The sequence below is a fragment of the Olsenella sp. An270 genome (assembly GCF_002159735.1).
In the GTDB taxonomy this organism is placed as follows: Bacteria; Actinomycetota; Coriobacteriia; order Coriobacteriales; family Atopobiaceae; genus Thermophilibacter.
This window is the reverse complement of record NZ_NFJF01000001.1, coordinates 57,027-113,497: the sequence shown is the minus strand read 5'-3', so window position 1 is coordinate 113,497 and position 56,471 is coordinate 57,027. Positions and strand designations below refer to the sequence as shown.

General features: G+C 68.8%; 51 protein-coding genes and 5 tRNA genes (2 of these 56 cut by a window edge). 20 read left to right on the top strand and 36 right to left on the bottom strand.

Features of this window, described 5'->3' with window-relative positions:
- The 4 genes from B5F73_RS00510 to B5F73_RS00495 all read left to right on the top strand — a co-directional run.
- Positions 1-219 carry the 3' portion of a response regulator transcription factor gene (locus B5F73_RS00510; RefSeq protein ID WP_087224834.1) on the top strand. Its footprint begins 462 nt before the window's first position, so the window shows 219 of its 681 coding nt (coding positions 463-681); the start codon falls outside the window, past its left edge; its stop codon occupies positions 217-219.
- Between the two features lie 18 nt (positions 220-237).
- Positions 238-1,281 carry a HAMP domain-containing sensor histidine kinase gene (locus B5F73_RS00505; protein WP_087224831.1) on the top strand — a complete coding sequence of 348 codons (1,044 nt, stop codon included), beginning with the start codon at positions 238-240 and terminating at the stop codon, positions 1,279-1,281.
- 234 nt (positions 1,282-1,515) lie between these two features.
- On the top strand, positions 1,516-2,196 hold the full coding sequence (locus B5F73_RS00500; protein ID WP_087224827.1) for an ABC transporter ATP-binding protein: 681 nt from the start codon (positions 1,516-1,518) through the stop codon (positions 2,194-2,196).
- A gap of 2 nt (positions 2,197-2,198) precedes the next feature.
- Complete coding sequence (locus B5F73_RS00495; protein WP_087224824.1) at positions 2,199-5,135, top strand: ABC transporter permease; 2,937 nt, start codon at positions 2,199-2,201, stop codon at positions 5,133-5,135.
- A 231-nt stretch (positions 5,136-5,366) separates the two neighbouring features.
- Here B5F73_RS00495 and B5F73_RS00490 read toward each other — a convergent pair whose 3' ends face one another.
- Positions 5,367-6,323 (bottom strand): SPFH domain-containing protein, encoded by a 957-nt coding sequence (locus B5F73_RS00490; RefSeq protein WP_087224821.1) that lies wholly within the window; start codon positions 6,321-6,323, stop codon positions 5,367-5,369.
- Positions 6,324-6,420: 97 nt separating this feature from the next.
- On the opposite strand from B5F73_RS00490, the gene B5F73_RS00485 reads away from it, so the two are divergent.
- A complete protein-coding gene (locus B5F73_RS00485) occupies positions 6,421-7,473 on the top strand; it encodes a hypothetical protein (RefSeq protein ID WP_087224818.1) in 1,053 nt (350 codons plus the stop codon).
- Between the two features lie 4 nt (positions 7,474-7,477).
- On the opposite strand, the gene B5F73_RS00480 is transcribed toward B5F73_RS00485, so the two are convergent.
- Positions 7,478-8,686, bottom strand: coding sequence for an immunoglobulin-like domain-containing protein (locus tag B5F73_RS00480; RefSeq protein ID WP_087224815.1), 1,209 nt, complete (start codon positions 8,684-8,686; stop codon positions 7,478-7,480).
- A gap of 106 nt (positions 8,687-8,792) precedes the next feature.
- On the opposite strand from B5F73_RS00480, the gene B5F73_RS00475 reads away from it, so the two are divergent.
- The 3 genes from B5F73_RS00475 to B5F73_RS00465 all read left to right on the top strand — a co-directional run bounded on the left by B5F73_RS00475 (position 8,793) and on the right by B5F73_RS00465 (position 12,373).
- Positions 8,793-10,163: an APC family permease gene (locus B5F73_RS00475; RefSeq protein WP_158094732.1), complete on the top strand. Its 1,371-nt coding sequence runs from the start codon at positions 8,793-8,795 to the stop codon at positions 10,161-10,163.
- Entirely contained in the window at positions 10,160-11,323 is a 1,164-nt protein-coding gene (locus tag B5F73_RS00470) for an aldo/keto reductase (RefSeq protein ID WP_087224812.1), read from the top strand. Before B5F73_RS00475 ends, B5F73_RS00470 begins: the two co-directional genes overlap by 4 nt.
- A 66-nt stretch (positions 11,324-11,389) precedes the next feature.
- A complete protein-coding gene (locus tag B5F73_RS00465; protein WP_204206226.1) occupies positions 11,390-12,373 on the top strand; it encodes a hypothetical protein in 984 nt (327 codons plus the stop codon).
- A gap of 173 nt (positions 12,374-12,546) precedes the next feature.
- Here B5F73_RS00465 and B5F73_RS00460 read toward each other — a convergent pair whose 3' ends face one another.
- Positions 12,547-13,125 (bottom strand): xanthine phosphoribosyltransferase, encoded by a 579-nt coding sequence (locus B5F73_RS00460; RefSeq protein WP_087224809.1) that lies wholly within the window; start codon positions 13,123-13,125, stop codon positions 12,547-12,549.
- 162 nt (positions 13,126-13,287) lie between these two features.
- Between B5F73_RS00460 and B5F73_RS00455 the strand changes: the two genes are divergently transcribed.
- The 6 genes from B5F73_RS00455 to B5F73_RS00430 all read left to right on the top strand — a co-directional run bounded on the left by B5F73_RS00455 (position 13,288) and on the right by B5F73_RS00430 (position 18,145).
- Entirely contained in the window at positions 13,288-13,890 is a 603-nt protein-coding gene (locus B5F73_RS00455; protein WP_087224806.1) for a hypothetical protein, read from the top strand.
- Between the two features lie 7 nt (positions 13,891-13,897).
- Positions 13,898-14,113: a helix-turn-helix transcriptional regulator gene (locus tag B5F73_RS00450; RefSeq protein WP_087224803.1), complete on the top strand. Its 216-nt coding sequence runs from the start codon at positions 13,898-13,900 to the stop codon at positions 14,111-14,113.
- 196 nt (positions 14,114-14,309) lie between these two features.
- A complete protein-coding gene (locus tag B5F73_RS00445) occupies positions 14,310-15,353 on the top strand; it encodes a hypothetical protein (protein ID WP_087224800.1) in 1,044 nt (347 codons plus the stop codon).
- Positions 15,354-15,576: 223 nt separating this feature from the next.
- Positions 15,577-15,888 carry a metalloregulator ArsR/SmtB family transcription factor gene (locus tag B5F73_RS00440; protein ID WP_087224797.1) on the top strand — a complete coding sequence of 104 codons (312 nt, stop codon included), beginning with the start codon at positions 15,577-15,579 and terminating at the stop codon, positions 15,886-15,888.
- Positions 15,889-15,898: 10 nt separating this feature from the next.
- Positions 15,899-16,117 carry a heavy-metal-associated domain-containing protein gene (locus tag B5F73_RS00435; protein WP_087224794.1) on the top strand — a complete coding sequence of 73 codons (219 nt, stop codon included), beginning with the start codon at positions 15,899-15,901 and terminating at the stop codon, positions 16,115-16,117.
- A gap of 117 nt (positions 16,118-16,234) precedes the next feature.
- On the top strand, positions 16,235-18,145 hold the full coding sequence (locus B5F73_RS00430) for a heavy metal translocating P-type ATPase (protein ID WP_087224790.1): 1,911 nt from the start codon (positions 16,235-16,237) through the stop codon (positions 18,143-18,145).
- An 8-nt stretch (positions 18,146-18,153) separates the two neighbouring features.
- Here B5F73_RS00430 and B5F73_RS00425 read toward each other — a convergent pair whose 3' ends face one another.
- The 5 genes from B5F73_RS00425 to B5F73_RS00405 form a co-directional block, all read right to left on the bottom strand.
- On the bottom strand, positions 18,154-19,389 hold the full coding sequence (locus B5F73_RS00425) for a glycoside hydrolase family 3 N-terminal domain-containing protein (RefSeq protein ID WP_087224787.1): 1,236 nt from the start codon (positions 19,387-19,389) through the stop codon (positions 18,154-18,156).
- A gap of 158 nt (positions 19,390-19,547) precedes the next feature.
- Entirely contained in the window at positions 19,548-20,084 is a 537-nt protein-coding gene (locus tag B5F73_RS00420) for an ECF transporter S component (RefSeq protein ID WP_087224784.1), read from the bottom strand.
- Positions 20,081-20,803: an energy-coupling factor transporter transmembrane component T gene (locus B5F73_RS00415; RefSeq protein WP_087224781.1), complete on the bottom strand. Its 723-nt coding sequence runs from the start codon at positions 20,801-20,803 to the stop codon at positions 20,081-20,083. Before B5F73_RS00415 ends, B5F73_RS00420 begins: the two co-directional genes overlap by 4 nt.
- Positions 20,800-21,609, bottom strand: a complete 810-nt coding sequence (locus tag B5F73_RS00410) for an ATP-binding cassette domain-containing protein (protein ID WP_143803103.1) — start codon at positions 21,607-21,609, stop codon at positions 20,800-20,802. The genes B5F73_RS00415 and B5F73_RS00410 overlap by 4 nt, the downstream gene beginning before the upstream one ends.
- The gene (locus tag B5F73_RS00405; protein WP_158094731.1) at positions 21,600-22,433 is read right to left on the bottom strand and encodes an ATP-binding cassette domain-containing protein; all 834 of its coding nucleotides are present in this window, start codon (positions 22,431-22,433) and stop codon (positions 21,600-21,602) included. The genes B5F73_RS00410 and B5F73_RS00405 overlap by 10 nt, the downstream gene beginning before the upstream one ends.
- 394 nt (positions 22,434-22,827) lie before the next feature.
- On the opposite strand from B5F73_RS00405, the gene B5F73_RS00400 reads away from it, so the two are divergent.
- The 4 genes from B5F73_RS00400 (at position 22,828) to B5F73_RS00385 (ending at position 30,043) form a co-directional block, all read left to right on the top strand.
- Positions 22,828-23,640 carry an FAD binding domain-containing protein gene (locus B5F73_RS00400; RefSeq protein WP_143803102.1) on the top strand — a complete coding sequence of 271 codons (813 nt, stop codon included), beginning with the start codon at positions 22,828-22,830 and terminating at the stop codon, positions 23,638-23,640.
- 4 nt (positions 23,641-23,644) lie between these two features.
- Positions 23,645-26,425 (top strand): molybdopterin cofactor-binding domain-containing protein, encoded by a 2,781-nt coding sequence (locus B5F73_RS00395; RefSeq protein WP_204206224.1) that lies wholly within the window; start codon positions 23,645-23,647, stop codon positions 26,423-26,425.
- Positions 26,426-26,549: 124 nt separating this feature from the next.
- Complete coding sequence (locus tag B5F73_RS00390; protein ID WP_087224770.1) at positions 26,550-28,280, top strand: ABC transporter ATP-binding protein; 1,731 nt, start codon at positions 26,550-26,552, stop codon at positions 28,278-28,280.
- Positions 28,277-30,043 carry an ABC transporter ATP-binding protein gene (locus tag B5F73_RS00385; RefSeq protein ID WP_087224767.1) on the top strand — a complete coding sequence of 589 codons (1,767 nt, stop codon included), beginning with the start codon at positions 28,277-28,279 and terminating at the stop codon, positions 30,041-30,043. Before B5F73_RS00390 ends, B5F73_RS00385 begins: the two co-directional genes overlap by 4 nt.
- 106 nt (positions 30,044-30,149) lie before the next feature.
- Here B5F73_RS00385 and B5F73_RS00380 read toward each other — a convergent pair whose 3' ends face one another.
- The gene (locus B5F73_RS00380; protein WP_239379744.1) at positions 30,150-30,353 is read right to left on the bottom strand and encodes a hypothetical protein; all 204 of its coding nucleotides are present in this window, start codon (positions 30,351-30,353) and stop codon (positions 30,150-30,152) included.
- 164 nt (positions 30,354-30,517) lie between these two features.
- Between B5F73_RS00380 and B5F73_RS00375 the strand changes: the two genes are divergently transcribed.
- Positions 30,518-30,844, top strand: coding sequence for an HIRAN domain-containing protein (locus tag B5F73_RS00375; RefSeq protein ID WP_087224761.1), 327 nt, complete (start codon positions 30,518-30,520; stop codon positions 30,842-30,844).
- An 11-nt stretch (positions 30,845-30,855) separates the two neighbouring features.
- Here B5F73_RS00375 and B5F73_RS00370 read toward each other — a convergent pair whose 3' ends face one another.
- The gene (locus B5F73_RS00370; protein ID WP_087224758.1) at positions 30,856-31,206 is read right to left on the bottom strand and encodes a hypothetical protein; all 351 of its coding nucleotides are present in this window, start codon (positions 31,204-31,206) and stop codon (positions 30,856-30,858) included.
- A gap of 212 nt (positions 31,207-31,418) precedes the next feature.
- On the bottom strand, positions 31,419-31,796 hold the full coding sequence (locus tag B5F73_RS00365; RefSeq protein ID WP_087224755.1) for a peptide chain release factor-like protein: 378 nt from the start codon (positions 31,794-31,796) through the stop codon (positions 31,419-31,421).
- Positions 31,797-32,217: 421 nt separating this feature from the next.
- Between B5F73_RS00365 and B5F73_RS00360 the strand changes: the two genes are divergently transcribed.
- On the top strand, positions 32,218-34,377 hold the full coding sequence (locus B5F73_RS00360) for an LTA synthase family protein (RefSeq protein WP_087224752.1): 2,160 nt from the start codon (positions 32,218-32,220) through the stop codon (positions 34,375-34,377).
- A gap of 2 nt (positions 34,378-34,379) precedes the next feature.
- Here B5F73_RS00360 and B5F73_RS00355 read toward each other — a convergent pair whose 3' ends face one another.
- The 25 genes from B5F73_RS00355 to whiA all read right to left on the bottom strand — a co-directional run.
- Positions 34,380-34,673 carry a hypothetical protein gene (locus tag B5F73_RS00355; protein WP_143803101.1) on the bottom strand — a complete coding sequence of 98 codons (294 nt, stop codon included), beginning with the start codon at positions 34,671-34,673 and terminating at the stop codon, positions 34,380-34,382.
- Positions 34,674-34,762: 89 nt separating this feature from the next.
- Positions 34,763-35,872 carry a DUF4179 domain-containing protein gene (locus B5F73_RS00350; RefSeq protein ID WP_087224746.1) on the bottom strand — a complete coding sequence of 370 codons (1,110 nt, stop codon included), beginning with the start codon at positions 35,870-35,872 and terminating at the stop codon, positions 34,763-34,765.
- Positions 35,856-36,383, bottom strand: coding sequence for a sigma-70 family RNA polymerase sigma factor (locus B5F73_RS00345; protein WP_087224743.1), 528 nt, complete (start codon positions 36,381-36,383; stop codon positions 35,856-35,858). Before B5F73_RS00345 ends, B5F73_RS00350 begins: the two co-directional genes overlap by 17 nt.
- A gap of 184 nt (positions 36,384-36,567) precedes the next feature.
- Positions 36,568-36,642, bottom strand: a tRNA-Val gene (locus B5F73_RS00340).
- Between the two features lie 210 nt (positions 36,643-36,852).
- A complete protein-coding gene (locus B5F73_RS00335; RefSeq protein WP_239379743.1) occupies positions 36,853-38,220 on the bottom strand; it encodes a lysylphosphatidylglycerol synthase transmembrane domain-containing protein in 1,368 nt (455 codons plus the stop codon).
- 93 nt (positions 38,221-38,313) lie between these two features.
- A complete protein-coding gene (locus tag B5F73_RS00330) occupies positions 38,314-38,799 on the bottom strand; it encodes a YbaK/EbsC family protein (RefSeq protein WP_087224737.1) in 486 nt (161 codons plus the stop codon).
- Between the two features lie 43 nt (positions 38,800-38,842).
- Positions 38,843-39,895 carry a tRNA 2-thiouridine(34) synthase MnmA gene (gene mnmA / locus B5F73_RS00325; protein ID WP_087224734.1) on the bottom strand — a complete coding sequence of 351 codons (1,053 nt, stop codon included), beginning with the start codon at positions 39,893-39,895 and terminating at the stop codon, positions 38,843-38,845.
- Between the two features lie 11 nt (positions 39,896-39,906).
- A complete protein-coding gene (locus B5F73_RS00320; protein WP_087224731.1) occupies positions 39,907-41,103 on the bottom strand; it encodes a cysteine desulfurase family protein in 1,197 nt (398 codons plus the stop codon).
- Complete coding sequence (locus tag B5F73_RS00315) at positions 41,100-42,077, bottom strand: putative ABC transporter permease (protein ID WP_087224728.1); 978 nt, start codon at positions 42,075-42,077, stop codon at positions 41,100-41,102. Before B5F73_RS00315 ends, B5F73_RS00320 begins: the two co-directional genes overlap by 4 nt.
- Before the next feature lie 85 nt (positions 42,078-42,162).
- Positions 42,163-42,238 (bottom strand) — tRNA-Gly (locus B5F73_RS00310).
- A gap of 221 nt (positions 42,239-42,459) precedes the next feature.
- Positions 42,460-42,533, bottom strand: a tRNA-Cys gene (locus B5F73_RS00305).
- 37 nt (positions 42,534-42,570) lie between these two features.
- Positions 42,571-42,646: transfer RNA gene (locus B5F73_RS00300), tRNA-Gly, on the bottom strand.
- Positions 42,647-42,738: 92 nt separating this feature from the next.
- Positions 42,739-43,491, bottom strand: coding sequence for an anti-sigma factor antagonist (locus B5F73_RS00295; protein WP_087224725.1), 753 nt, complete (start codon positions 43,489-43,491; stop codon positions 42,739-42,741).
- 72 nt (positions 43,492-43,563) lie between these two features.
- Entirely contained in the window at positions 43,564-45,774 is a 2,211-nt protein-coding gene (locus B5F73_RS00290; protein WP_087224722.1) for a GAF domain-containing SpoIIE family protein phosphatase, read from the bottom strand.
- A gap of 346 nt (positions 45,775-46,120) precedes the next feature.
- Positions 46,121-46,211: transfer RNA gene (locus B5F73_RS00285), tRNA-Leu, on the bottom strand.
- Positions 46,212-46,343: 132 nt separating this feature from the next.
- A complete protein-coding gene (locus B5F73_RS00280; protein WP_204206223.1) occupies positions 46,344-47,363 on the bottom strand; it encodes a dipeptide ABC transporter ATP-binding protein in 1,020 nt (339 codons plus the stop codon).
- On the bottom strand, positions 47,363-48,484 hold the full coding sequence (locus B5F73_RS00275; protein ID WP_087224716.1) for an ABC transporter ATP-binding protein: 1,122 nt from the start codon (positions 48,482-48,484) through the stop codon (positions 47,363-47,365). The genes B5F73_RS00280 and B5F73_RS00275 overlap by 1 nt, the downstream gene beginning before the upstream one ends.
- Complete coding sequence (locus B5F73_RS00270) at positions 48,484-49,431, bottom strand: ABC transporter permease (protein WP_087224714.1); 948 nt, start codon at positions 49,429-49,431, stop codon at positions 48,484-48,486. Before B5F73_RS00270 ends, B5F73_RS00275 begins: the two co-directional genes overlap by 1 nt.
- Before the next feature lie 12 nt (positions 49,432-49,443).
- Positions 49,444-50,481: an ABC transporter permease gene (locus tag B5F73_RS00265; protein WP_087224711.1), complete on the bottom strand. Its 1,038-nt coding sequence runs from the start codon at positions 50,479-50,481 to the stop codon at positions 49,444-49,446.
- A 134-nt stretch (positions 50,482-50,615) separates the two neighbouring features.
- Positions 50,616-52,286, bottom strand: a complete 1,671-nt coding sequence (locus tag B5F73_RS00260; protein ID WP_087224709.1) for an ABC transporter substrate-binding protein — start codon at positions 52,284-52,286, stop codon at positions 50,616-50,618.
- Positions 52,287-52,502: 216 nt separating this feature from the next.
- A complete protein-coding gene (gene secG / locus B5F73_RS00255) occupies positions 52,503-52,754 on the bottom strand; it encodes a preprotein translocase subunit SecG (RefSeq protein ID WP_087224707.1) in 252 nt (83 codons plus the stop codon).
- 243 nt (positions 52,755-52,997) lie between these two features.
- A complete protein-coding gene (tpiA, locus tag B5F73_RS00250; protein WP_087224704.1) occupies positions 52,998-53,765 on the bottom strand; it encodes a triose-phosphate isomerase in 768 nt (255 codons plus the stop codon).
- On the bottom strand, positions 53,758-54,948 hold the full coding sequence (locus B5F73_RS00245; RefSeq protein WP_087224701.1) for a phosphoglycerate kinase: 1,191 nt from the start codon (positions 54,946-54,948) through the stop codon (positions 53,758-53,760). Before B5F73_RS00245 ends, tpiA begins: the two co-directional genes overlap by 8 nt.
- 96 nt (positions 54,949-55,044) lie before the next feature.
- Positions 55,045-56,070 carry a type I glyceraldehyde-3-phosphate dehydrogenase gene (gene gap, locus B5F73_RS00240; protein WP_072369772.1) on the bottom strand — a complete coding sequence of 342 codons (1,026 nt, stop codon included), beginning with the start codon at positions 56,068-56,070 and terminating at the stop codon, positions 55,045-55,047.
- Between the two features lie 205 nt (positions 56,071-56,275).
- Positions 56,276-56,471, bottom strand: partial view of a DNA-binding protein WhiA gene (gene whiA, locus B5F73_RS00235; RefSeq protein ID WP_087224698.1) — the end only. It continues 761 nt past the right edge of the window; the window shows 196 of its 957 coding nt (coding positions 762-957); its start codon lies beyond the right edge, outside the window; the stop codon is at positions 56,276-56,278.

The following is a 56,471-nucleotide window of genomic DNA, read 5'->3' as shown; positions in this document are numbered from 1 at the left end:
CTGGAGTACCGGCTCCTGCTGCTCTTCGCCAAGAACGCGGGCAGGATCGTCACGCGCGACATGATCCGCGACGCCCTCTGGGACGACGCCGGCGCCTATGTGGAGGAGAACACGCTCTCCGTCTACATCAAGCGCCTGCGCGACAAGCTCGAGGACGACCCCGCCGACCCGCGCCTGATCGTGACCGTCCGCGGCCTGGGCTATCGGGCCCAGGGCTAGCAGGCGGGCGAGAAGCACATGCTGCTGAGAAACGCTGAGGTCAGACGCACGGTCTTCGCCTTTCTCGCCGTGGGCGTCACGGGGGCCGGCGCGGCGTGGGCGCTCGCGGGCGTGCCCGCCGCCGTCGTGGTCGCCGCGACCGTCGCGGTCCTTCTCGGCGTGTTCCTCGTGTCGACGCGCCTGCGCTACCGGCGCATCGCGCGCATGGCTTCGCAGGTGGACGCCGTGCTCCACGGGGAGCGCGACGTGAGCTTCGAGCGCATGCGCGAGGGCGAGCTCGCGGTCCTGGCCTCGGAGCTGGACAAGATGCGCAGCCGCCTCGAGCTCGCCAACGAGGACCTGCTGCGCGAGAAGAACGCGCTGGCCGACGCGCTGGCTGACGTCTCGCACCAGATCAAGACGCCGCTCACGAGCCTCTCGCTCATGACGTCGCTCACGCGCGGCGCGCTCGTGGAGAACGGCGGCCACCCGGGCGAGGTCGAGCGCCTGCGCACGATGGAGCGGCTGGAGGGCCGCGTGGAGTGGCTCGTGTCGAGCCTGCTCAAGCTCGCGCGCATCGACGCGGGCGTGGTGAGCTTCTCGCGGGTGCACGTGGACGGCGCGGAGCTGGTCGAGCGCGCCGCCGAGCCGCTCGCCGTGGCGTTCGACCTCGCGGACGTGGAGCTCGCGCGGGAGGTGCAGGTGGGGTCCGGCTTTGAGGGCGACCTCGCCTGGACGGCGGAGGCCCTCGAGAACATCCTCAAGAACTGCCTCGAGCACACGCCGGCGGGCGGGTGCGTGAGCGTGACGGTGACGGAGGACGCCCTGGCCTTCCGCCTGCGCGTGGAGGACACCGGGCCCGGCATCGCCGAGGGCGACCTGCCGCACGTCTTCGAGCGCTTCTGGCGCGGCGGCGAGAAGGGCGAGGGCGCCGGCAGCTCCGAGGTCGACCCCGGCGGCGTGGGCATCGGGCTCGCGTTGGCCAAGAGCCTCGTCACCGCGCAGGGCGGCTCCATCCGCGCCGGCAACGCACCGGGCGGCGGCGCGCGCTTCGACCTCGTCTTCTTCAAGGCCACCGTCTAGCGGGGCCGCGGTTCTTCTCGCCCGCGGCGCGCTTTGCGATTTGTAACGAAATTGGGCCGAAAAACGTTACGAATCGCAGTTTGCCGGGTGTCACTTTGCGGTTCGTAACGTTTTGAGGCTGATAAACGTTACAAATCGCAAAGTCACCCATGTGACTGATCCGTCACGCGCGCGTCACGCGCGCGCAGGGCGCCTCCCCCACCATAGAATTGTCGACAAGACCAGGGAGGTAGCATGGACATTCTGCGCATCGACCATCTCACCAAGACCTACGGCACCGGCGACACCGCCGTGCGCGCGCTCGACGACGTGAGCTTCAGCGTGGCGGCCGGCGAGTTCGTGGCCATCATCGGCAGCTCCGGCTCGGGCAAGTCAACGCTTTTGCACATGATCGGCGGCGTGGACCGGCCCACCTCGGGCACCGTCTACCTGAACGGCGAGAACGTCTTCGAGCGCTCCGACGAGCAGCTCGCGGTCTTCCGCCGCCGCGAGGTCGGGCTGGTCTACCAGTTCTACAACCTCGTCCCGGTGCTCGACGTGGTGGAGAACATGTGCCTGCCCGTGCTCATGGACGGCCGCCCGGTGAACGAGCGCCGCCTCAGGGCGCTGCTGAGCAGGCTCGGCCTCACCGGTCGCGAGCACCACCTCCCCAACCAGCTCTCCGGCGGCCAGCAGCAGCGCGTGGCCATCGGGCGCGCCCTCATGAACGCGCCGGCCGTCGTGCTGGCCGACGAGCCCACGGGCAACCTCGACTCCAAGAACTCCGCCGAGATCATGGCCCTCCTGCGCAAGTCCAACCGCGAGCTCAAGCAGACGCTTGTCGTGATCACCCACGACGAGGAGATCGCCCTCTCGGCCGACCGCGTGATCGCGCTCGAGGACGGCCGCATCGCCTCCGACACGAGGGCGAGGTAGCCATGGCCAAGCACTTCAAGGGCGAGAAGGACCGCGCGCTCGCGGCCGCCGTCGCGCCCCGCGGCAACGTCTTCACCCGCTTCACGCTGCGCTCGCTCAAGGCCAACCGCGTGCGCACGGTCGTCTCCGTCATCGGCATCGCGCTCTCCTGCGCGCTCATCACCGCCGTGCTGACGAGCGTCGTCTCGCTCACGGACGCGCTCATCCAGCGCACCGCCGAGAGCGAGGGCTGGTGGTACGCCGAGGCTGCCGGCATCACGGCCGACGACCTCGACCGCCTGCAGGACGAGCCCGGCGTGGTCGACTGGACCGGCATCGCCGACCTCGGGACCGTATCGCTCGGCGAGGAGAACAGCGACCTCTTCGGCAAGTACCTCTACGCCAAGACCTGGCCCACCGAACAGGACAGCGAGAAGCCCCTCGTCCAGGACCCCGAGCTCGTCGCCGGACATGCCCCGGAGGCGCCCGGGGAGATCGTGCTCCCCCACTACCTGCAGAACGTCGAGCTCGCGCCCTGCGGTCTCACCACCGCGGACGGAGGGCCCATCAAACTGGGCAGCAAGGTCACGCTCGACCTCGGCACGCGCACGGTCACGAGCCTCACCGACGGCGTGAGCTTCACCATGACGAGCCTGCGCGGCGACTACATCGACGACGCCACGCAGAGCGAGTCCTTCAGCGCGGACCTCGGCCAGCTGAGCGGCACGGTCGTGGGCTTCTACCGCAGCTACGGCTACTCCGCCACGCTCGCAATGGTCGGCAACGCCGCCTACGTCTACGACGACGGCTCGGCCCTCGAGCGCGTCATGACCGACGACTCTGACGCCACCTGGGCCTCCGTGCTCTTCCGCACCGAGAACCCCGCCGAGGCGGAGCGGCTCGCCGACGACATCGTCAACGTGTGGTCGCGCGACATCGACGGCGGCTCCACGGTCCACTCGAGCCTCATCCGCTGGATGGGTGTGACGCCGGACACCGCGATCTGGAACACGCTCTACCAGGTCGCCGCCATTCTCGCCGCCGTCGTGGTCGTCGCCGGCGTGTCGCTCGTCTACAACAGCTTTGCCATCTCCGTGGCCGAGCGCACCCGCCAGTTCGGCCTGCTCTCCTCGCTCGGCGCGAGCAGACGGCAGCTGCGCCGCACCGTGCTCGTGGAGGCGCTCGTCATCGGCGGCGTGGGCATCCCCGTGGGCCTCGCGCTCGGGCTTCTCGGCTGCTTCGTGGTCTTTGGTCTCGTGGGCGACGGAATCACCGCGCTCTTTGGCACCGATCAGGCGCGCGTGGTCGTAAGCCCCGTCGCGCTCGGGATCTCGGCCGCACTCGCCCTTCTCACGCTCCTCGTGAGCGCCTGGGTGCCCGCGCTGCGCGCGAGCCGCGTCTCGGCGGTCGACGCCATCCGCCAGACACAGGACGTACGCCTCTCCCGTCGCGCCGCGCGCGCCCAGCGACGCGCCAACAGGAATGGCGACTCCACGCGCATCTCGCTCGGCATCGCCGGCCGCCTCTTCGGCATCCCCGGGCTCATCGCCCACAAGAACCTCACGCGCAGCTCGTCGAAGGGACGCGTGACCGTGGCCGCGCTCGCCGTCTCCGTCGCGCTGCTCATCACCTCGGGCGCCATCGCCGACGTCATGAGCTACGCGAGCAGCACGGCTATGGACACGATGGAGGGCCAGGACCTCCTGCTCTATATCGACGCCACCGGCGCCGAGGCCGACCAGACCCTCGCGCTCGCCGACGGCAAGGTGGACGGTCCCGGCATGCAGAAGGCGCTCGCACGCTTCTACGAGGACGCCCAGGGCGTAGAGGGCGCGCAGACCAACGGCTACATCACGTCCTACGTTGCCGACGCGCTCGTCCCCGCCGGCATGCTCAACAGTGACGCCGCGAACCTCGACTCCACCATGACGCCCCACGAGGACGGCTCCTGGTACGGCAGCGTCTACCTCGACTTCGTCGACGACGCAACCTGGAAGGCCTACGTAAGCGAGCTGGGCCTTGACCCGAGCGAGTTCTGCGGCCCCGCGCACCCGCGCGCCATAGCCGTGAACTCCTACGACATCAACAACGGAATGACCTACGCGAACTACCGACCATTCACCGGAACAGGCACGATCGAGTCGCTCGAGTTCGCCGATCTCGACGGCCGCTTCGTCTCCAGCATCGAGGACGACCCGTCCGGCGGTCTGCGGGCACTCTACTACGACGACAACGGCGACGAGCAGTACCTCCCCTACGACGAGGCCGTCGCGAGCGAGCAGGACATCGAGGTCGGCGCGCTCGCGGACTACCCGCCCGACTGCGTCACCTCCTCGGGCACGCTCCAGCTCATCCTGCCCGCCTCGGCCATAGACCTGGCAGCAAACGCCGGGTACCTGCGCGCCAGCATGTCCCTCGACACCGGCGGCGACGCGGAGCGAGCCAACCGGGCGCAGGATGCGCTCGAGAAGATCGCCGCGGACTACCCCGAGCTCGACGTCACCTACACCAACATCGCCGACGCCAAGCTCCAGTCGCGCCTCATGGCCACGACGGTCAACACGTTCGTCTTCCTCTTCGCCGTCATCACCGGCCTCATCGCGGTGGCCAACGTCTTCAACACGCTCGCCAACGCGCTCATCCTGCGCCGCCGCGAGTTCGCGGTGCTCCGCTCGATCGGCATGGGCGGGCGGGCCTTCCGCCGCATGATCGCCTACGAGTGCGCAAGCTACGCCCTGCGCGGCTTCCTCATCGGCTTTGCCCTGGCCGCCCTCGCCTCGGTCGGCCTCTACCAGGCCATGGCGCTCTCGTATTCGACCTACGAGTTCCAGCTGCCCTGGCCGCAGGTCGGCGTCTCGCTCATCGTGGTTCTCGCCGTGATCCTCGTGAGCGTCGCCTACGCCCTGCGCCGCTGCGACTCCTCCAACGTGGTAGAGGCCCTGCGCGCGGACGCGCTGTAGCGGACGTACGTCCCCTCCCCGGCCCCGGCTCGCCGCAACTCGCGAGCCGGGGTTCTTCTCGCCCAAGTCCAAAATAACGCGCACGATTTGCTTCGCGTCAAATTGTTCCCTGCCGATATATGAAACCAAAGCAAATCGTGCGCGTTATTCGGCGAGAGGGGCGGCCGAGAAGAACGCGGGCCCGGGCGCATGCCCGGGACCCGCGCGTTCCAACACCCGTTGTCAGACGCCCTACTGCTGCGGTCGCGCAGGCGGCACGGTCGCGTCGCGCCCGGCGGCGCCGGCGGCCACCATCTGCTCGAACATGCCCGCGGTCTGCGTGAAGTCGCTCGGCAGAACCACGGTGGAGGCCTTGCCGGCCTTGGCGAACTCGCCCATCATCTCGGTCCACTGCGTGAACATGAAGAGCTGGTTTGCCTCGGCTGCGGAGACGCCCGTCTCCTGGATCGTGGCGAGCGAGTCGGAAATGCCGGCGGCTATGGCCTTGCGCTGGTTGGCAATGCCCTCGCCGGACTTCTCCATGGCCTCGGCCTCGGCCTGCGCCTCGGTGACGCGGCGAATGCGGTCGGCCTCGGCCAGGTCCTGCGCGGCGGCCTTGGTGCGCTGGGCGGCGTTGATCTGGTTCATGGAGTCCTCGACCTCGGCCGGCAGCGCGATCTTGGTGATCAGCGTCGAGACGAGCGTGAAGCCGTAAGCGGTCATCTGCTCGGACACGGTGTCGTTGACGTCGCGAGCGATGTCGTCCTTCTTGGCAAACACCTCGTCGAGCGTGTAGACCGGAATCGACGAGCGCAGGGCGTCGGTAATGAAGTCGCGCATCTGCGCCACGGGCTGCTGCAGCATGTAGTAGCTCTTGTAGACGCCGGACTGCTGCGGGGTGGAGCCCGTCTCGTAGCTCACGTGGTACTGCGCGGAGACCTCGAGGCCGATCGTTACGTTGTCCTGCGTCTTGACGTCAATGTTGAAGCCGTTCTTCATGGTGCGCAGCGAGACCGTGGCGGCCTTGCGGTCCACGAACGGGATCTTGGCGTGGAAGCCCGCGCCGACAATGCGGTGGAACTTGCCCAGACGCTCGATTATGACGGCATGCTGCTGCTTGACCACGTAGAACAGGTTGCCGGTGACGATGCCGACGATCACGAAGACGACCACCAGCACGACGAGGACACCTATGAAGCTTCCAAACATATGCGCTCCCTAGAACGGCTTACGTTCCCCTAGCATACCCATATGCGGGCTCAGGAATATACTGAGACGGACAGAAGGTCGTAAGGAGGGGGTCAGAATGCCTCGCTTCAGGTTCTCGAACGCACCCGACAGCCAGATCGACCCCTTCAACGCCGGCGATCCCATAATGCCCGGAGACGAGCCCGAGTGGCTCGACGAGGAGCCGGCAGACGAGGAGGAGACCCCTTACGCCCCGCATGGCGAGAAGGACGGCGAGCCTCACAAGGTCTCCGACGACTACCGGGCGCCCACCACCCGGGGCCACGGCTACGACGCGCCCTCGATCGAGGAGGCGCCCACTCCGCGCGCGCCCTCGCTCGGCCAGCAGTGGCAGCGGACGGCCGAGGGGGCCAGGCGGGCCCAGGGGCGCTCCCGAAAGAGGACGACTCTCGGCTGCGTCGTTGCGCTCGCCGTGGCCGTCACCCTCTTCGGCGTGGTCGGGGACCTGCTCGTGAGCTGCGTCTCCCTCGTCACGGAGACGGTTGCCGACGGCGTCGACGCGGTCTTCTTCGAGAACGGGGTCACCTTCGACGACTACGTGTCGGACGGCGGCGGCGACTGGCGCGACACCGCCGACGAGCTCGACCTGGCGGCCGGCGAGGCCGTCGAGCAGCGGCTGAACGAGCTTCTCGCCGACCCGGCAGCCGGGTCCCTGCACGACCGCGCCGCCACCTACCTCGACGAGGAGCTTCAGTCCTGGGAGGGATACACGGCCGCCGAGCTCGGCATCGACGCCGACGCCTGGGCGACGTGGGCGCTCACGGGCGCCACCTACGAGCTCAGCAGCGTCTACGCCTACGACGACGGGACGGGCTCGGCCTACTTCGACACCGAGGCGCGCAACCTCAACAGCATCATCAGCGAGGCGGACACGGAGCTCTACGACTATCTCAGCGAGCACGGCCTCTCCGTCCGGGACGGCGAGGAGCCGGCCCCGCTGAGCGAAGAGCAGCGCGCCGAGGTCGCCGCGCTCTGGCAGGACGCCTGCGAGCGGGCCGCGTCCCTGGAGGGCGCGTTCGTCAGCGTCGAGCTCGCGCGCGTGGGCGAGACCTGGACCGTCGACGAGGAGTCGCTCGACGAGGCCCTCGAGAGCGCCCTCGGGCTCTACTGAGGCGCTAGCCGTTGACGAGCGACGCGTAGCCCGAGAGCTCGTACTCCGCGGAGATGCGCACGCGCGGCAGCGCGGTGACGTCGTCGCCCACGTGCGCCCAGGAGTTCTGCGTCGTGAACGCGCAGAGGATGCCCGCGTCGCGCACGGCCTGCTGGCCGTCGGCCGTCACGTCGCCAAACGGGTAGGCGAAGGCCTCCGTGGCGCCCAGGATCTTTTGCGCGTGCGTCAGGTCCTCGACGATCTGGTCCGTGGTGAGCGCGCTGATCAGCCCGCCGTGCCCCACGGTGCCGCCGGCCTGGTGCAGTCCGTAGGAGTGCGACTGGAACGAGACGTAGGGGCTCCGGTGGTCGACGATCTTCTGCGCGGCGTCCGCGTCGGAGCAGATCACGAACGACGTGGCGGGCACGCGGTACTTCTCGAGAATCGGGATGCCCACGTCGAGGAAGCCCGCTTCGGCGTCGTCGAAGGTGAGCACGACGCTTCGGGCGGGAAGGCTGTGCTCGCCCTCGAGAAAAGCCTTGAGCTCGGGGTAGGACGGGAAGTAGAAGTCGTTCTCCACGAGGTAGGCGAGCTGCTCCTCCAGCTTGGTGTCGAGCAGGTAGTTTCCGTCGAGCGCGGCGGGCGGGTTGTCCGCCGAGTAGACGTAGTGGTACATGAGGATCGGCACGCCGCCGTCCATGGTCTCCATCTCGTCGACCACGTGGACCGTGCGCACGGCCTGCGCCTCGTGGCCCGAGGAGTCACGGACGCGGTAGGTGACGTCGTAGTCGCCGGGCTTGGAGGTGTCCACCTCGCCGGAGACCTCGATCCTGTCGTTGAGGACGCCGTCGGCGGGCTCCGCGGCGTGGGCGCCGGCCTCGAGGTACTCCTCGCCGACGAGGACGTAGGTGTCCTCGTCCCCGTTGAGGCCGATCACGATCTCGCCGGGACCGGAGACCGCGGCGTCGGTGACGATGGGACGCTCGTCCGCACCGGTCGGCGCTACGGCGCCCGAGAGCGCCCCCACGAGCGAGACGACGCCCCACGCGAGCGCACCGACGACGCACACGGCCACGACGCCCGCGACGACCAGCGGCGCGACGGGGCGCCGGCGGCGTCTGGCGGGACGGCGGCCCTGCTGCGGCGCGCGCCGGGGCGAGCCCGGCCGGGTCGGCGCGGTCCGGGGCGCGTGCGCGGGTCGCGTCCTCGGGTGCGGTCTTCTCGATTGCGTCATGCGGACCCCTCTCTCCGTCTTCGATGTGATTATCGTCTTTTCTCGCCCCGCGGGTCGACCAGCGGGTACCATGTTCCGACCGAGCGACGAGAGGGGGCGAACGACCATGGCCGAGAAGGACGCGCGACGTCGCTACTCGCTCACGACCGCCATCTGCCTCATCATGGGCATCTGCATCGGGTCGGGCATCTTCTTCAAGTCCGACAACGTGCTCATAGCCACCGGCGGCAGCATCGGGGCCGGCGTGGTCATGTTCTGCCTCGCCGCCACCTACATCGTCTTTGGCGGCCTCTGCCTCACGCTCTTCGCCGCGCGCACCGACGGCGCGGGCGGGCTGGTGGACTACGCGGAGCGCTTCGTCTCGCCCCGCTTCGCCCGGCTGATCGCCCTGCACTACGCCTTCGTCTACCTGCCGTCCATCTCGGCGGTGATCTTCTGGGTCGCCGGCGTCTACGCGTGCATGGTGCTCGGGCTGCCGGGCACGCTCGCGCAGCAGATGGGGATCGGCCTCGCGCTCATGCTCGCCTGCTCGCTCGTCAACGCGCTCGCGCCGCGGCTCTCGGGCTGGGCGCAGAACGCGCTCACCGTGGTCAAGGTGGCGCCGCTTCTGGCGGTGGGGGCGATCGGGCTGGTCGCCGTGATCTCCGGGCGCGCCCAGACGGGCGGTGTGGTCCCGCCGGCCGGAACCGGCGGCGGCCTCGCCTGGCTCGCCGCCGCGGCGCCGATCGCCTTCTCCTTTGACGGCTGGCCCGCGGCGACCTCCATCGCCCCGGAGCTGCGTCACGCCCAGCGCAACCTGCCGATCGCGCTCGTCGTGGCGCCGCTTGCCATACTCGCCCTCTACCTCGTCTACTTCGTGGGGCTCTCCGTCACGCTCGGTCCCGCCGCCGTCATGGACGCCGGTGACGGCAGCCTCGCGCTGCTCTTCTCGCGGCTCTTTGGCGAGCGGGCGGCGGCATGGCCCAACCTCATCGCGTTTTTCGCCGTGCTCGGGACCGGCAACGGCCTCGTGCTCTCGCTGCAGCGCCTCCCGCAGGCGCTCGCGGCCCGCGGCGACCTGCCCGGCGGCAGGCGCCTCGTACGCGAGTCGGGGGCCTCGGGGGCGAACCTTCTGGGCGCCGGCCTCGCCACGCTCTGCATGCTCGCCTGGAGCGGCGTCCACGCGCTCGCGCAGGCCGGCGGCCTCATCCCCAACGGCGACGTCTCCGAGGTGAGCGTCTGCCTCGCGATGCTGCTCATGCTCCCCTACTTCGCCGCGGCCTGGCGCATGCGCCGCGACGGCCGGGCCGGCGTCCTGCGCGGCCGCGTCGCCCCGGTGCTCGCGACCGCATGCTGCCTCTTCGTGGGGCTCTCGGGGCTCGCCGAGCCCGCGCGCGTCGCGTTCGCGGCGCTCGAGCTCGCCGTCCTTCTCGCCCTGTCCTGGGCGGCCCGCAGCGGGCGTACAATGGTCCGGCAGCGAGGGAGAGGAGCGTCATGACCAACACAGACCGGGGCGCCGCGCGGCGCGCACCCTTCGAGACCGCACGAGGCAAGCTCGGCTTTGGGTGCATGCGTCTGCCCGTAAACGACGACAAGACCGTCGACCTGGGGACGTTCTCCCAGATGGTCGACGCCTTCCTCGACGGCGGCCTCAACTACTTCGACACCGCGCGACCCTACCACTCCGGCAACTCCGAGCCCGCCGTCGCCGCCGCGCTCGCCGCGCGCCACGACCGCTCCGACTTCCTGCTCGCCGACAAGCTCTCCCCCGGCAGCTTCGAGCGCCGCGAGGACATCCGACCGCTCATCGAGGACCAGCTGCGCGCCTGCGGCGTGGATTACCTCGACTACTACCTCATGCACTCGCAGGGCCCGAGCAACTACGACAAGTACCAGCGCTGCGGCGCCTACGACGAGGCCCTCGCCGCGCGCGACGCCGGGCTCGTGCGCCACGTGGGGTTCTCCTTCCACAGCGACGCGGCGTTCCTGGACCGCATCCTCACCGACCACCCCGACATGGAGTTCGTCCAGCTGCAGGTCAACTACCTAGACTGGGAGAGCGGCGTGATCCAGAGCCGCGCGTGCTGCGAGGTTGCCGCAGCCCACGGCAAGCCCGTCATCGTGATGGAGCCCGTCAAGGGCGGCATGCTCGTGAACCTGCCCGACGAGGCGCGCGAGACCCTGGCCGCCGCGGGCCCCGGCTCGCCGGCGAGCTTTGCGCTGCGCTTCGCGGCGAGCCTCCCGGGCGTCGAGATGGTGCTCTCCGGCATGGGCACGCCGGCGATGGTCGAGGAGAACGTGCGGACCTTCTCGCCGCTCGTGCCGCTCACGCGCGAGGAGCGCGCCGCCGTCGAGCGTGTGGCGCAGATCCTGCGCGGGCAGGACGTCGTCGAGTGCACCGGCTGCCGCTACTGCGTCGACGGCTGCCCCAGAAGGATCAACATCCCCGAGCTCTTCTCGTGCCTCAACGCCAAGCGCGGCTACAACGAGGACTCCGCGGGGTACTACTACCGCACCACGCACACCGGCAACGGCCACGGCCTGGCCTCGGAGTGCGTGGGCTGCGGCGCCTGCGAGCGGGCCTGCCCGCAGCACCTGCCGATCCGCGAGCTTTTGCGCGAGGTGGCGGCGGAGTTCGAGACGGACGCCGAGGGGTAGCGTATACGAACCCCGCCGACGGGGAACAAAACAGTGGCTGAAAGCATGCGAGACCCGGGAGGGACCGTGGAGGACACGAACGTCGAGAACAACGAGTCGACCGAGCAGGGCGTCACCGGGGCCCTGCGCTCCGGCATCTTCGAGGTGGGTCACGCGACCCACGAGCTGGTCCCCGCCGCCGACGGCCCCATGCCGATCGAGGGCCGCCTGCGCAAGGCGCCGCTACGCGTGCCGGACAACTACGAGGAGTGCAGCGGCTTCACGCTCTTCGGTCGCCGCATCCGGACGTTGCTCTACTCCACCGACGTCGCCGCGATCCGCAACTCCAACGCCGACGCCATCTTCGCCGTCTACCCGTTCACCGCCCAGCCGGCCATCACGCAGGCGCTGCTCACGGTAGCCGAGGCCCCGCTCTTCGTGGGCGTGGGCGGCGGAACCACCACCGGGCGGCGCGCCGCGGAGCTTGCCGCCGTCTCCGAGATGCAGGGCGCCGCGGGCGTGGTCTTGAACTCCCCCGCCACGCCGGAGATGGTCGCCCAGGTCGCCTCGACCGTGGACATCCCCGTCATCGCCACGATCACGCGCTTCGACAACGAGGCGGCCGAGAAGATCCAGTCGGGCGCACGCGTCATCAACGTGGCAGCCGGGCGCCGGACGCCCGAGGTCATCGCCGAGCTGCGCGCCGCATTCCCCGCGCTGCCGATCATCGCCACCGGCGGCCGCGACGACGAGACCGCCGCTGCCACCATCGCCGCCGGCGCCAACGCGCTGATCTGGGCGCCGCCGAGCGTCGTGGAGCTGCAACGCGACATGATGGTCCGCTACCGCGAGAAGGCCGAGACGGCCGCGGAGGCCGCCGGCGAGGAGGCGCCCGTCGCGACCGTGGTCCCCGACATCACCGACATGCCCGTCGCCGACGTGCCCAACGGCGTGGTGGAGAGCGTCTCCCCCGAGGTCGAGGAGTCCGAGCAGATCGGCGAGGAGGACTTCGTGAGCCCGTACCGCGGCCGCCTGCCGATCCTGCCGTTCTTTGGGCGCAAGCGCTCCTAGCGCACGTTCTTCTCGCCCGCGCGCATTTTGCGCTTTGTAACGTTTTTGGGCCCAAAGTGTTACCAACCGCAAGCTGTCGTTCTCGGCTTTGCGCTTTGTAACACTTTGGGGCCCTCATTCGTTACCAATAGCAAGCTGGCACCCGTGGCGAGAAGAACGCCCGCCCGCGACGCCTACGCGAACTCGATCTCCCCGGTCGCGGCGTCCATCGACTTCACGATGGCGAGCGACTCCACCTGGTAGCCACGGCGGCGCAGCTCGTCGCCACCCGGCTGGAAGCCCTTCTCGATGGCGATGCCGATGCCCTCCACGATGACGCCGGCCTCGTCGCAAATCTGCAGCAGCCCGTTCATCGCGCAGCCCATGGCCATGAAGTCGTCGATGATGAGCACGTGCTCGCCCGCCGTGAGGAAGCGCTTGGCAACGATGACCTGGTACTCGCGGCCCTTGGTGTAGCTCGTGATGTTGGTGCGGTACTGGTCGCCGTCAAGGTTCTTGGACTCGGTCTTGCGCGCAAAGACCACGGGCACCCCGCCAAAGTGGGTTGCCGCCACGCACGCGATGCCGATGCCGGAGGCCTCGATCGTGAGGATCTTGTCGATGCGTTTGCCGGCGAAGAGGCGCGCCCACTCGGCGCCCATGTGGTCGTAGAGGGCCACGTCGCACTGGTGGTTGAGGAAGTTGTCGACCTTGAGGACGTTGCCCTCGCGAACGATGCCGTCCTGGCGGATGCGGTCCTCAAGCTCCTTCATGCGCCTGCCCCTCTCGTGGTGGTGTTGACGTCCCGTCCATTATGCACGCTCGGCGCTCGTTTGGTGCCGTTCGCCTTAAAACTCGTCCGTACTTATCGATAGTCGATAATTAGTGGTATAAGAACGATAAGAACTGCTGGCGAGAAGAACGGGGTGATCACAATGACCAACGAGACCCTGACACGCTCCGACGCCGACCACCGCATCCGACGCACGGCGAACGTGGCCGCGTGGCTCTGTGCCATCGTGGCCGCGGGGTCGCTCATCATGACGGTGGTGTCGCTCGGGCTCGCGGCCGACCTGACGCGCGTGGGCATGGTCGAGGGCGGCCGCGACCTGCTCGCCGCGTTCTTCACCACGTCCGCCGACCTTGGCGGCGTCACGCGCCTCGGCGGCGCGGCGCCCTATCAGGTGGCGAGCGCCGTGGGCGGCGCGCTCACCTTCGTCGCCTACCTCGGCGCCACGCGCGTCTGCCAGCGCGTCGCGAGAACGGGCGAGGTCTTCTCGCTCGACGTGGTGCGCGCCCTCAGGCGCACCTCCGTCTTTCTCGTCCTGGCGGCCTTTGTGCCGGGCATCCTGCACCTCGTGGGGAGAGCGATCTCCGGAGCGGTGGCGAGCCAGCTCATGGTGGAGGCCGCCTTCATCCCAACGGGTACGGTGATCGTCGACACCGGCGCGCTCGCGATCGGGGCGCTGCTGTTCGCGATCTGCCGCATGTTCGAGTACGGCTGCATCCTGCAGAAGCAGGACGACGAGCTGCTGTGAGGCTGCGATGATCGTGCTTCGACTCGACCGCGTGCTCGCGGACCGCAAGATGCGCTCGAAGGAGCTCGCCGAGAAGATCGGGCTCACCGAGGTCAACCTCTCGCGCATCAAGTGCGGCAAAATCTCCGCCGTGCGCTTCTCCACGCTCGACGCCATCTGCCGCGAGCTGGACTGCCAGCCCGGCGACATCCTCGAGTACGTGCCTGACGAGCCCGAGACCTGACGGCTGGGGCACCGCTCACCGAAACGTGGCGCCCGTAAGCGTGTTACCGATAGCTTGCAGCTAGCCCCCTACCGAGGATTTACGGCCTGACGTTCTTCTCGGCGATATGTTTTGAATATATCAAGGGTTGTCTCATATGCGTCGCCGACGCCCCTTGCCCGCTCGTGAAAGAATGCCTCCCACGACGGGAGGTGCCATGAGCGAGAAGGTCGAGCGGGAGCTGCGAGCGCTGTTCGCAGAGGCGGAGGCGCGCGGCGCGTGCGCGACGCCATCCGAGAAGCGTCTGCAGGTGGCCTGCCTGAGGCGAACGGGTGAGACGGGCACGGTCGTCTCGTCCGCCCGCGGGCTCTTTGTCCAGCGCTCCTGGTGGGAGGGGCTGGGCTTCTCCGAGCAGACGCTCGCCATCATGCGCGCCGTCCAGCGCCGCCATCCCGACTGGGTCTTCTGCGGGCCGTCCGCCGCGCTCGCGCTCGGCTGTGACGTCCCCTACGCCTGGCAGCGCCCCCTGCACGTGCTGCGCGAGAGCGGAAACGCCTCCGCCCGCACCGCCCTGGTCACCCATCACAGCACGACGCTGGCAGACGACGCGCGCGAGCGGCCTATCTGGCGCGGGGGCCTTCACGTGACCCCGCTCCTTAGAACCGTGCTCGACTCCCTGCGCTGGATGAGCTTTCGCGAGGGCATGGTCGTCGCCGACTGGGCGATGGGTGCATGCGGGGTGGCGTGGCAGGACTTCGTCGAATACGCCTACCGCCGGGTCGGCTCCTGTCGCGACGCCAAGCGCGCCCTGTCGACGTTCGTCCGTGCCACCGGCCTCGCCGAGAGCGGCGGCGAGTCGATCGCCCGGGCCGTGATGATCGAGCAGGGCTACCTGCTCCCGGCGCAGCAGGTCGAGGTGCCCGACCCGCTGCACCCGGGACGGACGTTCCGCGTGGACTTCGTCTGGGTGCGCACCGACGGACGCGTAATCGCGGGCGAGTGCGACGGCCTGCGCAAGCTGCTCGATCCCGAGATGGCGCGGGGGCGCACGCCGCAGCAGGTTCTTCTCGACCAGCGAAAGCGCGAGGGGCTCATCACCGCCTACGACGTCTCGGTGCTGCGCTTCACCTACGAGGAGGCGGCCGGGGTGACCGAGCTCGTCCAGAAGCTCGAGCTCTACGGCGTGCCGCGCGTGGGCTCGCCGCTCGCGCCCACAGGGCCGATGCCGCTGCCGGACTGGGGCGCCCTGCTGCGACGGTAGCGCTCCGGACAGCTTGCGGTTGGTAACAGTTTTAGGCCAAAAAACGTTACCAACCGCAATGTGGAGGTTGGCATATTGCGGTTGGTAACAGAATTGCGACGAAAAACGTTACCAACCGCAATTTTCCAGCCGAGAAGAACCCGACGCCGCCTCAGAAAGTCCCCGTTGACATATGAACGTGTGCTCATATAATCATACTCACATACGAACGAGAGGAGCGCACATGGCCGAGGAGCCCACCCCCACCGAGATGCCCGACGAGGAGCTGCTCTACGACCTCGCCGACCTGTTCAAGGTGTTCAGCGACACCACCCGCATCAAGATCCTCTACGCCCTCATGGGCCGCGAGCTCTGCGTCGCGGACATCGCCGAGGAGACCGGCAGCACGCAGAGCGCGGTCTCCCACCAGCTGCGCACCCTCAAGCAGGCGCGCCTGGTCCGCTTCCAGCGCGACGGCCGCAACGTGCTCTACTCGCTCGCCGACGACCACGTCTACACCATGCTCAGCCAGGGCATGTCCCACATCTGCGAGTAAGGAGACTCCCATGCGCAAGTCATTCAGGCTCGACGAGATCGACTGCGCCAACTGCGCGCGCAAGCTGCAGGACGAGCTCGCCGCACTCGACGGCGTCGACGCCGTCTCCGTCAACTTCCTGACGCAGAAGCTCACGCTCACCGCGGCGGACGAGCGCTTTGACGACGTGCTCGACCGCGTCGTCGCCCTCGCCGCGCGCGTCGAGCCCGACTGCGAGATCGTCCGCTGACAGTTCAGCGGGCCTGGCGGCAAAGGTCGGTCGCGAGTTCCGCAGCCGCGCCCTCTGCGGCGAGGACTGTTTGAGCAGACGACCTTTGCCGCCGGGCCCCTAGGAGGAGTCATCACCATGAACAAGAAGCAGCGCCGCTGGCGCAACCGCATCGTGATCGCCCTCGCCCTCTTCGCGGCCGCGCTCGCCGTCGAGCAGAGCGGGCTTCTCGCCACGCTGTTTGGCACGCCGGGCGACGTCTACGCGAGCTTTGCCCTCTTCCTCGTCCCCTACCTCATCGCCGGCTACAAGACCCTGCTCGAGGCCGCGCGCAACATCCGCCGCGGCGAGGCCTTCGACGAGGCGTTCCTCATGTCGGTCGCCTCCCTCGGCGCCTTTGCGATGGTGTTTTTCCCCGACACCGACCCCCACATGGCCGAGGGCGCCGCGGTCATGCTCTTCTACCAGGTGGGTGAGCTCTTCCAGAGCTACGCCGTGGGCCAGAGCCGCGCCTCCATCGCGGCCATGATGGACATCGCGCCCGAGTACGCCAACGTCGAGAAGGACGGCGAGCTCGTGGAGCTGGACCCCGCCGAGGTCGCCGTGGGCGAGACGATCGTGGTCAAGCCCGGCGAGCGCGTGCCCATCGACGGCGTGGTCACGGACGGCACGTCCCAGCTCGACACCGCCGCGCTCACCGGCGAGTCCGTCCCGCGCCACGTGGAGCCGGGCGCGGAGGTCATCTCCGGCTGCGTCAACATGACCGGCGTCCTGCGCGTTCGCACGACCAAGCCCTACGGCGAGTCCACCGTCGCCCGCATCCTCGAGCTCGTTGAGAACGCGAGCGAGAAGAAGGCCCGCACCGAGAACTTCATCACGCGCTTCGCCCGCGTCTACACGCCCGTCGTCACGATCTCCGCGGTCCTTCTCGCCGTGGTCCCGCCGCTCGCGGGCCTGGGCCCCTGGTCCGACTGGATCCTGCGCGGCCTCACCTTCCTCGTCGTGAGCTGCCCGTGCGCGCTCGTGATCAGCGTGCCGCTCTCCTTCTTCGGCGGCATCGGCGGCGCGTCGCGCCTGGGCATCCTCGTCAAGGGCTCCAACTACCTCGAGCTCCTCGCCCACGTGGACACCGTGGTCTTTGACAAGACCGGCACGCTCACGAGCGGCACCTTCAACGTGGTGGCGGTGCACCCCGAGGCGGGCGTGGACCCCGACTACGTGCTCTCCATGGCGGCGCACGCCGAGTCCTTCTCGGACCACCCGATCGCCGTGTCCGTGCGCGCCGCCTACTCCGGAGAGATCGACCGCGAGAAGATCGACGAGGTGCGCGAGGAGTCCGGTCACGGCGTCAGCGCGCGCGTGAACGAGCACCTGGTCATGGTGGGCAACGACAAGCTCATGACCGAATACGGGGCCTCCTGGCACGACTGCGACCTCACGGGCACGATCCTGCACGTCACCGTCGACGGCGCATACGTTGGCCACATCGTGATCGCGGACGTGGTGAAGGAAGACGCCGAGGCGGCGGTCGCCGACCTCCACGCCGCCGGGGTGCGCCGCTGCGTCATGCTGACCGGCGACCGCACGGACGTCGCCGAGGCCGTCGCCGCGCGCCTGGGCATCGACGAGGTCCGCGCGCAGCTGCTGCCCGAGGACAAGGTCCGCGCCGTGGAGCGCCTGCTCGAGGACGAGAGGGACGGGGCGCGGCTCGCCTTCGTGGGCGACGGCATCAACGACGCGCCCGTCCTCATGCGCGCCGACGTGGGCATCGCCATGGGCGCGATGGGCTCCGACGCCGCGATCGAAGCCGCCGACGTCGTCCTCATGGACGACAAGCCCTCCAGGATCGCGAGCGCCATGTGCCTGGCGAGAAGGACCATGCGGATCGTCTGGCAGAACATCGTGTTCGCGATCGGCGTCAAGGTGCTCATCCTCGCGCTCGCGGCCCTCGGCGTCGCCAACATGTGGCTCGCCGTCTTTGGCGACGTGGGCGTGGCCATGATCGCGATCATGAACGCCATGCGCTGCATGCGCGTCGGGCGGGACTAGGGCGGCCCCTACGCCTCCAGGCGGCTCAGCTTGGTGCGAACGATGCGGCGCACGGACTCGTCGATGCGCTCCTCGGTGAGCTCGCCCGACGTCACCGCGTCGAGCACGCCCTGGTAGGCGGCATCGAGGTCGGCCGGCATGAGCACGATGTCCACGCCGGCGGAGATCGCCGCCACCGCGACGCGCTCCACGCCCACGGCCTCCGTCGCGGCGCCCATGCCCATCGAGTCGGTGATGATGATCCCCTCGTAGCCAAGCTCATTGCGCAGGAGGTCGGTCACTATCTCGCTCGAGATGGAGGCGGGGTCATCGTCACCGGTGACATTGGGCATCGAGAGGTGGCCCACCATGACGAAGGGCACGTCCTCCTCGATCGCGGCCTCGAAGGGCCGCAGCTCCTCGGCGCGAATCTCGTCGAGGGTCTTCTCGGAGTAGATCGAGGTGTCGTGGCTGTCGCCGAGCGCGCCGCCGATCCCCGGGAAGTGCTTTGCCGCGCAGAGCATGCCCGCGTCGGCGAAGCCGCGCACCTGGGCCGCCACCATGGGAGCCACGACGTCGGCGGTGGCGCCAAAGGAGCGCAGGCCCATCGTGCCGTCCGGGTTGTTGGCGATGTCGGCGTCAGGGGCAAAGTCCACGTTGAAGCCGAGGTAGTCGAGATAGGTGCCGATGCCCTTGGCGACCTCCTGGGCGTAGGCGGTGTCGCCGGTCGCGCCCACGTCGCACATGTTGCCCACGTTGTCCACGCCAAAGCCGGGGTTGCCGCCCACGCGCGAGACCGTGCCGCCCTCCTCGTCCACGCACAGAAACATCGGCAGGCCGTTGACCTCGCGCCCGTACGCCATCGTGTTGGAGAGCATCGAGCGCGTCTGGTCGGCGTCGAGCAGGTTGGCGGCGAAGTAGCAGATGCCGGCGACCGGTCGCTCGGCAAGCGCGGCGCGCGTGGCCTCCCCGGCCGCGGTCTGGACCTCCACGCCCGTGACGGCCTCGGGGCGCACGACGAAGAGCTGCCAGATCTTCTGCTCGAGCGTCAGCTTCTCCATCGCGGCGCTGACCTCGGCCTCGAGCGGGTCCTCGGGGGCGGCGGGCTCCTCCTCGACGTCCGGCGCGGGGCGGTCGCTCACGGTCCCGCGCTCCTCCTCGGGGACGGAGCCCGGGATGCCGGAGCACCCGGCGAGCGTCGCGGCGAGCAGCGTGCCCCCGGCGGCGAGGGCCTGGCGGCGGGTGATGGGGCGAAGGTCGGGCATGTCACGCCTTTCGTCGTTCTTGTCGGCACCCCATTATACGGGGGGCGCCACCCGGCCCGCCCAGACGGCCGCGCCGAGAGGGTATGTGCACTTCTGGTTTAGGTTGTGTGCGCTATTTCATACCCTCGCGCGGGGCGGACGAAGGAGGGCGAGAAGGACTAGCGCTGCGGGTAGCGGGGCTCCACCAGCCCGGCGCGCTCCAGCGCGACGGCGACCGGCACCACGACGGCGAGCTGCAGCACGATGCCCGGCAGGCCGGTCAGCAGGTAGCCCGCGGCCCATGCCGCCAGGGAGTAGGAGCCCGCCGAGAAGATCAGCGCCTGCAGCAGCCCGCCCACGACGCGGCCGCAGACCATGGCCCCGACGAGCGAGACGTAGAGGTCGAGCGTCAGGCGCCCCGTGCGGACGCGCGAGGAGAGCAGGCCCGACACCAGTCCGTAGACGACGAGCTCGCAGGTCATCGACGGCAGCATGGGCGCGGCGGGCATGCCGGTGAGCAGGCTCGAGAGCACGGGGGCGAGAAGACCCGTGGCGGCTCCGGCGGCGGGACCGGCCACGAGACCGCAGATCATGACGGGCAGGTGCATGGGCAGCCAGGCGTTTCCGGCGCCGGGGACGGCGTGGAACGCCATCGGCAGAACGATGCCCAGCGCGGCGCAGACCGCGGCGACGACGACCCTCTTGACGGAGCTCATGGACGGTTCTCCCCTCCGGGGCGCCCGGGACGGCCGTCGATGCGGTACCCGCGCGCCTCCATCGCGACGGACAGCTCGTCGGCGCGCCGGAACGCGGACACGAACACGGGGACGAGCAGTCGCACATAGCTGACGGCGCGTCGCATAATACCACCCGAGGAGGCCGGGCCACAACGCAGGGCCTGGGCCCGCATGAGCTGGCGGCTCTCCCGCAGCAGCGTCGGGACGAACTGCACCGTGACCCCCACCGCCAGCGCCGCGGCCTCGGTGGGAACGCCGAGGCGCGCGAGCGGGCGCAGGAGGTCGCGGACGCCGGAGGTGAGCTGCTGGGGCCGCGTGGTCGCGGTGAGCAGCGTGCCGAGCACCACCACGAGCGCCGTGCGGGCGACGATGCGGGCTCCCTGGGCGGCGCCGGCGAGGGTGAGGCGCACGGGCCCGAGCGAGAGCAGCGGGTCAGAGGCCGAGAAGAACAGCGCGTTCATGCAGAGCACGACGAGCAGAAACCAGCGGAGCCCCCAGAGGGAGCGGAGCGCCGCGCGCCAGCCCACGCGCGATGCGGCGACGAGCGCGGCGACGCCGAAGGCCGCGAGCGCGAGCTCGACCGGCGAGGACGCGAGCACGACGAGGGCGACCGCGACGAGGAGCCCCACGAGCTTGGCCGCTGCGGGGGCGCGGTGCAGCGGGGAGTCGACCCACACGTATCCGACCGAGGACCTCATGCCGACCCCCTCCCCCGCGCGATCGCGTCGGCCAGCTCCTCGGCCGTGAGCGGGGCGCCCGCGACGGCGAGGCCGGCGCGGCGCAGGGCGAGCGCGGCGCGGGCGGCGCAGGCGGGCTCCAGGCCGTGGTCGCGCATGAGGGGCGCGTCGGCGAGAAGGTCGCGCGCGGGGCCGTCGAGGGTGACGCCGCCGTCCTCGAGCACGACGAGGCGGTCGGCGACCTCGGCGAGCGCGTTGGCGTCATGGCTGGCAACGACCACGGTGGCGCCGTCCTCCGCTGCGGCGCGCACGGCGTCGAGGCAGGCGCGGCGGGCGCGCGGGTCGAGCCCGGCGGTCGGCTCGTCGAGCAGGAGCAGCCCCGGGCGCAGCGCGAGCACGGAGGCGATCGCGACGCGCCGCTGCTGGCCTCCGGAGAGCGAGAAGGGCGAGCGCGCGCCCAGCTCGTCCAGGGTAAGCCCCATGAGCGCGAGCGCCCGCGCCGCCCGCTCGTGTGCCTCGTCGGCGGCGACGCCGCGCGCGAGCAGGCCGAAGGTAATCTCGCGCTCGACCGTGCGCTCGAAGAACTGCCGCTCGGGCATCTGGAACACGAGCCCGACCCCGCCCGCGCCCTCCATGCGCACGCGGCCCGAGTCGGGGCGCGTCGCGCCGGCCATGACCTCGAGCAGGGTCGTCTTGCCGGACCCCGTCCTCCCCATGAGGCCGCAGACGCCGCCCGAGAGCGCGAGGGACACGTCGGCGAGCGCCGTGACCCGCTCGCCCGCCGGCCCCTCGTAGGAGAGGCTCATATGCTCGACCGTCAGTCGCACAGGGCGCTCACCAGCCCCTCCACCGTGACCGGCGCAGGGCCGCAGGCGGCGCCGCGACGGACGAGCCCCTCCCAGACGCGCGTCGCGAGCGGGGGCTCCAGGCCCGCCGACTCGAGCAGCGCGCGGTCGGACAGGACCTCGGCCGGCACGCCCGCGGCGGCGACGGCGCCCGCGCGCATGACCACCACGCGGTCGGCACGGGCGGCGAGCTCCATGTCGTGCGTGACCCACACGAGCGCCGTGCTGCGCTCGGAGCGGGCACGCAGCACGGCGCGCACGAGCTCGTCGCGCCCCTGGGGGTCGATCATCGAGGTCGCCTCGTCGAGCACGAGCACGTCCGGGTCGCTCGCGAGCACGCCGGCCAGCGCCACGCGCTGCTGCTGGCCGCCGGAGAGCGTGTGGACGTCGCGTCGCTCGAACCCCGCGAGTCCCACGTCCGCGAGCGCCCGGACGGCGGCGAGCCGCGCGTCCTTCTCGCCCGCGCCAAAGTTGCGGGGCCCAAAGGCCACGTCCTCCCCCACCAGCGTGGAGACGAACTGGTTCTCGGGGGTCTGGAAGACCATGCCGCAGGCGCGGCGCAGCTCCCAGACGCGCGTGGGGTCGCCGGCGTCGATGCCCGCGACGGCGAGCTCGCCGGACTGCAGGGGGAGGAGGGCGTTCAGGTGGCGCGCGAGCGTGGTCTTGCCGGAGCCGTTCTCGCCCACGACCGCCACGAACTCGCCCGGCGCCACGTCGAGCGAGACGCCGCGCAGCGTGGGCCGGCCCGGTGCGTACGCATGGGTCACGTCGCGCGCCTCCACGATCTTCTCGCCCGTCCTGCCCACCTCCCGATGACGTCGTAGCTGACACGGCGTCGTCAATTCTACCCGTGTCGACCGTCTGCGGCACGATTCCAGGATTCGGCGCGGTTGTCACGAGGGCTTCTAAGAATCCGGGACCTTGTCCCGAGTGACTCCGAGAATCGGGGCCCTTGTCCCGAGCGACTCTAGAAATACGCCCCCTTGTCCCGCACGGACCGTCAAAAGGCGGGTTTTGCATGGCTTCGGCGCGACCTCGGCGGACAAGCCCTCGATTTCCTAGACGCCCCCATGACAAGGCCCACGATTTCTAGAATCGCGCCGCCGCGGCGTTATAGCAGCGAATGTACAACGGCGAGCCCGGAGACGTCCGCCACCTGCGCTATCCTTGTCCCATCACCGAGAAAAACAAGGAGGACACGTGCTCACCTTCGAGAAGTACGTCCGCCCCGCCACGACGCGCCAGGCCTACGAGCTCCTGCAGGAGAACCGCCAGGCCACGGTCATCGGCGGCATGATGTGGCTGCGCCTCGCGGACCGCACCTCGCCACTGGGGATCGACCTCTCGCGCTGCGGGCTCGACAAGATCGAGGAGACCGGGGACGCGTGGCGCATCGGCGCGATGGTGACCCTCGGCCAGCTCGAGAACCACGAGCGCTTCCAGGCCTCCACCTGCGGCGTCTTCACGGAGGCCGTCCGCGACGTCGTGGGCACGCAGTTCCGCAACCTCGCCACCGTGGGCGGCTCGCTCTACGCGCGCATGGGCTTCTCGGATGTCGTCACGGCGCTGCTCGCGCTCGACACCGAGGTCGAGCTCGAGGGCGCGGGCACGTGCCCGATCATCCCGTTCGTCGAGCGCGGGGCGAGAAACGACATCCTCACGCACGTCATCGTGCGCAAGCACCGCTATCGCGCCGCCTTCGAGTCCGTGCGCAACGCCGCGACCGACTTCTCGGCGCTCAACGCGGCGGCGGCCTGCTGGCAGGGGTCGTGGCACGTCACCGTGGGCGCGCGCCCCAAGAAGGCGACGCTGATCACCGGCGGCGAGCGCATCCCGCTGCGCGCCGACTTCTCCCCCGCCGAGCTTGACGCCGTCTGCGAGCTCGCCGAGAGCCTGGACTTTGGCGACGACCTGCGCGGGACCGCCGCGTGGCGCCGCGCCGTGGCCCCCGCCCTCGTCCGCCGCGCCGTGGAGCGCGCCGCCGCCAAGCCCCGCGCCGACAAGGAGGCCTAGAGCCATGCAGATCACCCTCACCCTGAACGGCGCGACGCTCACCGAGGACGTCCGGGCAGACATGACGCTCTTCGACTTCTGCCGCGCCCACGGCTACAAGTCCGTCAAGTGCGCGTGCGAGACCTCCAACTGCGGTCTGTGCACCGTGCTTCTGGACGGCGAGCCCGTGCTCTCGTGCTCCGTGCTCATGGCACGCGTGGACGGCCGCGAGGTCACCACGCTCGAGGGCATGCGCGACGGCCGCCGCGAGCTGCTCGCCCAGTGCCTCGCCGAGGAGGGCGCCGAGCAGTGCGGCTTCTGCGCGCCGGGCCTCGAGATGGCCGTGCTCGCGCTCGACGCCGCCCACGCGGACGCCGACGACGAGACCGTGCGCCGCTACCTCTCCGGCAACCTCTGCCGCTGCTCCGGCTACGCGAGCCAGATGCGCGCGATCCGCCGCTTCCTCGCCCGCCACGCAAACGGCGGCGAGCTGCCGCCGCGCGAGGTGCCCGCTGACCCGACCACCGAGTCGGGCGAGAGCCACGCCCAGATCGCGCGCCCCGTGGCGAAGAAGGACTCCGGCGCCCTTCTCGCCGGCGCGCCCGTCTACACGGCCGACCTCGCGCCCGAGGGAGCCCTCGTGGTGAAGCTCGTGCGCAGCCGATACGCCAACGCACGGGTCCTGGACGTCGACAAGAGCCGCGCGCTCGAGGTCCCCGGCGTCGTGGCGGTCTTTGGCCCGGACGACGTGCCGCACCACCGCTTCACGCTTGCCGGCCAGTCCTTCCCCGAGCCGAGCCCCTACGACACGGTCCTTCTCGACCGCCACGTGCGCTACGTGGGCGACGAGGTGGCCATGGTCGTGGCCGAGACCGAGGCCGCCGCGGCCGCCGGCGTGCGTGCCGTGAAGGTCACCTACGAGCAGCTCCCCGCCGTGCTGGACGTCGAGGAGGCGCTGGACAACGCCACCGTCATCCACGACGAGGACGACTGGGCGCCCGGCGGCGACAAGTCCGGCGACCCGCGACGCAACCTCGTGGCGCACGGCGAGCGCGTCCACGGCGACCTGGACGCCGCCTTCGCCGACGCCGACGTCGTGATCGAGCGCACCTACCGCACGCAGGCCACGCAGCAGTCCATGATGGAGACGTTCCGCTCCTTCGCCTACACCGACGCCTTTGGCCGCGTGACCGTGGTGAGCTCCACGCAGGTGCCCTTCCACATCCGCCGCCAGGTGGCCAACGCCCTGGGGATCCCCAAGCGCCAGGTGCGCGTCATCAAGCCGCGCGTGGGCGGCGGCTTTGGCGCCAAGCAGAGCGGCTGCAACGAGCCCTTCGCCGCGTTCGCCGCGATGAGGACCGGCCGCCCATGCGTGTGCACCTACACGCGCGAGGAGACCATGAGCTGCTCCAACACGCGCCACGAGATGGTCCTCAAGGTCCGCATGGGCGCCCGGCGCGACGGCACGATCTGCGCCATCGACCTCTACGCCCTCTCCAACGCCGGCGCCTACGGCTACCACGGCACGACCACGGTCACGCTCGTAGGCGGCAAGGCGCTGCCGATCTACAACCACGTCGCGGCCAGCCGCTTCTCCTACGACGTGGCCTACACCAACACCACCCCGGGCGGCGCCTACCGCGGCTACGGCGCGACGCAGGGCTGCTTCGCCGTGGAGTCCGCCGTCAACGAGATGGCCGACGAGCTGGGCATGGACCCGTGCGAGCTGCGCCTCAAGAACCTCGTGGGTCCCGGCGAGACCCTCTGGCAGCTGAACGACGAGCACCTCTACAGCTGCCGCCTCGACGAGTGCCTCACGCGCGCGATGGACATGGCGGGCTGGCGCGACCGACCGCTTCGCGAGGACCTCGGCGACCGCGTGCGCGGCCTGGGCGTGGCCCTCACGATGCAGGGCTCCGGCATCGCGATGGTGGACATCGCCAACGTGGACATCCGCCTCGAGGACGACGGCTTCTACGTGCTCTCCATCGGCGCCACCGACGTGGGCACCGGCGCGGACACCATCCTCGCCCAGATGGCCGCCGAGGCGCTGGGGTGCGACGTGGACCGCATCGTCACCAAGGGCGTGGACACCGACACCTCCCCCTTCGACACCGGCGCCTACGCGTCGTCGGGCACCTACACCACCGGCGGCGCCGTCGTGCGCGCGGCCGAGGACCTCATCCGGCAGATCCGCGAGCAGGCGGCGCGCGTCTTCGGCGCGGACGAGAAGGACGTGGAGTTTGACGGCGAGAGCGTGCGCTGCGGCGATCAGGAGATGACCGTGGCCGCGCTGGCCAACAAGCTCATCGGCTTTGGCCTGCACCCCGGCATGCTCGAGGGCCACGGCACCAACGCCCAGCCCACCTCGCCGCCGCCCTACATGGCCGGCGTCGCCGAGGTCGAGGTCGACAAGGCCACGGGCAAGGTCACGGTCACCGACTACGCGGCCGTCGTGGACTGCGGCACCGTCATCAACCCGGCGCTCGCGCGCGTGCAGGCCGAGGGCGGCATCGCCCAGGGCATCGGCATGGCGCTCACCGAGGACGTGCTCCGCGACGAGCGCGGCAACCTGCGCACCGGCAGCCTCATGACCTACAAGCTGCCCACCCGCATGGACGTGCCCGAGCCCCGCGTGGAGTTCATGCCGAGCTTCGAGCCCACGGGCCCCTTCGGCGCCAAGTCCATCGGCGAGGTCGTCATCAACACGCCCTCCCCCGCGGTCATGAGCGCCGTGGCCCACGCCACGGGCCGCTACGTGCGCGACCTGCCCATCACCCCGAGCAAGGTCTTCGCTGCGGAGTAGCCCCGAGCGTCAGGCCTCCCTCAGGCGCACGTCAGGGCTTCGAACGGGTCAACCAGCCGAGAAGAACCTCCGGCCGCACGCGCGCTAGAATCGAGAGGTTGTCCGCCCCCGCCGCGGAGGTCGCATGTTCAAGCTCAGGCGCTACCTCGCGGGCCACTACGCCGAGTGCGTGCTGGCACCGCTCTTCAAGATGCTCGAGGCGCTGCTGCAGCTCCTCGTCCCGCTCGTGATGGCCCAGGTCATCGACGTCGGCATCGCCACGCGCGACGCCGGCTACGTGCTCGCCCACGGCGCGCTGCTCGTGGGCATGGGCGTCCTCGCGTGGGTGGTCGCGGTCACCGCGCAGTTCTTCTGCTCGCGCCTGGCCGCCGCCTTCGGCACCGCGATGCGCGACGACCTCTTCCGCCACGTGCTCTCGCTCTCGCGCGAGGACGTGGAGCGCCTTGGCCGCGCGAGCCTGGTCACGCGCCTCACCAACGACTCCCAGCAGGTCCAGGACGGGCTCAACATGTTCTTCCGCCTGATCCTGCGCTCCCCGTTCGTCACCTTCGGCACCGTGATCGCGGCCTTTATCGTGGACGGCGTCGAGGGGGCGGTGCTGCTCGTCGCCGTCCTCGTGGCGGGCGCCCTGGTCCTCGGCTTCATGCGCGTGACCGCGAGCCGCTATCGTGACATCCAGCGCGGCCTCGACGAGGTCCAGCTCGGCGTCTCCGAGAACCTCGAGGGCGTCCGCGTCCTGCGCGCGTTCCGCCGCGAGGACGCCGAGCGCGCGGCCTTCGCGCAGACGGCGAGGACCGTGCGCGACCGCCAGGTCACGACCGGCGACATCTCCGCCCTCGTGAACCCCCTCACCTACGTGACCGTGAACTGCGGCCTCGTCGCCCTGCTGTGGTTCGGCGGCGCCCAGGTGAACGTCGGCGGCCTCACGCAGGGCCAGCTCGTGGCGCTCGTGAGCTACGTGAGCCAGGCGCTCGTCGAGCTCCTCAAGCTCACGAACCTCATCGTCCTTCTCGCCAAGGCCTCCGCCTGCGCCAAGCGCATCAACGAGGTCTTCGAGACCGAGCCCACCCTCGCGGACGGCACCCTCGACGCGGCGCCCGAGCAGGGCGCTCCCGCGCTCGCCTTCGACGACGTGAGCTTCTCCTACCCCGGCGCCGCTGGCGACGCGCTCTCCCACGTGAGCTTCGCGCTTGCCCCGGGCGCCACGCTCGGCGTGATCGGCGGCACCGGCTCGGGCAAGTCCACGCTCGCGAGCCTCGCCCTGCGCTTCTACGACGTCACCGGGGGCGAGGTCAAGGTGGGCGGCCACGACGTGCGCGACCTCACGCGCCACACGCTTCGCCGCCAGGTCTCGCTCGTCGAGCAGGGCGCCACGCTCTTCTCGGGAACCATCGCCTCCAACCTGCGCTGGGGAGACCCGCACGCCAGCGAGAAGGACCTCGAGGCGGCCGTCGCCACCGCGCAGGCCACAGGAGTCGTCGCCGGCAAGGAGGGCGGCCTCGACGCGCAGGTCGAGCAGTTTGGCCGCAACTTCTCCGGCGGCCAGCGCCAGCGCCTCACCATCGCGCGGACCCTCGCGCGCCGGCCGCGCGTCCTCATCCTCGACGACGCCTCCTCGGCGCTCGACTTCGCCACCGACGCCGCGCTGCGCCGCGCCATCGCCCGCGACTGCGCCGACATGGCCGTGGTCACCATCTCGCAGCGCGTGACCGCCGTGCGCCACGCCGACCAGATCCTCGTGCTCGACGGCGGGCAGCAGGTGGGCCTGGGCACCCACGAGGAGCTGCTCGCGGGCTGCCCCGTCTACCGCGAGATCTGCGAGTCCCAGCTCACCGCAGAGGAGGTGGAGCGATGAGCGAGAAGAACCTCCGGTCCGGCTCCGCCACGTCGGAGACCGTCCGCCGCGTGCTCGCGCTCTTCTCGGACAGGCGCGGCTCGCTCGTGTCCGCCGCGGTCCTCACGGTCGCCGTGGTCGTGGGCACACTCGCGCTGCCCGTGCTCTCCGGGCGCGCCGTCGACTGCGTCGTGGGCGTGGGGCAGGTCGACTTCGTCGGCCTGGGCCGCTCGCTCGCCTGGATCGCCCTCACGCTCGGCGCGACGGCGGTCTGCCAGTGGGCGCTCACCGCGGTCACCAACCGCCTCGCCTTCGGGGCGGCGCTCACGCTGCGCGGGCGCGCCTTCGACCACCTGCAGGAGCTCCCGCTCTCCTACATCGACTCCCACGGGCACGGCGACCTCGCCGCGCGCATCGTCACCGACGCCGACATGCTCACCAACGGCCTGCTCATGGCCTTCCAGCAGCTGCCCGTCGGCGTGCTCACGATCGTGGTGACCCTCGTCTTCATGTTCGCGCTTAACCCCGCCATCGCGGCCGTGGTCGCGCTGCTCACGCCCATCTCGATCTTCACCGCGCGCTTCATCGCCACGCACAGCGCCAAGCACTTCTCGGGCCAGACGCGGCTGCGCGGCGAGCTCACGGCCTACGTGGAGGAGATGGTCGGCGGCATCTCCGCGATCGAGACCTTCGACATGGCCGACGCCGTCCACGAGCGCTTCGCCCGGACCGACGCGGCCCTCGGGGAGGAGAGCTTCAAGGCGGTGTTCTTCTCGTCCCTGGTGAACCCCACCACGCGCTTCGCGAACGCCCTGGTGTACGCCGCGATCGGCATCTTCGGCGCGTTCGTGGCCATGGGCGGCGGCATCACCGTGGGCGGGCTCTCGGCCTTCCTCGGCTACGCCGACCAGTACGCCAAGCCCTTCAACGACATCTCCGGCGTGGCAACCGAGCTCCAGAACTCCGTTGCCTGCGCGCGGCGGCTCTTTGCCCTGCTCGACGTGCCGCCCGAGGAGCCGGACGCCCCGGGCGCCGTCGTGCTGGCCGAGCCGCGCGGCGAGGTCGACCTGGACCACGTGGCCTTTGGCTACGACCCGCGCCGCCCGGTCCTCACCGACGTGGACCTGCGCGTTCGCCCGGGCATGCGCGTCGCCCTCGTGGGCGAGACGGGCTGCGGCAAGACCACCCTCATCAACCTCATCATGCGCTTCTACGACGTGGATGGCGGCGCCGTGCGCGTCGACGGCCACGACGTGCGCGACCTCACGCGCGCGAGCCTGCGCGCCGGCTGGGGCATGGTGCTGCAGGACACCTGGGTGCGGCGCGCCACGGTGCGCGAGAACGTGAGCATGGGACGTCCCGACGCCACGCTCGAGGAGGTGCGCGCCGCCTGCCGCGAGGCCTACGCCGACGACTTCATCATGCGCCTGCCGCAGGGCTACGACACGGTGCTCGACGGCTCCGCCTCGCTCTCCGCGGGCCAGCGGCAGCTGCTGTGCATCGCGCGCGTCATGCTCGCACGCCCGGCGATGCTCATCCTCGACGAGGCCACGTCCAACATCGACACCCGCACCGAGCTCCTGGTCCAGCGCGCCCTGGCGCGCCTCATGGAGGGCCGCACGAGCTTCGTGGTGGCGCACCGCCTCTCAACCGTGCGCGACGCCGACGTCATCTGCGTGGTGGCCGACGGTAGGATCGCCGAGAGCGGCACCCACGACGAGCTGCTCGCCGCCGGCGGGCGCTACAAGCGCATCTACGAGGCCCAGTTCGCGCCCACCGAGTAGCAGGGGGCCCGTAGCACGTCTCTCGCGCCGAGACAGAGAAACGGCACAGAATCTGCCTCCAGAAGGCCCCTGTCTGTGCCGTTTCTCTGTTTCGGCGGGCTTGTCCCTACAGCCCGCGCTCGCGCAGGCGGGCGTCGATCTCCTTGAGCGTGACGCGCGCGGCGAAGAGCTGCCGGTAGGTGGCGGTCTTCACCTTGCCTGCCGCCGCCAGCTCGTCCATGCGCGCGACCGTGGCGGCAAGCTCATCGCGCACGCTCGCGGCAAACTCGTCATAGGCGGCGAGCCGCGCCGTGTCGTCCTTCTCGGCCACCGGGTTCTCCTCTCTCCGTGCCAGTCCAGGCGGGCTCGATTGTCACACAATCATGAGACGCGACGCCTGACCCGCGAACTCCGAGTTATTGTCCGGTCCCTCCCCTACGCTGTGCCCAACAGGCGGACAAGCCGCCGACAAGGACCTCTACGGAGGAGGATGTCATGTACGAGCCGTCAAAGCACGTCGCCACGTTCTACGTCGCCGGGTTCCAGTACTGGGACGGGGCGCTCGTCATCGGGGAGCTCAAGGCGGGCATGCAGCTCGACCTCGTTCCGGAGCGCGACAACCCGCACGACCCAGAAGCCATCGCGATCAGATGGAAGGGCACCAAGCTCGGGTTTGTCCCGGCCAGCGAGAACACCCTCGTGTCCGCACTCTCGTTCTACGGGCACGCCGACGTCTTCGAGTGCCGCGTCCTCAAGGCGGACCCCGCGCGCAGCCCCTGGCACCAGCTCATGGTTGGACTCTACGTCCGCGACGCGCGATAGGGTAGCTTCGTTCAGAAGTTCGTGCCATTCCAGCCGAAGTCCGGCGTCCAGCCGTAGCGGATGTAGAGCCGGGAGGCGTCCACGCCGAGCTCGCGGCAGACGACGGGGGTGACCTCCTCGGTGAAGGCTCGCCACGCGGACGACGGCACCTCGGCGCGGGCGAACACGCTCACGTCGACGAGGGCGGAGGGCTCGGAGTCGTCCCCAGCGAAGTAGATGGGGGTCTCGTCCTCGAAGAGGCACATCAGCCATGCCTCGGACTTGCCGGGCACGGCCTCGATCGCACGCCCGTAGGCGGCCTTCAGGGTCTCCCGCGCGGCGGGCGCGATCGGCGCGGAGCAGTACGTGTGGACGACGGGCATGGCGACTCCTCTCGTTAGACGTCATCACGAGCATAGCCGACGACTACCCGTAGGTTATGCGGCATCGTCTAGGTTATGCGACATCAGCAGGGTTGTGTGCACGATTTAATATCAGATGTCCACTGGTAAAAGAGTTGACGAGAATAGCCTTGTGCGCCGAGACGTCGCATAACCTCATGAATGTCGCATAACCTCGCGCGGCCGAAAGCCCGCTACTCCCCGTCTACGCGACGGCGGAGCTGCTTGACCTTGCCACGGGCGCGCTTGGCCTCCAGGCGTTTGCGTTTCTGCGAGGCAGAGACGCGCGTCGCCTTCCGCGGGCGGGGAGGTCGGGCGCGACGGCGGCAGATATCGAGGATCTTCTCGACGCAGCGCTCGCGGTTGCGCAGCTGGCTGCGCTCCTCGCGCGACACCACCACGATGCCGGTGGGAACGTGACGCATGCGAACGGCGGAGTCGGCCGTGTTCACGCCCTGCCCGCCCGGACCCGAGGCATGAAAGGTCTGGACCTCGCAGTCCCGCGCGATTTGGTCTGCGCTCATGCGCGCGAACGCGGCGTAGTCACGATATGTAAGAGCATCCCCGTCCATGTGGCCATCCTAGCAGACGCCTACTAGATGTGTTCAAAACGTGTCCTCGTGCTGCCTTTCTTCGCCCCTGGAATCAAAACGCTCGCTCGTGCGACGTGTTTTCCGCCCTCTCATAGCATGCGATTGAACTTTTGTTATTATGACCTGCGAAAACTTTGTCGCATGCAGTACGCGAGGCCCGACTGCGGCAAAAAACATGTTGCACGAGCGGCCGTTTTGCCGCTCGGATTCGCGCAATGTTGCACGAACGCCCTTTTTGAACCTCAATCGACCCTCTCTTCCGTGATTTTGATTCTAATACTTATACATGGAATCCGTGCAGGGGCGTGTGGTAGCGATGTGCCGTCGCACCTGCACAAGTTTTTGACATGAGGCCTGTATCATGAGCGCTTTGTAAACCCAGCGTCATAGAAAGACAACCATGCTCTCTGCCCTGATGTCGATTCTCCCGATCGCCGCCGCCGTGGCGATCGTCGTGCTCTCCGTCCGCCGTGCACGCCACGAGGGACGGCCGTCCCCGAGCCGGATCTGCTGGCTCGCCGTCCCCGTGCTCGCGCTCGCCGTCGTCGCGGTCCTGTGCGTGCTTGGCCTCTACCAGGGCGGACCGCTCGAGCTGCTTGTCCTGGGCGCCTCTGCGATCGGTGCCTCACAGGTCATGCTCCGTCGCGACCAGGTCCACGCAGCCGCGGCGGCATGGGGCGAGAAGCGCGGCTGGTCGAGGGAGCGCACCCATGCGCTCTTCACCCTGGCGGCCCTTCTCGCCTGCACGCTCCTCGGGCATCTGGCCGTCGAGCTCCCCTACAACTACGAGATCCTCTGGATGGCGCCGCAGTACGCGCTGCTCCAGTGCCTCATCATCCTGCTCGCCCTCGGCGCCCTCCACTTCCTCTTCCAGCGTCGCGGCGCGGGCATGGTCGTGGGCGTTGGCCTCTGCTTCGTGATCGGCCTCGCACAGTTCTTCGTCGCGAGCTTCAAGTCCGCCGCCATCCTGCCGAACGACCTCTTCGTCCTGGGCACCGCGGCCGCCGTGAGCGGCAGCTACACCTACGCCATCGGGGGAGGTGTGGCACTGGGCCTCGCCGCCGTGCTGCTCGCCACCGCCGTGGGCTCGCTCGTCGCGCCGGCGCCGGCGACCTCCCGCGGTCGTCGCGTCGCGGCGAACCTCGGGTGTGCGGCCGTCCTGCTCGCCGCGCTCGCCGCGGGTGTCACCCTGCCGAGCTACTTCGACCAGCTGGGCGTCCAGATGAAGTACTGGTACTCGCTCGACTACTACCGCAAGCAGGGCTTCATCACCTCGTTCGTCGCCGTCGCGCAGGACCTACCAATCGACGTGCCCGAGGGCTACGACGACGATGCGGCCTCCGAGCTCGAGGCCTCCTACGTCGAGCGCTACGACGAGGGCGAGGGCTCCTCCGAGGCGCGCCAGGAGGCCGAGGCGCAGTTCGACGAGGAGCGCCCCAGCGTCGTCTGCATCATGAACGAGTCCTTCGCCGACCTCTCCGAGCTTGACGGCGCCTCCTGGGGCTACGACGGCCCGTCGTTCGTAAACTCGCTCGACGACACGCTCGCCCGTGGCAGCCTCGCGGTTTCGGTCCTCGGCGGCGGCACCTGCAACACCGAGTTCGAGTTCCTCACCGGCGTCCCGCTCGCCTACGTCGGCGACGGCAAGTACCCCTACTCCCTCTACGACCTCTCCGCGTCCCCGAGCCTCGCGCGCCAGTTCTCCGAGCTCGGCTACCAGACCACCGCGATGCACCCCAACTACGCCACCAACTGGAACCGCGACCGCGTCTACGAGGCGCTCGGCTTTGACGAGTTCCTCGACATCGACGACTTCGCCGGCGCCGAGACCTACCACAGCGGCGTCTCGGACGCGGCGACCTACGACAAGTGCCTGGAGCTTCTCGAGAGCAGCGACGGGCCGCAGTTCATCTTCGACGTGACCATGCAGAACCACTCCGGCTACGACCAGAACAACCTGGGCGACGTGGAGCAGTACCACGTCGACGGCATGAGCGACTACGACAACGCGCGCCTCTCCGAGTACCTGGCCTGCGTCGACGAGTCCGACCGCGCGCTCGAGGAGTTCCTCGGCGAGCTCTCCGAGCTCGACCGTCCCGTGGTCGTGGTCTTCTTCGGCGACCACCAGCCCGCGCTCTCCACGATCCTGAACGCCGCCGTAAGCGGAGAGCAGGTCTACGACGAGAACGGCAACGCCGTCGGCGGCGGCACCGGAGGCGGGGACGCCTCCGGCGACTCCGAGGCGGCCGTCGAGACCTACCGCTCCACCTACCTCGTCTGGGCCAACTACAACGTCGCCGGCAACGCACAGGACGGCGAGAAGAGCGACGCGAGCCCGGCCTACCTCGGCGCCCTGACGGCGGACCTGATCGGTGCGCCGCTCACGGACTACCAGAAGGCGCAGCTCGCGATCCGCGAGGAGCTGCCCGCACTGAGCCTTCTGGGCATGGAGCTCGCCGACGGCACGTGGGTCACCACCGACGACGAGGAGGCGCTCCCCCAGGCCTACGACGACCTGGCGCAGATCACCTATCTCGAGTTTGCGAGCAAGCTGAGGTAGGGCTACTCGCCGTTGGCATCCCTCCGCTCCACGAAGAAGCGACCACGCTCCCACCACAGCGTGCGCCAGACGTTCGGCGCCACCTCGACGCGCCACCCCTTGACGACGCTGCCGCTCTCCCAGCGGCCCCACTCCTGCTGCGCGCCGCACGAGAGCACCGGGAAGCGCCGCGTGCCGTCCCAGTCGATCTCCGTCGGCCGCACAGCGCCCGTGGAGTCCACCGCACAGCTCACCTTGACGTAGACCCGGCGATCGTAGCGCGGTATGCCGCAGGTGCCGCCGAGCCTCGTCATCACGTCCGCCCCCTTTACTAGAACAGGTGTACCCATTCTAGAAAGGGGGCGGGACACAAACCCTGCCATCTCGAGCTCGATTAAGGCTGGCCCTACGCGGCGCTCACGGGGATCTCCACGTCGCCCACGGTCACGCTCACGATGTCGCCCGCGGCCACGATGCGGTCGTAGGTCACCGTCTTGGTGACGGCGCTCGTGCCGTCGCCCTGCTCCTGCGCGTGCGTGTTGGCGTTAGTGGCGTCGAACGTAGTACCGTCCGCGAAGGTCACGGTGACGGGCAGGCCGGTGACCGCCTCCATCTTCGCCTCGGCCTCGTCGCTCATCTGGCCCGAGGGGCCGAGGTCGCCGATCTGCCGGTCGATCGTGTAGTCCACCGTGACGCCGACGGAGGACACCGCTACGGCGTCGACTGTGACGTCCGCGCCCTGCCATGTGGTGTGCTGGCCTGCCGGAAGGTCGACGGTCGTGTCGACGTAGTTCATCTCGAACTTGAGGTCCCAGTTGCCCGTGACCAGGGTCACGTACTCCCCCTCCGCGTCGTAGACCCTGATCTCGCTCATCGAGAAGCGCATGGTGCGCCCGATGATGCTGGCGCCGTTCCAGGTGGTGAAGCCCATGGTCTCGGCGTACTGGATGGTGCCGTCGCCCGGGTCGGCGTCGTAGAACCAGGACCCGCCGCCCCCGCCACTGGCACCGTCGACATAACAGGTGGCGTCGGCCACGAGCGGCAGCGTGCCGTCCTCCCCGGGCTCGATGTCCTCGAGCACGGAGGGGTCGTCGAACGCGACAGAGTACACGACGGTGTAGTTCGACCGGTCGCCCGCCACGGCCTCGGCCGTCACGGTGACGCCGTTCGAGGTCGCGCTCGCGCCAATCGGGCGGCCGACCTCGTTCAGGAGCTCTGTCTGGGCCGGGGCGCCGCCGAAGACGTCGGAGAGCACGTCGGCCGGGTTGGGCAGCACGCCCGCCGCCACGGCGACGGTGCCGCCCCCGCCCAGCACGAGGGCGAGCGCGAGACCGGCGGCGACGCGCGCCCAGCGGTGCCTGGGGCGACGGGCGGGCATGGTCAGGACCTCCGCGGGGGCTTTGGGCTGAGCGTTCTTCTTGGCCTCCCTCAGGACCTCGACCATGCGGGCCTTTGCCTCATCGGAGAAGCGCAGGCCGTCCATCGAGCGGGTGTAGCTATCAAGCGGGGAAGTCATCGTAGTCTCCCTTCAGGTCGTCTCTGAGGCTCGCACGGGCACGGCTCAGGCGCTGACGCACCGCGTCGTCGGTGGCGCCGACGATCCGCGCGACCTCGCGCGTGGGGTAGCCCTCGTAGTAGTGCAGGTAGACCGCCTCGCGCTGCGGCAGCGGGAGCGCCATGACGGCGGCGAGCACGCGCTCGTCGCGCCGTCGGAGCGCGTCCTCGCCAGGCGCCTGCGTCGCCGCCGGCTCCGGCGCGTCGTCAAGCCTCATCGCCGGGTGCGCCCCGCGGTCGCGCAGCAGGTTCCTACAGGCATTGGCCGCCACGCGTATGACCCAGGCGCGCTCGTGGCCGGGGTCGTGGAACGGCTCGTCGCGGCAGATGAGCTTCACGAGCGTGTCCTGGCAGACGTCCTCGGCGTCGGCCGTCGAGCGCAGGTAGGTGTAGCACACGCGCAGGACGAGGTCGGCGTAGTCGCGCACGAGCCGCTCGGGGTCGCGGTCGGGCGCGTTCTTCGAGCCCGTCATCGGCAGCCTCCTCTCGTGGATTGTCGGGTACCTCGGGGTCGCAGCTGCCCTCCCCTTCACCTAGCACACACGGGAGGGGACGGAATGTGACGGAGCGACTTGGGGGAAAGGTGGGCGCCCGAAAAATCCTCCTTCACGTACAAAAAACAGGTCAGAGACCATAGCCTCTGACCTGCGTCATTCGTGGTGGGCGTTACAAGATTTGAACTTGTGACCTCTTCCGTGTCAGGGAAGCGCTCTCCCCCTGAGCTAAACGCCCGTATGTGGTGCACTGCTGGGGACCGCAGCGCGAGGGATATAGTAGCAAGGAACCCACCCGGAGTGCAAGCACAATTTTGAGATTGCGCACGATTGTCCAAAACTTCTCTTGTCCCCCTATTTGACGAGAGGTTCTGCCAAAACTGCGGCATGTCCGCCTGTAAAAAGGGGGACATGCCGACAGGCGAGAACGACAGGCGAGAAGGTCGCCCTACTCGGCTGCGCCGTCCTTCTCGGCAGCCTCCTTCTTGGCGGCTGCGGCGGCCTTGCCGGCGGCGATCCGCGCCTGCACGTCGGAGCCGCCCGCCTTGGCGCCCGCACCGGACACGACGACCTTCTTGGCCTTGGGCTTCACGGTGACGCCGCCGCGCGCCGTCGCGCGCTTGCCGCCCCCGCGGCCGGTCACGAAGCCGACCACGCGCTTGCGGAAGCGGTTCCAGCGACGGTTCAGGCTCTCCCCGCCCTTGGAGCGCATGCCCATGCACGGGGCGGCGATGAGGACCGGCAGCAGGTACTCCACCGCGCGCCAGATCACGAAGCCGGCCGTGGTGTGGACGCCGTACATGCCCTGGAAGAGAATCGCAAAGCCCACCTCGGCGCCGCCTGCGCCGCCCGGGAGCGGCACCGCGTTGATCAGCAGCTCCAGCATGGAGCCGGACGCCAGGCAGATCAGGAAGTCGGCCGGCTCGCCAAAGGCGCGCAGGACAAACCACGGCAGCGCGTACATGCAGCCGAGCTGCAGCAGCGTCACCGCCATCGTCAGCAGCATCTCGCGGACGTTCTTCGCGGAGCGCTTGAAGGCGGCCGAGAACTTGACCACCTGCGTGTTGACCATCTCGTACCACTGCTCGTACTTGTCGTCCTTGAGCCAGCGGCGACGGTTCGCAAAGCGCAGCGCCCAGTTGCCGATCGCCACCACCGGCTTGGGGAACAGGCACAGGAAGAGCATCGCGCCCACCTGCACCACCTTGAAGCCAAAGAGGAAGAGGCCCACGAGCGTGACGTCGCCGAAGGTCTCGTAGAAGTAGCCGCCGCAGAAGACGAGCATGATCGCGGCGAAGACGCCCTCGCCGGCCTCGTAGAGCACCGTACGCGTGAAGTTGAGGGCGCTCGCCTCGCCCACCGAGAGGCCTGCGCGCGTGAGGCGGTAGATCTGCGCGGGCGGGGCGCCGGCGCTGTTGGGCGTCAGGCGCATGAAGAAGACGCCGGAGGCCTCGACGCTCATGAGGTCGCGGATGCCCACCGGGTTGTCGGGGTCGGCGATGATCGAGAGCGCGTAGGCGACCACGCCAAAGACGTAGTAGAACAAAAAGCAGATGACGCCCGCGGTGATCCAGGCGAGGTCCACGCCCGCCAGCGACGTCACGAACTCGTCGACCTGACCGGAGAAGACCAGGTAGGCGGCATAGGCGATGGCAACGAAGCCGAGGAAGATGAAGGTCTTGCGGACCTGGCCGAGCGACTTCTTGTCGGCGGCGCTGTCCTCGGGCGAGACCGAGCGCACAGCGGAGACCTTCAGCGGGACCTTCTTGGCCGCCGCCTTCTTCGCCTCCCTGGGGCTCTTCTCGTCTGCTGCCACGTGCGCTCCCGTCGCGTACGCAATCGGTCCAGTCAGCTAAGTGTACCGCGCGGGCGAGAAGAACGTGCGCGCGGCGGGCCGGCGGCGGCGCGTCTACGACAATTCTTCGTCTCTCCAGCCCTTTGCCACGTCCACCCAGCCGCTCGCCCCGGAGAAGCGCTCGAGCTCGTCGAGGGTGAGCTCGATCGCGGAGTTGGAGCTGCCGGCGGCGGGCCAGACCGTATCGAAGCGGCGCAGGGACTCGTCGAGGAAGACCTCCACGCCCGGCTCGACGCCGAAGGGACAGACGCCGCCCACGGCATGGCCGATCAGCTGCTCGGCCTGGTCAGCGGAGAGCATCTTGGGCTTGGTGTGGAACGTCGCCTTGAACGCCTGGTTGTTGACGCGGGCGTCACCGGCGATGAGGATCAGCGTGGGCGTCTCCCCCACCATGAAGCTCAGCGTCTTGGCGATGCGCGCGGGCTCGGTGCCCACCGCTGCCGCCGCGAGCTCCACCGTGGCGCTCGACTCCTCGAACTCCCGAATGCGCCCCTCGGCGCCGAACTGCGCCAGGTGGGCGCAGGCCCTCTCTATCGACATGGCTCCTCCTCCGCGTGAGACAAAGGGGACGGGTTCATTTGTCTCACTTCTGCACGATGCCGCCGCCGAGGCAGCGGAGACCATCGTAGACCACAGCCGACTGGCCGGGCGCCACGCGGCGCACGGGTTCTTCAAAGCGCAACGCGCACCCGTCGAGCTCCGCCTCGCGCAGCTCGCCCGTGTGGCGCGTGCGCACGAGGTAGCGGCCCACCGCAGGTGGCTCGCCGGAGATCCAGCGCATGTCGTCGAGGGCGATCTCGCGGCAGAAGAGCGCGGGGCTGTCGTGGTCGGCCGTCACGTACACCACGTTCTTCTCGACGTCCGTGCCCACGACGTAGCGGGCGGGGCCGCCGCCAAGGTCAAGGCCGCGCCGCTGCCCCACCGTGAAGAGGAACGCCCCGTCGTGGCGGCCGAGCACCCGCCCGGTCTCCCACTCCACCACGTCGCCGGCGCGACGCTCCAGCGAGTCGAGCAGAAACGTCCTGATCCCCACCGGGCCCACGAAGCAGATGCCGTCGGAGTCCGGCTTGTTCTCCACGCCGAGGCCGCGCTCGGCGCACATGCGGCGCACCTCGGCCTTGTCGCGGACCTCGCCCACCGGCAGGAGCGTACGCGCGAGGGCCTCCTCGCCCACGCGCCACAGGAAGTACGTCTGGTCCTTGTGCTCGTCGAGCGCGCGCAGCAGGTGCGTGCGCCCGTCCGCGCAGCGCTCCACGCGGCCGTAGTGGCCCGTGGCCACGAAGTCGGCGCCCTCGGCCAGCGCGCGGTCGAGGAACGTCCCGAACTTCACGGTCTGGTTGCACATGACGTCGGGGTTGGGTGTGTAGCCGTGCGCGTAGGCGTCCACGAGGTAGTCCACGACCGTGGCCTTGTACTCGGCCTCGCAGTCCCAGACCTCCAGGTCGATCCCCAGCGTCACCGCCACGCGCTCCGCGTCCGCCAGCTCGCGTGCCCACGGGCACTTGAAGCCCGGGAGGTCGCGCGACCAGTTGCGCATGTAGACCGCGGTGACGTCATAGCCCTGTTCCACGAGCAGGGCGGCCGCGAGGGCGGAATCCACCCCGCCGGAGAGGCCACAGTACACTTTGGCAACCATACACACCTCCCCTATTTTGGGCCGCCGAGGGCCGATTCTGGGTAGGTGTGCATGGTCCGCCTGTCCATCTCCGCGCACACAGCGTCCGCGATGGCGTCCGCGGCGTAGTCGACGTCCTCCTCGGTGGTGCCGCGGCCCAGCGTGAGGCGCAGACTCCCCTCCGCGAGGTCTCGCGGCATGCCGATGGCCTCGAGCACGTGCGAGACGCGCATGCGGCTCGCGGCGCAGGCCGACCCAGTGCCCACCGAGACGCCCGCGCGCTCGAGCGCGATCACCAGCCGCCTGGCCTCGACGCCGGCAAAGGAGACGTGCAGGAGGCCCGGCAGCCTCCGCTTGGGGTTCTTGGGGCCCGTGACCACCATCGACGGGACGCGGGCGAGAATACCCTCCCGCAGGCGCTCGCGCAGCCCCGCGAGCCGGCGGCTCTCCTCGACGCGTCGCTCGCACGCGAGCTCGAGCGCGCGGGCGAGGCCCACGATGCCCGCCACGTTCTCCGTGCCCGAGCGGACGCCGCCCTCCTGGCCGCCGCCGTAGACGAGCGGGCGCAGCCGCACCTCCTCGGAGGCCCAGAGCACGCCCACCTGCTTGGGGCCGTAGATCTTTGCCGCGGAGAGGGTGAGCAGGTCCACGCCCAGCGTGCTCACGTTCACCGAGAGCGCGCCGGCCGCCTGGGAGGCGTCCGAGTGCAGGAGGATGGGGGTGTCCTCCCCCGCCTCGAGCCGGCGGGCGCGCTCGGCCGCCACCACGCGCGAGATCTCGCGCACGGGCTGCACGCAGCCGATCTCCCCGTTGGCGAGCTCCACGGAGACGAGCTCGGTGTCCGGGCGGATGGCGCGCGCCACCGCCGCCGGGTCCACGAGGCCGTCCTCGCCCACGCGCACCGTGCGCCGGGCGTGGGTCGCGGCGCAGGCGAGCACGCTCTCGTGCTCGATGGCGTCCACCACAACGTGGCCCTCCACCGCCGCGAAGGCGAGGTTGTTGGCCTCGGTCGCGCCGGCGGCGAACGTCAGGCAGTCGGGTCGGGCGCCGATGAGGCGCGCCACGGTGCCACGGGCGCGCTCCACGTCGTCGCGCACCTCGCGGGCGTGCGCGTAGGGCGCCGACGGGTTCCAGAAGCGCTCCGTGAGGTACGGCAGCATCGCCTCGGCGACCTCCGGGTCAACCGGAGTCGCCGCAGCGTAGTCCAGATAGACCTCGCGCTGGGTCACTTGCCCTCGCCTCCCCTGGTCACGGCCCTGCCGCTCTCGTCCAGGACGATGTTGCCGTCCGCGTCCACCAGGTCCCGCTCCCCGCCGATCTTGAGGTTCTCAAAGCGGCTGGAGATGAACTCGTCGTTGTAGTTGGTGTCGACCCACTGCTCGAAGGCGTTGGAGGGCGGCTCGCCCGCGTCGCGCTCCGCCTTGCGGTCAAAGCACGCGAGCGTCATGGCCACGTCGGCCACCAGGTACACCGCCACGAGCGTCACGAAGACCGCCTGGCGCCTCGTGGTGGGCATGCCGATCTGGTAGAGCAGCCGCGGCATGACGACGCGGCACCACACCAGACCCAGCACGCCCCACGCCGCCAGGAAGCGCCACGCGACCCACTGCGTGATGTGGTCGGGCAGGTGCAGGTAGGTCCAGGACTCTGCGTCGAAGAACGTCGACATGGACCACCCGGCCAGCTGCTCGAGCACCCCGCCCACGACCGCGGAGACCAGAAACACCTGCCAGCCGGCGGCGCCATGGGCGCGCAGGTGGAAGCTCATCCACGTGAGCAGCACGGCCCCCAGGCCGTAGAGCGGCGAGAAGGGCCCCCACACCAGTCCCACGCGGCTCTCGGTGAGGCCGGCGCTCACGAGCATCCAGACCTCCTCGATGAGAAGGCCGGCCATCGACCCCAGGAAGAAGATGATGACGGCCTGGTACCAGCCGAGGCTCAGGTGGTCGAGGTACTCGTCGATGGCCTCGCCCGACGCGTGCCAGCGGGCGAAGAGGCGCCCCAGGCCGCGCTTGCGCTCGGCGCGGGCCAGCTCGCGCTCGAGGACGTCCTCCGACTGGTCCAGGGCGATCTCGGCGCGCTCCACGCGCTCCTCGCCCAGACGGTCCCCGCGCGAGAGCCACTCCCAGAAGAAGACGACCACGCGCACGAACCCCTGGATCACGGCAAAGAGAAACGCCACGAAGATGAGGGAGAGGAACATGTGCTCAGCGACTCCTTGGAAGACGGCCCCGACGCCCGACAAGCATAGCAAAAGGGCCGGTCAATGACCGGCCCTCGAGAGTTTCTGGAGCGGGCTACGGGGTTCGAACCCGCGACCTCAACCTTGGCAAGGTTGCGCGCTACCAACTGCGCTAAGCCCGCGACGCAAGGAGTAACTATACGGGAAGACCCGCCCGAGCGCAAGTGAGAATTTGGGTCGCGCTTCGCACGTCCTTCTCGCCCGCCCGCCGCACCCCGCGCGGAATAACACGCAGAATCAAGCACAACCTTCTATATCCGCAGTTGGAAATAATACGCATTGGCGATTCTGCGTGTTATTCGGCCGAGAAGAAAGGGCGCCCCGGAGGGCGCCCGTCAGGTTCTGGAGGCGAAGCCCGGATTCGAACCGGGGGTCAGGGCTTTGCAGGCCCGTGCCTTACCACTTGGCCACTTCGCCGTATGAAAAAGGCCGAGAGGCTCGGCCCGGAGCTGCATGGAGCGGGCTACGGGGTTCGAACCCGCGACCTCAACCTTGGCAAGGTTGCGCGCTACCAACTGCGCTAAGCCCGCAAAAGCAGGAAATACTATACGGGCCGCGCCACGACCGCGCAAGCCTCATTCCGCGAACGGATGAAGAAATCGTGAACCCACAGGCCACGACCTCACCCGTCGGGCGCCTCGTCGCCGCGCACGAGCTTGACGAGCCGCACCACCGTGCCCTCCCCTGCGCTCTTGGACGAGATGGACACGGCGTCGGCGAGCAGGCGCATGAGGCGGATCCCCCGGCCCCGCTCGGCGAAGGGACCCGTCTCGGGAAGCTCCTCGTCATCGGCCACCTCGAAGCCGCAGCCGCAGTCGGAGACCTCCACGACGACGCGGTCGGGATAGGCGGCCACGGTCACCAGCACGCCGCTCGCGCAGGCGTGGTCCACAGCGTTGCCGAGCGCCTCCCCGCAGGCGAGCTTCATGTCAAAGACCTCGTCCGCCGAGAAGGGCAGCGACGCCATCATCTCGCCCACGCGGTCGCGCGCGTCCGCGAGGCCGCCCTCGTCGACGCGAAACGTCATGCGCCACAGCGGCAGGACCGACGGGTCGACGCTCGTCACGCGCGAGCGCGCGGACGTGCGGCGGACCGGCATGAAGTCGAGCACGCGCATGCGGCGCAGGGCCAGGTACACCTGGTCGGAGACGTTCACGAGCGAGAGCAGCCCGCCAAGACCGCGCATGCGACGGAGCTCCGTGAGGATGAGGCCGAGCCCCGCCGAGTCCACGTGGCCCGTGTCCGCCAGGTTGAGCAGGACGCGCCGGCACCCGCCCGACACGAGCCGGTCGATCCGGCGCCGGACGGCGGGGGCCGTCGTGACGTCGAGGTCTCCCTCCACGGGGACGAGCGCTATGTTGACGCTGCTGGACATGTGGTCCTTATTCCCCCGGCGACGCGGGCGTAGACGCCGAGGGCGGCCCTTCTCGGCGGGCGCCGCGAGGCGTCAGTCAAAGCGCAGGGCGACCATCGCCACGTCGTCATCGAGGTTGTTCTCGGTGAAGTCGTCGAGCGCGCCCAGGAGCCTGCCCACGAAGCCCTCGAACGGCCTGCCGTCCGCGCACTCGCGCATGACGGCGTCACGCAGGCCCTCCTCGCCGAAGAAGGCTCCCGAGGGGTCGCGGGCCTCGGTGGTGCCGTCGGTGTAGAGCAGCAGCACGTCGCCGGGCGAGAAGCGCGTCACGCCGTCCTGGTAGGCGATGTCGTGGAACGCTCCCACCACGCCCGACTGGACGTCCAGGATGGAGATCTCGCTGGCGTCGGCGCTCACCATGATCGCGGGCGGGTGACCCGCCGAGCAGTACCTGATCGTGCTGTCCGAGAGGTCGATCAGGCCCACGAAGAGCGTGGCGAAGGTCTCGAGGCGCGAGAAGCCCAGCAGGAACTCGTTGAGGGAGCGGACCATACGCGCCGGCGCGAGCCCCTCCCAGGCATACGCCCCGAGCGCCGTCTTGACGGCGGCCGAGACCGAGGCGGCCTCGACGCCCTTGCCCGAGACGTCGCCCATGATGACGCAGGCGCGCCTCCCGGGGAGGCGGATCAGGTCGTAGAAGTCGCCGCCGACCGACGCCGCGGCCGTGGCGGAGGAGTAGACCGCCTCGGCGGTGATGCCCTCGACGTCCTGGAGCTCGTTTCTCATGCCCGTCTGGAGGGCCTGGGCGATGCGCTTGTCCTGCTCGCGCGCCTCCTCGCCCCGGGCGACGTCGCGGCAGTCCGAGACGAGGTCGTAGAGGAACTCCGTCTCCAGCTCGTCCAGGGGCTCGGCGCCGTCCGGGCGCAGCAGCAGCGCCCGCCTGCGCACGCCGGCGAGCTCCCCGAGGTCGAGCAGGGCGCCCACGCAGGGCTCCCCCAGGTCGCGCAGCATCGAGGAGAGCGGCGAGTCCACGGGCACCGGCGCCACGGCCACGCCGTCGCGGAGATGCGGGGCGGCGAGCTCGTCGAGGTCGACGGGCAGCTCGCTCGGCCCGCTCAGGGGCAGGGTCGCGACCGCGTGACGCTGGTCGCCGCCCTCCCCCACCAGGACCAGCGCCGCCTCGAGCTCGTCGGCCGCCTCGCGCAGGACCGCGTCGATCCGCTCGAGCGAACCCTCCTCGGAGCCCGCCGTCGCGGCGTCGAGCAGCTCCTCGCGCAGCTCGGTCTCGAGCGACGCGAGCCTATCGGCGCGCTGGGAGCGCAGCGCGGTGAAGGCGCTCGCAAGCTGGACGGACAGGTAGTGCGCCACGGAGTCGAGCAGGCGCGCGTCCTCCTTGGGCAGCGGGTGGAGCCGGCGCCACCCGACCTCGATGATCGAGATGACGTGACCGCCAAACCACACGGGGACGACCATGAAGCTCGTGAAGGGCGGCAGCATGGAGCTCCGGACGCGCAGGATCTCGCGCGTCTCCTCGCTCACGACCTCGCGCATGGTGAGGCGCCCCTGGCGCAGCGACTCCGCGCTCGGCGAGACGACCCTGAGGCGCACGGTGCGTCCGTCGCGCACCGCAAAGCGCTCGAGGCTGCGCCCGAAGGGCATGAAGCGCGCCATGCGCTCGCCCAGAAGCGAGCTCGAGACGCCGCGCAGGCGGAAGCCGTCCGCCTCGGAGAGGTAGACCAGGGTGCCGTCGGCCTCCATGGTCTCGGTGATCTCCTCGAGCACGCGCCCGAAGAGCGCCTGGAGGTCGTCGGCGTCGATCGTGTCCAGGACGATGTTCAACGTGCCCGAGAGGCGGTGGTTGGCACGGCGCAGGTCCTCGATCGTGCGCTCCGCCTCGCGGTCGGAGAGCTCGTCCGCACCCGTGGGGAGCGCCAGCAGCAGGTATGTCTCGCCCGGCGCGCGGACGGTGTCGCAGCGCACCCGCACCTCCAGGGGCCGCCCCGACGCCGCGGTGCACGTCGTCCTGGCCGCCGTCCCGTCCACGGGGAAGGGCAGCGCCTCGGGCGAGAAGGGCCCGAGCTCCCCGTCGCCGCCCGACGGGAAGAGGAGCCGGACGTCGGTGCCCACGAGGCTGTCCGGGACGGAGAAGAGCCGGGACGCCTCCTCGTTGACGAGCAGGACGCGGCCGCTGCCGTCAAAGACGAGGACGGCCTCGCAGCTGAGCTGCAGCAGCTTGGAGAGCGTGCCGACGACGCTTCCCTCGCCGATGCCCTCCACGCGCCTGCTGAGCCCGCGCTGCGCCATGTCCGTCCCCTCCCCGCGGTTCTTCTCGGCTAGCGTACCACGGTCGCGTGCGGGGTCACGTCGTCGAGGTCGCTTCTAGGAACTCCCGGGCTTGTCATGGCGCGTTCTAGGATTCGCCGCCCTTGTCTTGGGACGTTCCGGGAAACCCCGGGCTTGTCCCGCGCCCGTCTAGCAATCAGGGACCTTGGCGAGAAGAACTCTAGGAATCCGCGACCTTGTCCGCCACACGGTCCTTCTCGCCTGACAAGGACTGCGATTCCTAGAACGCCTCGGGACAAGGGCGGGGAATCCTAGACGACCGCTCTGCATACGAAAACGGACCCCTCTCGGGGTCCGTCTGCTTTCGTGGTGTCGGAGGCGGGACTTGAACCCGCACGACCTTTTAGTCAGTCACTAGCACCTCAAGCTAGCGCGTCTGCCAATTCCGCCACTCCGACTTGTCACTGCGCTTTCGCGCAAGGAGTAGTATGCACCACTCCCCCATCCGGCGCAAGCCCCAATTTGAAAAATGGCGTCCCCGTGCAAGGACGGGGACGCCAGGCTTCACAGAGCCGAGAAGAACCTCGTGGCTAGAGCTCGATCGAGGTCTCCTTGATCGGGTTCACGGCCGCGCAGTGGCACGCGCAGAAGTGGCCGGGGCACACCTCGCGCAGCTCGGGCTTCGTCTCGGAGCACTGCTTCTGCGCGATCGGGCAGCGCGTGTGGAAGCGGCAGCCGCTCGGCGGGTCGATCGGCGAGGGCGGGTCGCCCGGAAGGATGATGCGCTTGCGGGAGTGCTGGACGTCCGGGTCGGGCACCGGCACAGCCGAGAGCAGCGACTGAGTGTAGGGGTGGTGCGGCTCGTCGTAGAGCGTCTTCCAGTCGGAGTACTCCATGAGGTTGCCGAGGTACATGACGGCGACGCGGTCGGAGATGTGCTGCACGACGGAGAGGTCGTGGGCGATGAAGAGGTACGCGGTGCCAAACTCCGCCTGAAGGTCCTTCAGCAGGTTCAGGACCTGCGCCTGAATGGAGACGTCGAGCGCGGAGACCGGCTCGTCGCAGATGATGAGCTTGGGACGCAGGGCGAAGGCGCGCGCGATGCCGACACGCTGGCGCTGGCCGCCGGAGAACTCGTGCGGGTAGCGGTTGATGTGCTCGGGGTTGAGGCCCACGATGTCGAGCAGGTGACGCACGTGGTCCATGCGCTCGGCCTTGTCGGTCATCTCGCCGTGGATCACGAGGGGCTCGGAGACGATCTCGCCGATGGTCATGCGCGGGTTCAGGCTGGCGTAGGGATCCTGGAAGATGTACTGCATGTCGTGGCGCATCTTCTTGAGGTCCTTGCCCTTGAGCTGGGAGACGTCCTGGCCGTCAAAGATGACGGTGCCGCTCGTGGGCTCGATGAGGCGCATGATGCAGCGGCCGGTCGTGGACTTGCCGCAGCCGGACTCGCCGACGAGACCAAACGTCTCGCCGGGGTAGATGTCGAAGCTGATGTCGTCGACGGCGTGGACGTAGCGCTTGGCCCCGCGGCCAAAGACGCCGGACTCCACGGGGAAGCGCTTGCAGAGGTGCTCGACGTGAAGCAGGGGCTCACGGTTCTCCATCAGGCCTCGCCTCCTTCCTCGGCGTTCGCGGGCGCGGCGCTGCGAGAGTTGGCGGGCGCGTTCTTTGCGACGAACGCGGCGTCGCCGGAGAAGTGGCAGCGCGAGTAGTGACCGGTCTCGGTGACGTAAAGCTCGGGCATCTCCGTGCGGCAGCGATCCGTCGCGTACGGGCAGCGCGGCGAGAACGGGCAGCCGGCGGGGAGATTGACGAGCGAGGGAGGGTTGCCCTCGATCGGGGTGAGGGACTCCTTCTCGTCGCCCGCAGGCTTGGGGATGGAGCGGATGAGGCCCCAGGTGTAGGGGTGCACCGGGTTGTAGAAGATCTCCTCGGCGGTGCCAAACTCCACCGGGTGACCGGCGTACATGACCATGATCTTGTCGGCCACGTCGGCGACGACGCCCAGGTCGTGCGTGATCATCACGATGGCGTTGCCGTTCTTCTTCTGCATCTCCTGCATGAGCTCGATGATCTGGGCCTGGATGGTGACGTCCAGGGCTGTGGTGGGCTCGTCGGCGATGAGGATGTCGGGGTCGCAGGCCAGCGCCATGGCGATCATGACGCGCTGACGCATGCCGCCCGAGAACTGGTGCGGATAGTCCTTGACGCGCTGCTCGGGGTTGGGGATGCCCACCATGTCGAGAAGCTCGACGGCTCGCTGGAGCGCTTGCTCCTTGGAGTAGCCACGGTGGAGGCGCAGGCCCTCGCCGAGCTGACGGCCAATCGTGTAGACCGGGTTCAACGACGTCATGGGGTCCTGGAAGATCATGGCGATGTCGTTGCCGCGGATGTGCTGCATCTGCTCCTCGGTCATCTCGAGCAGAGAGTGACCGCGATAGCGGATGTCACCGCCCTCGATCTTTCCCGGGGGCATGTCGATGAGGCCCATGATCGTCATATGGGTGACCGACTTGCCGGAGCCGGACTCACCCACGACGCCGAGGGTCTCGCCGCGGTCGAGCGTGTAGCTCACGCCGTCGACAGCCTTGACCACGCCGTCCTGGGTGTGGAAGTACATCTTGAGGTCATCGACCTCGAGCAGGTGTGAGCCCTCGGGGACCGGCTGGTTCTTGAGGTCGTCCGCCGGGTCCAGGGCGCGCTTCTTCTTTCCGAACAGTCCCATTATGCGTCCTTCATCTTGACGTCGAGTGCGTCGCGCAGACCGTCACCAAGCAGGGTGAAGGCAAGCACGGTGGTGAGGATGGCGAGGCCCGGCAGAATCATGAGCCACGGCTCGGTCTGCAGGAACTTCTGGCCGTCCTGAATCATGATGCCCCACGACGGGGTGGGCGGCGTGACGCCCATGCCGAGGAACGACAGGGCGCTCTCGGTGAGGATGGCGCCGCCGATGTTCATCGTGGCGTAGACCACGATGGAAGCGACCGAGTTGGGGAAGATGTGGCGCGCGATGATTCGAAGGTCGGAGGCGCCCATGGCGCGGGCCGCGTCGACGTAGTCGTTCTCCTTGACCGAGAGGATCGCCGAACGAAACACGCGCGCGATCGACGGCCATCCCAGGATGCCGATGGCGATGAACACGTTCTGGATTCCCTGTCCGATGACCGCAAGCATCACGATGACGAACAGCGTGTACGGAATGGCGAGGAACATGTCTGCCAGACGCATGATTATCGTGTCCCATATGCCGCCGTAGTAGGCGGCGATGCCGCCCATCACCAGTCCGATGGCCGTGGAGATGAGTGTAGCGACGACGCCGACGGCCAGCGAGATGCGCGCGCCGTAGATAACGCGGACGAGCTGGTCGCGACCAGTCGCGTCGGTGCCGAAGGGGTGTTCGAGCGAGGGCGGGAGCTTGGAGTTTGCCGCGACCGTCGCCGAGTCGATCTCGGTGGGCGAGCCCAGCAGCTGGGGCGCCCAGAGGTCGGCCGTCACCGCGACCACGATGACGAAGATGATCCAGGCGGCGCCGATGAGGGCGAGCTTGTTCTTGCGCAGGCGGTTCCAGGCGTCGCTCCAGAGGGTACGCGAGGGCTTGGAGGCCTCGACCTGCTCGGAGTCAGCCTCGACCACCTCGGCCTGCTGATCGAGCTTGGTGTTCTTGTCTGTCATGTCTCTTCTCCCCTATTCCTTGTCCTTGGGCGCGCCAAAGCGGATGCGCGGGTCAAGGAAGGCATAGCTGATGTCGACGAGCAGGTTGATGATCATGACCACGACCACGATCACGGTGACGCCGCCGAGCACGATGGGCCAGTCGCGCTGCGTGACCGCTCGATAGATCTCATACCCCACGCCCGGCCAGTTGAAGACCGTCTCGGTGAGGATGGCGCCGGCGAGCATGGCGCCAAAGTCGATGCCGATGTAGGTCACGACCGGGATGAGGGCGTTCTTGAGCGCGTGGTGCACGATGACGTCTCGACGGGAGAGGCCCTTGGCCTTCGCCGTGCGGATGTAGTCCTGGTTCATGACCTCGAGCAGCTGGGAGCGCATGATGCGCGCGGTGTAGGCGGTGGAGACCGACGCGAGCGTGATAGCGGGCAGGATGTAGTAGACCCACGCCTGGAACTCGGCGTGGCTTCCGCCTGCTCCGGAGATGGGGAGATAGAACGCCTCGCCGGTCACGTTGCGGAGGAACACGCCAAAGAAGAGCTGGAGCAGCATGCCGAGCCAGAAGGCGGGCATGGCGACGAGAATCGAGGTGAGAAGTGTCACCAGGACGTCCCAGAACGAGTATTTCTTTATTGCGGAGATCATGCCGGCGCCGATGCCGACCACCGCCTCGAGGCAGATGGCGACGATGGCAAGGCGCACGGTATAAGGATATTTCGAAGCCAGGATGTCCGACACCTGCATGTTGCGGGTGTAGGAGGTCCCCAGGTCACCCTGGAGCAGATCACTCATGTAGACGAGGTACTGCTTCCAGATGGGGGTGGGGATGGTGTCGCCGTTCTCATCGTAAAGGGGGCGTCCGTCCTCGTCCGTCTCGATGAGTCCGTTCGCGATACGAATCTGAAGCTCGGTCTCAGGCGTGACCTGCTTGCCACCGGTGATGATCTTCACGGGATCACCGGGGACGATGGCCTTCATGGCGAACAGGATGATCGTCACGCCGATGAAGACTGGAATGAACTGCAGGACGCGCTTGAGTATGTACTTTGCCATACGTACAACTCCTGTCATGTGGACGGATCTTCCCTCGTCGGGGCGAGGGACCTAAGCGACGGGACATCGTATGATGTCCCGTCGCCGTGGTGCAACTCTTGGTGAGCTTGGGCCAGGGCCCGAGCGGGAAGGCTCTACTCCTCCACCAGCTCGCAGGTGCTCAGGTCAGCAAGCTTCTGGGCGTCCATGTAGAGGCCGTCAACGCGGTCGGAGCAGACCAGCTGGTGCTTGTAGACGAACAGCGGGATGACCGGCATGTCAGCAGCGACGAGCTTGTCGACCTCCTGGAACTTGGCGATGCGCTCGGCGTCGTCGAGCATGGCGCGGGCCTCGAGCATGCCGGCGTCAACGTCGGCGTTGGAGTACTTGCCGTAGTTGTTGTCGCCACCGGTCACGAACAGCGGGTACATGAAGTTGTCGTAGATCGGGTAGTCGGCGATCCAGCCGAGGCGGCCGACCTGGAAGTCGCCGTTGGGATAGGCGTTGGTGATGATGGAGGCCCACTCGCCCGTGGTGGACGTGGTCTGGATGCCCACGGCGTTCCAGTCGGCCATGACCATCTCCATGACGGTCTTGTGGTCGCCGTCGAGGTTGTAGGTCAGGTCGATGGTGATGCCGCGGTTGCCGTCGGCGTCCGCCGGGTACTTGGCGTCGAGGATCTCCTTGGCGGCCTCGACGTCATAGTGGGAGTCGGCCCACATGTTCTCGGTGTAGCCCGGGACGCCGTTGGGGACGATGCCGCTGGCGGGCTCGCGGGTGCCCTCGAAGACCGTCTCGCAGATGGCCTCGCGGTTGATGGCGAGGGACAGGGCGCGACGCAGGTCGAGGTCCTGAAGCACGGGGTCCTCGAGGTTCAGGAGCAGGTAGTAGATGGAGAGCTCGTCGCCCGTGAGGACCTGGTGGCCCGGCGTGGCGGTGTAGCCGTCCTCGGACTCGCCGTACTGCTCGATGGCGTCGGAGAGCTGGTTGGTGGGAACCTGGGCCACGTCGAGGTTGCCGGCCTGGAACTCGCGGTAGGCGGTCTCGACGTCCTTCTGGATGTTAAAGTGGATGCCGGCGATCTTGGCGGGCTCGCCGTAGGAGTAGTCGTCAAAGCGGACGAGGTTAATCTCCTGGCCGTCCTCCCACTTGCCGTCCATCATGAAGGGGCCGTTGCCCACGGGCGCGTAGAAGAAGGTGTCGAAGTCCTCGAGCGCGCAGTCGGGCACCGGAGAGAGGCCGGGGTGCATGCACACGTAGGGGAAGTCGGCGTAGGACTGGATGAGCTTGACGACGAGGGTCTTGTCGTCGGGGCAGGTGACGCCCGTGAGCTCCTCGGCCTCGCCGCTGGAGAGCTCGGAGTAGCCCTCGATCATGGCGAGGTGGTAGCCGATGGCGGACGGCTTGTCCGGCGAGGTGTTGGGGTTGCAGATGCGCTCCCAGCCCTGCTTGAAGGACTTGGAGGTCACGTCGGTGCCGTCGTGGAACTTGCCTTCCTTGAGGTGGAAGGTGAACTCGGAGGCGTCGTCGTTGGCCTCCCAGGTCTCGGCGGCAAGACCCACGAGCTCGTTGGCGTCGAAGTCGAAAGTGGTGAGGGCATCAAAGAGCTGATAGCCCACCATCATGCCCTGATCCTCCTCGAGGTCATAGGGATCGATGGCGACGGGGTTGTTGATGTAGTAGCTGAGGATTCCGCCCTCGGCGCCCTCGGAGCCACCGGCAGCCGCATCGTTCTTGCACGCGGCAAGAGCGGCGAGCGCGCTCGCGGCGAGGCCACCCTTGACGAAGGTGCGGCGAGTGACACCGCCCATCTTCTGCTGAGCCATACTAATTTCCTCCTCCTGTTGTCGAGGCGGACAACTTCTTTGCCCCGTCCCTCGGTCCATGCCAGAGGTATGTACCACCCCTAGCTTGACAGCAGCTTACTTTACCCGAAAAAAGCGACTCTCGTCTCACCCGACACGAGCCGGAAACGTTTAGGCCCCCAGATGCCGGGGAGACGGCGTCCGGGGGCGCAATCGCTTGGGGTCTGTGGCCCTCCCCTAGCCCAGCGTGCCGGTGGGGAACGTGAGCGCCATGACGACGACGCAGAGGACGAACACCGTGGCGGTGATCACCGTGAGGCGGTTGAGGTTCTTCTCGAGCACGCCCGAGCCGGTGCCGGAGTTGTAGAGCGAGGACGCGATCATCTCGGAGACGCCGGTCCCCTTGCCGGAGTGCATGAGCACCAGGATCACGGTGAGCGCACCGGAGAGGAACAGCAGGATGGTGAGGATGACGTTGAGCGGGTTCACAGAGGCTCCTTCAGGACAGATGCATAGCGATTGACGATGGTACCACACTGTCGGGACCGCCGTCCGAGGAAGCGAACTCGTACACTCGACGTGCATCGCTGCGACATGGTTCTTCTCGACCTGCGGCTTCTCATCCTTTCAGGTACCCAATGTATGAGTTTCACGCGTTGGGCGAGAAGGACCGCGACAAAAAGGGGCCCGAGCCGAAGCCCGGGCCCCAAGGTAGCCGCTGTCGGGACGACCTTACGCCATGGCGCTCTTGACCATGGCCGCGAAGCTGTCAGCCTTGAGGGAGGCACCGCCGACGAGCGCGCCGTCGACGTCCTCCTTCTCGAGGAAGCCGGCGATGTTCTCTGGCTTGGCGGAGCCGCCGTAGAGGATGCGGATGCCCTGGGCAGTCTCCTCGCCGAAGACCTCGACGAGGGTCGCGCGGATGGCGCCGCAGACCTCCTGGGCGTCGTCGGCCGTGGCGGTCTTGCCGGTGCCGATGGCCCAGATGGGCTCGTAGGCGATCACGTACTTGGAGGGATCGGTGATCGTGAGGCCCTCGGTGTCCTTCTTGATCTGGTCGACGACGAACTCGACGTGCTTGCCGGCCTCGCGGACCTCGAGGGACTCGCCGCAGCAGGAGATGGGCACGATGCTGTGAGCCATGAGGGCCTTGGCCTTCTTGTTCACGTCCTCGTCCGTCTCGCCGAAGTAGTCGCGGCGCTCGGAGTGGCCGATGATGCAGTGGGTGGCGCCCACGGCCTCGAGCATGTCAGGAGCGGTCTCGCCGGTGTAGGCGCCGGATTCCTCCCAGTAGACGTTCTGCGCGCCGAGCGCGAACGAGGCGCTCGTCTGCTCGATGACCTCGGAGACGCCCTTGAGGTCGACGGCGGGCGGGCAGACGACGACGTCGACGTCGCCGGTGCCGTCCTTGAGCTCGTCGGCAAGGCCCTGGGCGAGGACGACGCCCTCGCTGTAGGTCTTGTTCATCTTCCAGTTGCCAGCGATCATCCTCTTACGCATCGAGAAGCGCCTCCACTCCGGGAAGGGCCTTGCCCTCGACGAGCTCCATGGAGGCGCCACCGCCGGTGGAGATCCAGCTCATCTTGTCGGCCAGGCCAAACTTGTTGATGGCCGCGACGGAGTCGCCGCCGCCGATGATCGAGGTGCAGTCGGAGTCCGCGATGGCGCGGGCGACGGCCTCGGTGCCGTGGGCGAAGTTGTCGAACTCGAAGACGCCCATCGGGCCGTTCCAGAAGACGGTCTTGGCGGCCTTGACGGCGTCGGCGTAGAGCTTCTCGGTCTCGGGGCCGATGTCCATGCCCTCGCGGTCGTCGGGGATGGCGTCGGAGGCGACGACCTCGGGCACGGCGTCCTCGCCGAAGTGGTCGGCGACGCGGTTGTCAATCGGGAGGAGGATCTTGACGCCCTTCTCCTCGGCCTTCTTCAGCATCTCACCGGCGCGCTCGACCCAGTCCTCCTCCTTGAGGGACATGCCGACGGACATGCCCTGGGCGAGGAAGAAGGTGTAGGCCATGCCGCCGCCGATAATGAGGGTGTCGGCGGAGTCGATCAGGTGATCGAGGACGCCGATCTTGGAGGACACCTTGGAGCCGCCGACGATGGCGACGAAGGGACGCTCGGGCTCGGCGAAGATCGACGTCAGGGTGTCGACCTCCTTCTCGAGCAGGAAGCCGGCGTAGGCGGGGAGATACGCGGCGGGGCCGACCACGGAGCCCTGGGCGCGGTGCGCGGTGCCAAAGGCGTCGAGCACGAAGATGTCGCCGTAGGAGGCGAGGATCTTGGCGATCTCGGGGTCGTTCTTCTTCTCGCGCTTGTCGAAGCGGACGTTCTCGAGGACGAGGATCTCACCATCCTGGAGGGCGTCGACGGCGGCCTTGGCCTTCTCGCCGTAGGTGTCGTCGACGAACTTCACGTCATAGCCGGTAATCTCGGCGAGCTTGTCGGCGGCCGGCTTGAGGGAGAACTGGGGCTCGGGGCCGTCGCCCTTGGGGCGGCCGAGGTGGCTCATGAGGATAATCTTGGCGCCCTTGTCCTTGAGGTACTCGATGGTGGGGATGGCGGCGCGGACGCGGGTGTCGTCGGTGACGACGCCGTCCTTCAGGGGGACGTTGAAGTCGACGCGCATGAGGACGCGCTTGCCCGCGACGTCGGCGTCGCGGACGGTCTTCTTGGTGAAGGCCATGGTTAGCTCCTTTGACGGGTTCCTACGAAAAGGGGGTGCGGCCGCGGCCCTGTGAGCTGCGACCGCACCCCTGCGAAGCTGATGCGAAGCGAGTGACTACGCGACGAACTTCTCGAAGTACTTGATGGTGCGGACCATCTGAGAGGTGTAGGAGTTCTCGTTGTCGTACCAAGAGGTGACCTGGACGAGGCTCTGGCCGTTGCCGAGGTCCTGGACCATGGTCTGGGTGGCGTCGAAGATCGAGCCGTGGGTCTCGCCGATGATGTCGGAGGAGACGATGTCGTCCTCGTTGTAGGCGAAGGTCTCGGGGATGGTCTCGGCGTAGGCCTTCATGGCAGCGTTGACCTCGTCGACGGTGACCTTCTTGTCAACGACGCAGTAGAGGTTGGTGATGGAGCCGGTGGGCGTCGGGACGCGCTGGGCGGCACCGATCAGCTTGCCGTTGAGCTCCGGGAGGACCAGGCCGATGGCCTTGGCGGCACCCGTGGAGTTGGGGACGATGTTCTGCGCGCAGGCGCGGGAACGACGCTTGTTGCCCTTGCGCTGCGGGCCGTCGAGCGGCATCTGGTCGCCGGTGTAGGCGTGGATGGTGGTCATGATGCCGGAGACGATGGGGGCGAAGTCGTTCAGGCCCTTGGCCATCGGGGCGAGGCAGTTGGTGGTGCAGGAGGCCGCGGAGATGATGTTGTCATCGGCGGTCAGCTGCTCGTGGTTGACGTTGTAGACGATCGTGGGGAGGTCGTTGCCCGCGGGAGCGGAGATGACGACCTTCTTGGCACCGGCGTCGATGTGAGCCTGGGCCTTGGCCTTGGAGGTGTAGAAGCCGGTGCACTCGAGGACGACGTCAACGCCGAGCTCGCCCCAGGGGAGCTTGGAGGCGTCGGCCTCCTTGTAGATGGTGATCTTCTTGCCGTCGACGGTGATGGAGTCCTCGCCGGCCTCGACCTTGTGGTCGCGGGCGTAGTTGCCCTGCGTGGTGTCGTACTTCAGGAGGTACGCGAGCATGTCGGGGGAGGTGAGGTCGTTGATGGCGACGATCTCGGAGCCCTCGTGACCGAACATCTGACGGAAAGCCAGACGGCCGATGCGACCAAAGCCGTTGATAGCAACCTTTACTGCCATGCTTTCTCCTTTCACGGGGCCGACGGGGCTCCTCCCCGGCGGACCTAAGCAGACATTGGGCTTCTCGCCCTTGCCACCCGATAGTGTACCCCACGCGCGGCGAGGCGTATCCCTAAAACTGAAGGGTGGGGCAATTTAGGCCGTGGGCGCTCAGATTTGACCCGCCGACGTGGGATTGTTCCCGCAGGGCGGGACGAGAAGAACGTCAGGGCCGCTCGTCCTTCTCGGCGTTGCCCTCGGCTTCCTCCACGATGGCCTGGAGGCGCAGGACACGGTGGTACATGGCCGACTTGGACGCGGGCGGGTCGAGCATCTCGCCGAGCGCGGCGAGGGAGAGCTCCGGGTTTGCGCGGCGCACGCGACAGAACTCGCGTAGCGCGGGCGGCAGCGCCGAGAGGCCC

Bases quoted from the DNA above. Each gene is read 5' to 3' on its own strand.
- B5F73_RS00390 (WP_087224770.1), top strand. From the start codon at position 26,550: ATGTTCAAGCTCAGGCGCTACCTCGCGGGCCACTACGCCGAGTGCGTG.
- B5F73_RS00490 (WP_087224821.1), bottom strand. From the start codon at position 6,323: ATGTTTGGAAGCTTCATAGGTGTCCTCGTCGTGCTGGTGGTCGTCTTC.
- B5F73_RS00360 (WP_087224752.1), top strand. From the start codon at position 32,218: ATGCTCTCTGCCCTGATGTCGATTCTCCCGATCGCCGCCGCCGTGGCG.
- B5F73_RS00245 (WP_087224701.1), bottom strand. From the start codon at position 54,948: ATGGCCTTCACCAAGAAGACCGTCCGCGACGCCGACGTCGCGGGCAAG.
- B5F73_RS00415 (WP_087224781.1), bottom strand. From the start codon at position 20,803: ATGAGGTCCTCGGTCGGATACGTGTGGGTCGACTCCCCGCTGCACCGC.
- B5F73_RS00265 (WP_087224711.1), bottom strand. From the start codon at position 50,481: ATGGCAAAGTACATACTCAAGCGCGTCCTGCAGTTCATTCCAGTCTTC.
- tpiA (WP_087224704.1), bottom strand. From the start codon at position 53,765: ATGCGTAAGAGGATGATCGCTGGCAACTGGAAGATGAACAAGACCTAC.
- mnmA (WP_087224734.1), bottom strand. From the start codon at position 39,895: ATGGTTGCCAAAGTGTACTGTGGCCTCTCCGGCGGGGTGGATTCCGCC.
- B5F73_RS00370 (WP_087224758.1), bottom strand. From the start codon at position 31,206: ATGCCCGTCGTCCACACGTACTGCTCCGCGCCGATCGCGCCCGCCGCG.
- B5F73_RS00495 (WP_087224824.1), top strand. From the start codon at position 2,199: ATGGCCAAGCACTTCAAGGGCGAGAAGGACCGCGCGCTCGCGGCCGCC.
- B5F73_RS00345 (WP_087224743.1), bottom strand. From the start codon at position 36,383: ATGACGGGCTCGAAGAACGCGCCCGACCGCGACCCCGAGCGGCTCGTG.
- B5F73_RS00470 (WP_087224812.1), top strand. From the start codon at position 10,160: ATGACCAACACAGACCGGGGCGCCGCGCGGCGCGCACCCTTCGAGACC.
- B5F73_RS00275 (WP_087224716.1), bottom strand. From the start codon at position 48,484: ATGGGACTGTTCGGAAAGAAGAAGCGCGCCCTGGACCCGGCGGACGAC.
- B5F73_RS00480 (WP_087224815.1), bottom strand. From the start codon at position 8,686: ATGACGCAATCGAGAAGACCGCACCCGAGGACGCGACCCGCGCACGCG.
- B5F73_RS00290 (WP_087224722.1), bottom strand. From the start codon at position 45,774: ATGGCGCAGCGCGGGCTCAGCAGGCGCGTGGAGGGCATCGGCGAGGGA.
- B5F73_RS00315 (WP_087224728.1), bottom strand. From the start codon at position 42,077: ATGTTCCTCTCCCTCATCTTCGTGGCGTTTCTCTTTGCCGTGATCCAG.
- B5F73_RS00435 (WP_087224794.1), top strand. From the start codon at position 15,899: ATGCGCAAGTCATTCAGGCTCGACGAGATCGACTGCGCCAACTGCGCG.
- B5F73_RS00440 (WP_087224797.1), top strand. From the start codon at position 15,577: ATGGCCGAGGAGCCCACCCCCACCGAGATGCCCGACGAGGAGCTGCTC.
- B5F73_RS00330 (WP_087224737.1), bottom strand. From the start codon at position 38,799: ATGTCGATAGAGAGGGCCTGCGCCCACCTGGCGCAGTTCGGCGCCGAG.
- B5F73_RS00485 (WP_087224818.1), top strand. From the start codon at position 6,421: ATGCCTCGCTTCAGGTTCTCGAACGCACCCGACAGCCAGATCGACCCC.
- B5F73_RS00280 (WP_204206223.1), bottom strand. From the start codon at position 47,363: ATGGAGAACCGTGAGCCCCTGCTTCACGTCGAGCACCTCTGCAAGCGC.
- B5F73_RS00375 (WP_087224761.1), top strand. From the start codon at position 30,518: ATGTACGAGCCGTCAAAGCACGTCGCCACGTTCTACGTCGCCGGGTTC.
- B5F73_RS00385 (WP_087224767.1), top strand. From the start codon at position 28,277: ATGAGCGAGAAGAACCTCCGGTCCGGCTCCGCCACGTCGGAGACCGTC.
- B5F73_RS00450 (WP_087224803.1), top strand. From the start codon at position 13,898: ATGATCGTGCTTCGACTCGACCGCGTGCTCGCGGACCGCAAGATGCGC.
- B5F73_RS00295 (WP_087224725.1), bottom strand. From the start codon at position 43,491: ATGTCCAGCAGCGTCAACATAGCGCTCGTCCCCGTGGAGGGAGACCTC.
- B5F73_RS00445 (WP_087224800.1), top strand. From the start codon at position 14,310: ATGAGCGAGAAGGTCGAGCGGGAGCTGCGAGCGCTGTTCGCAGAGGCG.
- B5F73_RS00475 (WP_158094732.1), top strand. From the start codon at position 8,793: ATGGCCGAGAAGGACGCGCGACGTCGCTACTCGCTCACGACCGCCATC.
- B5F73_RS00505 (WP_087224831.1), top strand. From the start codon at position 238: ATGCTGCTGAGAAACGCTGAGGTCAGACGCACGGTCTTCGCCTTTCTC.
- B5F73_RS00395 (WP_204206224.1), top strand. From the start codon at position 23,645: ATGCAGATCACCCTCACCCTGAACGGCGCGACGCTCACCGAGGACGTC.
- gap (WP_072369772.1), bottom strand. From the start codon at position 56,070: ATGGCAGTAAAGGTTGCTATCAACGGCTTTGGTCGCATCGGCCGTCTG.
- B5F73_RS00500 (WP_087224827.1), top strand. From the start codon at position 1,516: ATGGACATTCTGCGCATCGACCATCTCACCAAGACCTACGGCACCGGC.
- B5F73_RS00260 (WP_087224709.1), bottom strand. From the start codon at position 52,286: ATGGCTCAGCAGAAGATGGGCGGTGTCACTCGCCGCACCTTCGTCAAG.
- B5F73_RS00455 (WP_087224806.1), top strand. From the start codon at position 13,288: ATGACCAACGAGACCCTGACACGCTCCGACGCCGACCACCGCATCCGA.
- B5F73_RS00430 (WP_087224790.1), top strand. From the start codon at position 16,235: ATGAACAAGAAGCAGCGCCGCTGGCGCAACCGCATCGTGATCGCCCTC.
- B5F73_RS00270 (WP_087224714.1), bottom strand. From the start codon at position 49,431: ATGACAGACAAGAACACCAAGCTCGATCAGCAGGCCGAGGTGGTCGAG.
- B5F73_RS00460 (WP_087224809.1), bottom strand. From the start codon at position 13,125: ATGAAGGAGCTTGAGGACCGCATCCGCCAGGACGGCATCGTTCGCGAG.
- B5F73_RS00350 (WP_087224746.1), bottom strand. From the start codon at position 35,872: ATGACTTCCCCGCTTGATAGCTACACCCGCTCGATGGACGGCCTGCGC.
- B5F73_RS00420 (WP_087224784.1), bottom strand. From the start codon at position 20,084: ATGAGCTCCGTCAAGAGGGTCGTCGTCGCCGCGGTCTGCGCCGCGCTG.
- B5F73_RS00425 (WP_087224787.1), bottom strand. From the start codon at position 19,389: ATGCCCGACCTTCGCCCCATCACCCGCCGCCAGGCCCTCGCCGCCGGG.
- B5F73_RS00365 (WP_087224755.1), bottom strand. From the start codon at position 31,796: ATGGACGGGGATGCTCTTACATATCGTGACTACGCCGCGTTCGCGCGC.